The 57671-nt window shown below is 70.9% G+C and carries 50 protein-coding genes (1 of these 50 running past the window's edge); 29 read left to right on the forward strand and 21 right to left on the reverse strand.

All coding sequences use genetic code 11. The features are described 5' to 3' along the window. Positions 1-159: 159 nt before the first annotated feature. The 4 genes from efeO to IE278_RS30150 all read right to left on the reverse strand — a co-directional run bounded on the left by efeO (position 160) and on the right by IE278_RS30150 (position 4503). Entirely contained in the window at positions 160-1332 is a 1173-nt protein-coding gene (gene efeO / locus IE278_RS30135; protein WP_189776473.1) for an iron uptake system protein EfeO, read from the reverse strand. A 188-nt stretch (positions 1333-1520) separates the two neighbouring features. After that, a complete protein-coding gene (locus IE278_RS30140; protein WP_189776475.1) occupies positions 1521-2357 on the reverse strand; it encodes a heme ABC transporter ATP-binding protein in 837 nt (278 codons plus the stop codon). Further along, positions 2354-3511, reverse strand: coding sequence for a FecCD family ABC transporter permease (locus IE278_RS30145; RefSeq protein ID WP_189776477.1), 1158 nt, complete (start codon positions 3509-3511; stop codon positions 2354-2356). Before IE278_RS30145 ends, IE278_RS30140 begins: the two co-directional genes overlap by 4 nt. Before the next feature lie 2 nt (positions 3512-3513). After that, positions 3514-4503 (reverse strand): heme/hemin ABC transporter substrate-binding protein, encoded by a 990-nt coding sequence (locus tag IE278_RS30150; protein ID WP_189776479.1) that lies wholly within the window; start codon positions 4501-4503, stop codon positions 3514-3516. A 258-nt stretch (positions 4504-4761) separates the two neighbouring features. Here IE278_RS30150 and IE278_RS30155 point away from each other — a divergent pair, with 258 nt between their 5' ends. From IE278_RS30155 to IE278_RS30165, 3 genes are all read left to right on the forward strand, one after another. After that, positions 4762-6279 carry an HtaA domain-containing protein gene (locus IE278_RS30155; protein WP_189776481.1) on the forward strand — a complete coding sequence of 506 codons (1518 nt, stop codon included), beginning with the start codon at positions 4762-4764 and terminating at the stop codon, positions 6277-6279. A 92-nt stretch (positions 6280-6371) separates the two neighbouring features. Next, positions 6372-7862, forward strand: a complete 1491-nt coding sequence (locus tag IE278_RS30160; protein WP_189776483.1) for an HtaA domain-containing protein — start codon at positions 6372-6374, stop codon at positions 7860-7862. 52 nt (positions 7863-7914) lie between these two features. After that, a complete protein-coding gene (locus IE278_RS30165; protein WP_189776485.1) occupies positions 7915-8559 on the forward strand; it encodes a PhzF family phenazine biosynthesis protein in 645 nt (214 codons plus the stop codon). 219 nt (positions 8560-8778) lie between these two features. Here the strand turns inward: IE278_RS30165 and IE278_RS30170 are convergent, their stop codons facing one another. Next, entirely contained in the window at positions 8779-9438 is a 660-nt protein-coding gene (locus tag IE278_RS30170) for a biliverdin-producing heme oxygenase (protein ID WP_189776488.1), read from the reverse strand. 182 nt (positions 9439-9620) lie between these two features. Next, entirely contained in the window at positions 9621-10478 is an 858-nt protein-coding gene (map, locus tag IE278_RS30175; RefSeq protein WP_189776490.1) for a type I methionyl aminopeptidase, read from the reverse strand. Between the two features lie 58 nt (positions 10479-10536). On the opposite strand from map, the gene IE278_RS30180 reads away from it, so the two are divergent. Continuing rightward, positions 10537-10767: an SPOR domain-containing protein gene (locus tag IE278_RS30180; protein ID WP_189776492.1), complete on the forward strand. Its 231-nt coding sequence runs from the start codon at positions 10537-10539 to the stop codon at positions 10765-10767. 108 nt (positions 10768-10875) lie between these two features. Here IE278_RS30180 and IE278_RS30185 read toward each other — a convergent pair whose 3' ends face one another. After that, positions 10876-12144 carry an MFS transporter gene (locus IE278_RS30185; protein WP_189776680.1) on the reverse strand — a complete coding sequence of 423 codons (1269 nt, stop codon included), beginning with the start codon at positions 12142-12144 and terminating at the stop codon, positions 10876-10878. Between the two features lie 206 nt (positions 12145-12350). After that, positions 12351-12965 (reverse strand): hypothetical protein, encoded by a 615-nt coding sequence (locus tag IE278_RS30190; protein ID WP_189776493.1) that lies wholly within the window; start codon positions 12963-12965, stop codon positions 12351-12353. 107 nt (positions 12966-13072) lie between these two features. Here IE278_RS30190 and IE278_RS30195 point away from each other — a divergent pair, with 107 nt between their 5' ends. From IE278_RS30195 to IE278_RS30205, 3 genes are all read left to right on the forward strand, one after another. Next, the gene (locus tag IE278_RS30195; protein ID WP_246570842.1) at positions 13073-14152 is read left to right on the forward strand and encodes a sialidase family protein; all 1080 of its coding nucleotides are present in this window, start codon (positions 13073-13075) and stop codon (positions 14150-14152) included. A 38-nt stretch (positions 14153-14190) separates the two neighbouring features. Continuing rightward, the gene (npdG, locus tag IE278_RS30200; protein ID WP_107018355.1) at positions 14191-14901 is read left to right on the forward strand and encodes an NADPH-dependent F420 reductase; all 711 of its coding nucleotides are present in this window, start codon (positions 14191-14193) and stop codon (positions 14899-14901) included. A gap of 114 nt (positions 14902-15015) precedes the next feature. Then, a complete protein-coding gene (locus IE278_RS30205; RefSeq protein ID WP_189776498.1) occupies positions 15016-15204 on the forward strand; it encodes a hypothetical protein in 189 nt (62 codons plus the stop codon). Here the strand turns inward: IE278_RS30205 and IE278_RS30210 are convergent. Further along, positions 15194-15994, reverse strand: coding sequence for a site-2 protease family protein (locus IE278_RS30210; protein ID WP_189776500.1), 801 nt, complete (start codon positions 15992-15994; stop codon positions 15194-15196). The two genes, IE278_RS30205 and IE278_RS30210, sit on opposite strands and share 11 nt — an antisense overlap. Before the next feature lie 192 nt (positions 15995-16186). Between IE278_RS30210 and IE278_RS30215 the strand changes: the two genes are divergently transcribed. Further along, complete coding sequence (locus IE278_RS30215; protein ID WP_189776502.1) at positions 16187-19738, forward strand: AfsR/SARP family transcriptional regulator; 3552 nt, start codon at positions 16187-16189, stop codon at positions 19736-19738. Between the two features lie 18 nt (positions 19739-19756). On the opposite strand, the gene IE278_RS30220 is transcribed toward IE278_RS30215, so the two are convergent. From IE278_RS30220 to panB, 3 genes are all read right to left on the reverse strand, one after another. Beyond that, positions 19757-20587: an ABC transporter permease gene (locus IE278_RS30220; RefSeq protein WP_189776504.1), complete on the reverse strand. Its 831-nt coding sequence runs from the start codon at positions 20585-20587 to the stop codon at positions 19757-19759. Next, positions 20584-21648 carry an ATP-binding cassette domain-containing protein gene (locus IE278_RS30225; RefSeq protein ID WP_189776512.1) on the reverse strand — a complete coding sequence of 355 codons (1065 nt, stop codon included), beginning with the start codon at positions 21646-21648 and terminating at the stop codon, positions 20584-20586. Before IE278_RS30225 ends, IE278_RS30220 begins: the two co-directional genes overlap by 4 nt. Before the next feature lie 401 nt (positions 21649-22049). Further along, positions 22050-22916, reverse strand: a complete 867-nt coding sequence (gene panB / locus IE278_RS30230) for a 3-methyl-2-oxobutanoate hydroxymethyltransferase (RefSeq protein ID WP_189776514.1) — start codon at positions 22914-22916, stop codon at positions 22050-22052. Positions 22917-23141: 225 nt separating this feature from the next. On the opposite strand from panB, the gene IE278_RS30235 reads away from it, so the two are divergent. The 7 genes from IE278_RS30235 to IE278_RS30265 all read left to right on the forward strand — a co-directional run bounded on the left by IE278_RS30235 (position 23142) and on the right by IE278_RS30265 (position 32464). Further along, a complete protein-coding gene (locus tag IE278_RS30235) occupies positions 23142-24716 on the forward strand; it encodes an MFS transporter (protein WP_189776516.1) in 1575 nt (524 codons plus the stop codon). Positions 24717-24982: 266 nt separating this feature from the next. Next, a complete protein-coding gene (locus IE278_RS30240; RefSeq protein WP_246570845.1) occupies positions 24983-25633 on the forward strand; it encodes a TetR/AcrR family transcriptional regulator in 651 nt (216 codons plus the stop codon). Between the two features lie 174 nt (positions 25634-25807). Then, a complete protein-coding gene (locus IE278_RS30245) occupies positions 25808-26845 on the forward strand; it encodes an endonuclease/exonuclease/phosphatase family protein (RefSeq protein WP_189776518.1) in 1038 nt (345 codons plus the stop codon). Positions 26846-26933: 88 nt separating this feature from the next. Further along, positions 26934-28154 carry an MFS transporter gene (locus IE278_RS30250; RefSeq protein ID WP_189776520.1) on the forward strand — a complete coding sequence of 407 codons (1221 nt, stop codon included), beginning with the start codon at positions 26934-26936 and terminating at the stop codon, positions 28152-28154. A gap of 542 nt (positions 28155-28696) precedes the next feature. Next, positions 28697-30451: an NAD+ synthase gene (locus IE278_RS30255; protein WP_189776522.1), complete on the forward strand. Its 1755-nt coding sequence runs from the start codon at positions 28697-28699 to the stop codon at positions 30449-30451. Between the two features lie 379 nt (positions 30452-30830). Then, positions 30831-31541, forward strand: a complete 711-nt coding sequence (locus IE278_RS30260; RefSeq protein WP_189776524.1) for a DUF998 domain-containing protein — start codon at positions 30831-30833, stop codon at positions 31539-31541. Beyond that, entirely contained in the window at positions 31538-32464 is a 927-nt protein-coding gene (locus IE278_RS30265) for an alpha/beta fold hydrolase (RefSeq protein WP_189776526.1), read from the forward strand. The genes IE278_RS30260 and IE278_RS30265 overlap by 4 nt, the downstream gene beginning before the upstream one ends. Positions 32465-32494: 30 nt before the next feature. On the opposite strand, the gene IE278_RS30270 is transcribed toward IE278_RS30265, so the two are convergent. The 3 genes from IE278_RS30270 to IE278_RS30280 all read right to left on the reverse strand — a co-directional run bounded on the left by IE278_RS30270 (position 32495) and on the right by IE278_RS30280 (position 35929). Continuing rightward, complete coding sequence (locus IE278_RS30270) at positions 32495-34435, reverse strand: S53 family peptidase (protein ID WP_189776528.1); 1941 nt, start codon at positions 34433-34435, stop codon at positions 32495-32497. A gap of 196 nt (positions 34436-34631) precedes the next feature. Further along, positions 34632-35264 carry a DUF305 domain-containing protein gene (locus tag IE278_RS30275; protein WP_246570848.1) on the reverse strand — a complete coding sequence of 211 codons (633 nt, stop codon included), beginning with the start codon at positions 35262-35264 and terminating at the stop codon, positions 34632-34634. Continuing rightward, entirely contained in the window at positions 35261-35929 is a 669-nt protein-coding gene (locus IE278_RS30280; protein WP_189776530.1) for a thioredoxin-like domain-containing protein, read from the reverse strand. The genes IE278_RS30275 and IE278_RS30280 overlap by 4 nt, the downstream gene beginning before the upstream one ends. 201 nt (positions 35930-36130) lie before the next feature. Here IE278_RS30280 and IE278_RS30285 point away from each other — a divergent pair, with 201 nt between their 5' ends. Beyond that, positions 36131-36574 (forward strand): RrF2 family transcriptional regulator, encoded by a 444-nt coding sequence (locus tag IE278_RS30285; RefSeq protein WP_189776532.1) that lies wholly within the window; start codon positions 36131-36133, stop codon positions 36572-36574. 175 nt (positions 36575-36749) lie between these two features. Here IE278_RS30285 and IE278_RS30290 read toward each other — a convergent pair whose 3' ends face one another. Continuing rightward, the gene (locus tag IE278_RS30290) at positions 36750-37970 is read right to left on the reverse strand and encodes a globin domain-containing protein (protein WP_189776534.1); all 1221 of its coding nucleotides are present in this window, start codon (positions 37968-37970) and stop codon (positions 36750-36752) included. A 341-nt stretch (positions 37971-38311) separates the two neighbouring features. On the opposite strand from IE278_RS30290, the gene glnA2 reads away from it, so the two are divergent. From glnA2 to IE278_RS30310, 5 genes are all read left to right on the forward strand, one after another. Further along, positions 38312-39673 carry a gamma-glutamylpolyamine synthetase GlnA2 gene (glnA2, locus tag IE278_RS30295; protein WP_189776536.1) on the forward strand — a complete coding sequence of 454 codons (1362 nt, stop codon included), beginning with the start codon at positions 38312-38314 and terminating at the stop codon, positions 39671-39673. 120 nt (positions 39674-39793) lie between these two features. Next, complete coding sequence (locus tag IE278_RS42990; protein ID WP_281403193.1) at positions 39794-39922, forward strand: hypothetical protein; 129 nt, start codon at positions 39794-39796, stop codon at positions 39920-39922. A 256-nt stretch (positions 39923-40178) separates the two neighbouring features. Continuing rightward, entirely contained in the window at positions 40179-40613 is a 435-nt protein-coding gene (locus tag IE278_RS30300; RefSeq protein ID WP_189776538.1) for a hypothetical protein, read from the forward strand. A gap of 164 nt (positions 40614-40777) precedes the next feature. Next, complete coding sequence (locus IE278_RS30305; protein ID WP_189776540.1) at positions 40778-41251, forward strand: carboxymuconolactone decarboxylase family protein; 474 nt, start codon at positions 40778-40780, stop codon at positions 41249-41251. 44 nt (positions 41252-41295) lie between these two features. Then, complete coding sequence (locus IE278_RS30310; protein WP_189776542.1) at positions 41296-42219, forward strand: RNA polymerase sigma-70 factor; 924 nt, start codon at positions 41296-41298, stop codon at positions 42217-42219. 130 nt (positions 42220-42349) lie between these two features. On the opposite strand, the gene IE278_RS30315 is transcribed toward IE278_RS30310, so the two are convergent. Together IE278_RS30315 and IE278_RS30320 are read right to left on the reverse strand one after the other, a co-directional pair. Next, on the reverse strand, positions 42350-42802 hold the full coding sequence (locus IE278_RS30315) for a VOC family protein (protein WP_189776544.1): 453 nt from the start codon (positions 42800-42802) through the stop codon (positions 42350-42352). 40 nt (positions 42803-42842) lie between these two features. Continuing rightward, positions 42843-43277, reverse strand: coding sequence for a winged helix-turn-helix transcriptional regulator (locus tag IE278_RS30320; protein WP_189776546.1), 435 nt, complete (start codon positions 43275-43277; stop codon positions 42843-42845). A gap of 179 nt (positions 43278-43456) precedes the next feature. Between IE278_RS30320 and IE278_RS30325 the strand changes: the two genes are divergently transcribed. Together IE278_RS30325 and IE278_RS30330 are read left to right on the forward strand one after the other, a co-directional pair. Continuing rightward, on the forward strand, positions 43457-44317 hold the full coding sequence (locus tag IE278_RS30325) for an NAD(P)-dependent oxidoreductase (RefSeq protein WP_281403194.1): 861 nt from the start codon (positions 43457-43459) through the stop codon (positions 44315-44317). A gap of 173 nt (positions 44318-44490) precedes the next feature. Further along, positions 44491-47496: a bifunctional [glutamine synthetase] adenylyltransferase/[glutamine synthetase]-adenylyl-L-tyrosine phosphorylase gene (locus IE278_RS30330; RefSeq protein WP_189776548.1), complete on the forward strand. Its 3006-nt coding sequence runs from the start codon at positions 44491-44493 to the stop codon at positions 47494-47496. Here the strand turns inward: IE278_RS30330 and IE278_RS30335 are convergent. Then, on the reverse strand, positions 47484-48452 hold the full coding sequence (locus IE278_RS30335) for a DMT family transporter (RefSeq protein ID WP_189776550.1): 969 nt from the start codon (positions 48450-48452) through the stop codon (positions 47484-47486). The genes IE278_RS30330 and IE278_RS30335 overlap by 13 nt on opposite strands. A gap of 71 nt (positions 48453-48523) precedes the next feature. Here IE278_RS30335 and IE278_RS30340 point away from each other — a divergent pair, with 71 nt between their 5' ends. Further along, entirely contained in the window at positions 48524-49432 is a 909-nt protein-coding gene (locus IE278_RS30340; RefSeq protein ID WP_246570851.1) for a LysR family transcriptional regulator, read from the forward strand. Between the two features lie 15 nt (positions 49433-49447). Here the strand turns inward: IE278_RS30340 and IE278_RS30345 are convergent, their stop codons facing one another. Together IE278_RS30345 and IE278_RS30350 are read right to left on the reverse strand one after the other, a co-directional pair. Continuing rightward, complete coding sequence (locus IE278_RS30345) at positions 49448-50332, reverse strand: phosphatase PAP2 family protein (RefSeq protein WP_189776552.1); 885 nt, start codon at positions 50330-50332, stop codon at positions 49448-49450. A 128-nt stretch (positions 50333-50460) separates the two neighbouring features. After that, positions 50461-51525 carry a LacI family DNA-binding transcriptional regulator gene (locus IE278_RS30350; protein WP_265650697.1) on the reverse strand — a complete coding sequence of 355 codons (1065 nt, stop codon included), beginning with the start codon at positions 51523-51525 and terminating at the stop codon, positions 50461-50463. Between the two features lie 496 nt (positions 51526-52021). Here IE278_RS30350 and IE278_RS30355 point away from each other — a divergent pair, with 496 nt between their 5' ends. The 5 genes from IE278_RS30355 to IE278_RS30375 form a co-directional block, all read left to right on the forward strand. Beyond that, entirely contained in the window at positions 52022-53296 is a 1275-nt protein-coding gene (locus tag IE278_RS30355) for an extracellular solute-binding protein (RefSeq protein WP_189776563.1), read from the forward strand. Between the two features lie 131 nt (positions 53297-53427). Next, on the forward strand, positions 53428-54432 hold the full coding sequence (locus IE278_RS30360) for a carbohydrate ABC transporter permease (protein WP_189776564.1): 1005 nt from the start codon (positions 53428-53430) through the stop codon (positions 54430-54432). 13 nt (positions 54433-54445) lie between these two features. Then, on the forward strand, positions 54446-55357 hold the full coding sequence (locus IE278_RS30365) for a sugar ABC transporter permease (protein WP_189776566.1): 912 nt from the start codon (positions 54446-54448) through the stop codon (positions 55355-55357). 136 nt (positions 55358-55493) lie between these two features. Beyond that, positions 55494-57176, forward strand: a complete 1683-nt coding sequence (locus tag IE278_RS30370) for a glycoside hydrolase family 13 protein (protein ID WP_189776568.1) — start codon at positions 55494-55496, stop codon at positions 57174-57176. A gap of 159 nt (positions 57177-57335) precedes the next feature. Beyond that, positions 57336-57671, forward strand: the 5' end (the start) of a protein-coding gene (locus IE278_RS30375) for an alpha-amylase (RefSeq protein WP_189776570.1). Its footprint extends 1047 nt past the window's final position; the window shows 336 of its 1383 coding nt (coding positions 1-336); its start codon is at positions 57336-57338; its stop codon lies off the right edge, out of view.

Consider the following 57671-nt stretch of genomic DNA (forward strand, 5'->3'; position numbering starts at 1 on the left):
CGCCGCGCCCCCGGCCGCGGCGGCACCCAGCGCGAGCCCGGCACCGCCCCAGCCGATCAGCGCGCGCCGGGACGGGGCGGCCGACGCGGCGCGTCCGGCTTCGGCTTCGGCTTCAGCTTGGGCTTCGGCTTCGGTGGGCGTGTCCGTCATGGCCGTTCCCTACTTCGTCGTGACGACGGCCGCGGCGAGCTTGGACAGCGGCTCCGCGAGCGCGTTCACCGCGTCCGAGAGTTCCTTGCGGTCGGCCTTGCCGACCTTGTCGTACGAGGTGAAGTCGTACGAGGCCGTGTCCTCGCGGTACTGGTCCAGCAGCGCGTCGAGCGCCGCGAACTGCTTGTCCAGTTCGATGACCAGCGCCGCGTCGTTCTCCTTCGCGACCGGCTTCAGCAGCTCGTACGACTTCTCCGCGCCCTCGACGTTCGCCTTGAAGTCGACCAGGTCGGTGTGCGAGTAGCGCTCCTCCTCGCCGGTGACCTTGCCGGTGGCGACCTCGTCGAGGAGTTCCTTGGCGCCGTTGGCCATCGAGGTCGGGGTGATCTCCGCCTTGCCGACGCGGTTCTGCCAGTCGGTGAGGTCCTTGATCAGCTGGTCGGCCAGCTCGGAGTCCCGGTCGGTGAGCTTCTTGTCCTTCCACAGCGAGCGCTCCAGGCGGTGCCAGCCCGTCCAGTCCTTCTCTGTGTTCTTGCCGTCCCCGCCCCCCTCCTCCAGACCGTCCTCGCGCAGGTCGACCTTCGGGTCGATGTCACCGAACGACTCGGCGACCGGCTCGGTGCGCTCCCAGCCGATGCGCGAGGTGGCGTACGCCTTCTTCGCGGCCTCGATGTCACCGGCCTTGACGGCGTCCGCGAACACCTTGGCCTTCGGCAGCGTCTCGTCGGCCTGCTCCTGTGCGTAACTGCGGTAGGAGGCGACCGCCGCGTCCAGGCGCGGGTCGCGCTTCGCGACCTTGCCGCCGCCGGTGACCGTGACGTCCTGCCGGATGCCCTTGCCCTTCATGCCGGGCTTGCACGCGATCCGGTAGTCGCCCGCCTTCACCTCCGCGGTGACCTTCTGGCGGGTGCCGGGGCCTATGTTCTCGCGCTCGGTGACGATCCGGTCGTCGGGGAACAGGAGGTAGACCTCGGTGACCTTGGAGCCCTTGTTGGTCACGTCGAGCTGTACGTGTCCGGCCGGGAACTCCTTCTTCGACACCTCGCATTTGGTGTCCGTGGCCGTCACCTCGACGACGTGGTCGTCGCTCGACGCGTCGCTCTTCTCGGTGCAGCCCGTGACAGCGGCCAGCGCGGCCGCGGTCGCGGCAGCGGTGACGACGGAGAGTCGGACGGCTCGCATACAGGCTCCAAGAGGGTCACAGGGAGAACGCAGGTGCTTCACAGCGGCTCAGTGAGGCTGCCCTAACTTATCTGAGGCTTACCTGACTGGAAGTCGCCCGTCCAGTGATTCAGCTCTCATGGACGCCGTACGGGCACGGCCCGGTCACGGTGGCGCTATCCATCCCCCACGAAACGGTCAAAGACGGGTCAAGAACCCCTGACCGGAGCCACCATGACCCCACCCGTGCGCGGGTGGGGGAACACCTCGACCGGCTGTTTGTAGACGTCCGAAAGCAGTCGGTCGGTGAAGACCTCCGAGGGCGCCCCGTCGGCCACCGCGCGCCCGGCGCACAGGATCACCACCCGGTGCGCGTACGCGGCCGCGAGACCCAGATCGTGCAACACCACGACCACCGCGTCCCCTTCGCGCGCCCTTTCCCGGCAGATCCGCAGCACCAGCTCCTGGTGTCTGAGGTCCAGTGCGGCCGTCGGCTCGTCGAGCAGCAGCAGCCGGGCGCGCTGGGCGAGCACGCGGGCGAGCGCGACCCTGGCCCGTTCGCCGCCGCTGAGCGCCGAGAAGGGCCGGCCCGCGAAGCCGGTGACCTCGGTCGCCGCCATGGCCGAGGCCACGGCCGCGTCGTCCTGGTCCTCCTCGGGCCGCCCGGCCCAGGGTGCCCGCCCCATCCGTACGACCTCCTCGACCGGGAAGGGGAAGGAGAGCGAGGCGGACTGGGGGAGCACCGCCCGGCGCAGGGCCAGTTCGTGCGCCGACCAGTCGGACACCGGGCGCCCGTGGACCCGTACGACACCCTCGGACGCCGGGAGATCGGCGGCGAGCGCGCCCAACAGGGTCGACTTTCCCGCCCCGTTGGGGCCGACCAGTGCCAGTACCTCGCCCGCGCGAGCCTCGACGGCCACGCCGGACAGCACCTCGCGGGCGCCCAGCCGCACACGCAGGGCCTCGGCCTCGGCGAGTACGTCTCCTGTGGTCACGGGCCCGGGCGGCACGGTCCCCGTACGGAGCCATCCCCTGCGCTTCCTCATGCCCAGCCTCCCTGCCTGCGACGGGTCCTGCGCAGCAGCCAGAAGAAGAACGGGCTGCCGAAGAGAGCGGTCAGCACACCGAGCGGCAGTTCGGCGGGCTCGGCGACGGTACGCGCGGCGAGGTCGCCCGCGAGCAGTACGACCGCACCGCCCAGCGCGCTGCCGGGCACGAGGAAGCGGTGGCCGGGGCCCGCGGCCATCCGCAGCAGATGCGGGACGACGAGGCCCACGAAGCCGATGACCCCGGAGACGCTCACGGCCGCGGCCGTCAGCAGCGCGACGACCAGGACCAGCACGATACGAAGCCGTTCGACGTCCACGCCGAGGTGCCGTGCCGGGCGCTCGCCGAGCGCCAGCAGGTCCAACTTGCGTGCGTAGAAGGGCGCGAGGGCGAGACCGGCCACCGCGCACGGCAGTACCGCCAGCACCTTCGGCCAGGTCGCCTGGGACAGCGAGCCGAGCTGCCAGAAGGTGATCTGGTTCACCGCGGCGGTGTCGGCCAGGAAGATGAACAGGCCGATCAGCGCGCCCGCGAAGGCGTTCACCGCGATACCGGTGAGGATCAGCGTCACGACCTCGGTACGGCCGCCCGAGCGGGACGTCGCGTACACGAGCAGGGCGGTGCCGAGTCCCGCCACGAAGGCGAAGACCGGGATCGTCCAGGTGCCCAGGAAGCTCAGACCGAGCGAGATCGCGGCGACCGCGCCGACCGCCGCGCCCGACGAGACGCCGATGACGCTCGGCTCGGCGAGCGGATTGCCGAACACGCCCTGCATCAGCGCGCCCGCGCAGCCCAGCGAGGCACCTACGAGCAGCGCGAGCACGATCCGCGGGAAGCGCACGTTCCACAGCACGGACTCGGGGACACGGGCCAGTTCGCCGCCGCCGAGACCCGCGCGGTGCGCGACGGAGGACAGCACGTCACCGGGCGAGATCTCGTACGCGCCGAGCCCGGCGGAGGTGAGGGTGAGGAGCAGGAGAACGACGGCCAGCCCGACCGTGAGCAGCCAGGTGGCGCTGCGGCGGGGACGCGTGACACCGCCGCGGGCGAGGGCGGCGGGGGTATCGGGAGCCGGGGCTTCCGGGGCCGGAGCTTCGGGAGGGGGAGCCTCGGCAGGGTCCTCGGGGGCCTGGGATGCGGTCCTGTCGGTCACGCTCACTTCTCGTCCCCGTACAACTGGCCGACGATGGACTTCAGTACGGCGTCCGTGCGGGGCCCGTAGTTGAGGAGTACGCCGTCCTCGACGGAGACGACCCGGCGGTCCATCCCGGCCGGGGTCTGCGCGACGCCGGGAATCCTGACCAGGCCGTCGATGCCGCCGACGGACTCAAGTCCCTTGGACATGACGAGGATCGCGTCGGGAGCCGCCTGGGCGAGGGCTTCCGTGGTGATCGCGGTGAAGTCCTTCTTCAGGCCCGACTCGGCGCCCGCGTCCACGGCGCCCGCCGCTTCGAGCAGCGAGGTCGCTCCCGAGCCCTTGCCCCCGATCAGATAGACGGACGCGGAGCCGCGGAGATAGAGGAAGGCGACCCGCGGTTCGTCGGTCTTCTCCGGAACGTCCTCGCGCACGGCGGCGATCCGGTCCTGCGAGCGCTTCGTCAGCTCCTTGCCCGCCGCCGGAACGCCGAGCGCGCGGGCCACCGCCTCGATACGCGGGCCCACGTCGTCGAGGCCCTGCGCCGGGTCGACGACGAGGACAGGTATGCCCGCGTCGCGGATCTGGCCCATCGCCTCCGCGGGCCCGGTGGTGGCCTCGGCGAGCACCAGATCGGGCTTGAGGGACAGCACGCTCTCCGCGGAGACGTCGTGGTTGCGGGTGACCACCGGCAGCTTCTCGGCCTGCGCGAAGGTGGCGGTGATGTCCCGGGCGACGACCCGGTCGCCGAGGCCGAGCGTGAAGACGATCTCGCTGAGGCTGCCGGAGAGCGGAACGATACGTTCGGCGTCCTTGACCGTGACGTCGTGACCGTCGGCCGACCGCACGGTGACCGGAAGCCGAGGCTCCGGGGTGTCCGTGAGCGGCTCGACCCGATCGGCGGCGACGCGGGCCTTCCCGCCACCGGCCGGCTCGGACGCCCCCTCGCCGGAGGCACAGCCCCCCACCACGAATACCGCGAGCAGCACTCCCACCACTCGCACACGCATGCGTCCCACGGTCGTGTCGTTCCTTTCGGTCAGCCGGATCGGCAACTGGGCCCTGTGCGGGCGGGGCCGCGCCCCGTCGGGGACGCGGGGAACCGCGCGGCCGGCCACGACGAACGGGCGGCCGAAGAACAACCCCCGTCCCCCTCTGTCTCATCCCACGCTTCCGTCCCGGCAGGGCTTAGCTTAGGTTAGCCTTACCTTTCTCGCCAGGAAGCACCACATCGCATCCGGCCAGATCTCCCGCCCCGGAGGACACACATGCCAGCCCGCCCGCACCCACGTACGCACGTGACCCTGCTCTGCGCGGCCGTACTCGCAGCGGTACTCACGGCGCTGCTCCCGGCCGGCCAGGCCCACGCGGCGGGCCGGACCGTGCAGGGCGGCAGGCTGGACTGGGGCATCAAGTCCTCCTTCCAGAGTTATGTCACCGGCCCGATAGCGAACGGCAGTTTCTCCCTCACCGGGGGCGCGGCCACGGTCGGCGGCAGCCAGTTCCGCTTCCACTCGGCGACCGGTACGTACGACGGTTCGTCGGGCGCCTTCGACGCCGGCTTCTCCGGCGGTGTCCACTTCCTCGGGCACAAGGAGGACGACGGCACCTACCAGCTCGACCTGACGATCAGCCGCCCGACCGTCCGCCTCGCGGGCAACGGCGGCACGCTCTACGTCGACATCATCAGCAAGGCGAAGGGCACCGGGGCGGTCACGACGTCCTCGCAGGTGCCCTTCGCCTCCCTCTCCCTCGGCGGCATCGACATGAAGGGCGGCGGCAACGCCGTCCAGTTGAACAACCTGCCCGCCACGCTGACCGCCCAGGGCGCCAAGTCCTTCGCCGGGTACTACACGGCGGGCACCGCCCTCGACCCGGTCAGCCTCTCCGCGGACGTGCGGGTGGCGGCCACGGGGTCGACGGGCAAGCCGTCCGCCTCACCGACCCCGTCCACGTCCCCGTCCAAGTCGAAGGCGAAGAAGGAGACTTCGGGCCGGATCGAGGACGGAGCCGTGGACTGGGGGGTGCGCAGGACCTTCCGCGAGTACGTCACCGGCGCCATCGCGCAGGGCGAGTGGGAGCTCAGCGACGGCGCCCAGGACGGCGGCGCGCTCTTCCGCTTCCCCGAGGGCTCGGGCACGTACGACGAGAAGAAGCGGACCCTCGACGCGAGCTTCACCGGAGCCGTCCGCTTCACCGGCGAGCAGGGCCTCGATCTGAAACTCGGCGAGATCCGGGCCGAGGTCACGGACGACGGCAAGGGCACGCTGTACGCCGACGTCACGAGCGCGAGCAAGACGGGCAAGGCGGGCGGCGGCGGGACGGGCAAGGCCGGCGGCACGGACAAGGAGGTCCCGCTCGTCACCTTCACCGCCAAGGAACTCAAGCCGAAGGACGGCCTCGCCCAGGTGACCGAGGCCCCCGCGAAGCTCACCGCCGCGGGCGCCGAGGCCTTCGGCGGGATGTACAAGGCGGGCACGGAGATGGACCCGGTGTCCCTCGCCGTCGCCCTGGACGACAAGGCCGAACTGCCCGCCCTGCCCGACCTGGGCAGCGCGGAGTCGGCCACGCCCGAAGCCGCGGCGGCCGAACCGAAGAAGGCCGGGCCGAAGACCGAGGCCACCGCGAGCGACTCGGACGTCCCCGTCCTGTCCATCGGCCTCACGGTCGCTTCCCTGGTCGCGATCGCCGCGGCCTTCCTGATCATCCGCAGGCGCCGTACGCCACAGACCGCCGCCACCGCCGCCGCGGCCCCGGACGCCCCGGACGCCCCGGACGAGAACTGAACTTCCCTCCCCTTCCCTCCCTTTCTCCCTGTCCGCGAGTCGCGCGGACTCCCACACACCGCACGTCCACCGAACCGAGGAGATTTACGACCATGGCCGCCAACCGCCGCCGCCCCATAGCCCTTGCCGCAGCCTGCGCGACCGCCGTCACGCTCGGCGCCACCGCGCTCGCCGCCGCCACGTCCGCGTCCGCCGCCGAAGTGCCGCTCAAGGGCTACGAGTTGACCTGGGGCATCAAGGAGTCGTACCGCAACTACGTGACGGGCATGGCGGCCGGTACCTTCACGCCCGAGGCCGGAGCCACGCAGGCCAAGGACAACGGCGTGTTCACCTTCGTCAACGGCACCGGGAGCTACGACTCCGAGGCCCACACCGTCGCGCTCGGCTTCGAGGGCACCCTGAACATCGCCTCCAAGGCGCACGGCTTCGAACTGAAGCTGTCCGACGTGAGGTTCGACAGCAAGGACGCGAGAGTCACCGCCGATGTGACGAAGGCCGGTACGACCCAGCAGGACGTGCCGCTCGCCGAGGTCACCGTCAACCGCGCGATGACGGACATGACGACCAAGCTGACCAAGGAGGCGGGGGACGTCTTCGGCAGCTCCTCCTACACGGGCGCGGCCGGCGACCCCCTGACGGTGGTCGAGAAGAAGGCCGAGTCGCCGAACCCGACGCCCACGGGCACCACGACCCCGCCGGGCACCCCGACCGGCACCCCCACGGGCACCCCGACCAAGACCCCCACCACGGACCCGACGGGGACGGCGTCCACCACCCCGAAGCCCTCGCCCACCGAGGCCGACACCAAGGGCGACATCAGCTACGGCACGCTCGGCTGGGGTGTGAAGCAGTCCTTCCGTACGTACGTCGTGGACGGGGTGGCCAAGGGCAGGATCACGGTCTCCGGCGGGGCCGAGCAGGCGTCCGGCAACGGTGACTTCACCTTCCCCGACGCCACCGGCACCTACGACACGGACGCCGACACCCTGAAGGCATCCTTCAAGGGCTCGGTCAACTTCAAGGGCCACGAGGACAACGGCAGTTACGGTCTCGACCTCACCCTCAGCGACCTGAAGGCGGAGATCGACGGCGGCTCCGGCAAGCTCACCGCCGACGTCGACAGTCTTGGTGAGAAGTCCGAGGACGTGACCCTCGCCGAGCTCAAGCCCAAGTCGGCCGACCTGATCGCCAAGGACGAGGTCATCGTCCTGGACGACGTCACCACCACTCTCACCAAGGCGGGCGCGGAGGCCTTCGGCGGCTTCTACCAGGCGGGCGCCGCACTCGACCCGGTTGACATCGCCGTGGCCCTGACCGCGGACGCCGAACTCCCGGACACCGACCCGACCTCGACGTCGACCTCGGGAACGGGCGGCACCACGGGCGGGACGACCGGTGGCACCACCGGGGGCGCGGGCACGACCGGGTCCACCACGGGCGGGGTGACCGGCAACCTCGCCTCCACCGGCTCCGACGTCCCCGTCGGCGCCCTCGGAGCGGCCGCCGCGGTCACCGTCGCGGCGGGCGCGGGCGTGGTGTTCGCGGTACGCCGCCGTCGGCTGACGGACTCCACCCAGGCCTGACCCGGCCAGGACGCGTACGCGGGTGCCGCCGTCATGATGTTTGAATGCCCGCGTGACTGATTACGACGTGGTGCGGGTCTTCTGCGGGCCCCGCGGCGAGTACGGCAATGAGCTCGGGGTGGTGCGGGAGGGTTCCGTACTGCCCGAGCGGGGCGAACGGCAGGCGTTCGCGGCGAAACTCGGCTTCAGCGAGACGGTGTTCGTCGATGACCCCGAGCGCGGGGTCATCGACATCTACACGCCCGGCGTGCGGCTGCCGTTCGCCGGCTACCCCTGCGTGGGCGTGGCCTGGCTGCTGGACGTACCCGAACTCGTCACGCCCGCGGGCGTGGTGGGCACGCGGCTGGACGGCGAGTTCACCTGGATCGAGGCCCGCGCGGAGTGGGCGCAGCGGCGCACGCTGCGCCAGTACGCGACCGCGGCGGAGGTCGACGCGCTCTCCGTCCCTCCGTCGGGGGAGTGGCTGTACGCGTGGGCATGGGAGGACGAGGCGGCGGGCCGTGTCCGGGCCCGGGGCTTCCCCGGGCGGGGCGACGGCGTGGAGGAGGACGAGGCCACGGGGGCGGCGGCGCTCCAGCTGACGGCGCGGCTGGGGCGGGCCCTGAACATCATCCAGGGCGCGGGCTCCCAGCTCCTCACGGCTCCCCAGCCGGAGGGTTGGATCGAACTGGGCGGCAGAGTCCTCCTGGAACGCTGACGCCCCCTGCCCGGGGCAGCCGGGAAGCCCCACGGGCCCGGCGAGGACTGCCCGCGCAGTTCCCCGCGCCCCTGAAGGACAAAAGATTGCGCCGTTCCCCGCGCCCCTAAGGGGCGCGGGGAACGGCGCAATCTTTTCGCTTTTCGATTTTGGGGGCGCGGGGAACGGCGCAGCCCGCCCCCACGGCCCGCACCCGAAAGCGCACCCCCCAGTGGAACGTCACGCGCTGATGCGGAACTCTTCACCCAGCGCCCGAAAGACCCCCGTGTTCAACGCGAACGCCCGCCGGCACTCCGCGACAACCCGCTGCTTCTCCAGATCGTCCGCGGGAAGCGCATCCAGCAGTTCCCGGTATCCCCGCTTGAACGCCGCAGGGTTCCCGATGTCCTCGAACACATAGAACCGCACGCCGTCCCCCTTGCGTGCGAACCCCCACGTCTTCTCCGCCGTCCCACGGATGATCTGCCCACCGGAGAGATCACCGAGATAGCGCGTGTAGTGGTGCGCCACGTACCCCCCGGGCCACGTACGCGCGCACTCGGCGACCCGCTCCGCGTACTCCACCGTCGCGGGCAGCGCGGTGGCACCGTCCCGCCACCCCGGCCCGCGCAAATGCGCGAGGTCCCGCTCCAGCGAGGCGAGCCGCATCAGCTCGGGCTGGATGAACGGCCCCGCCACCGGGTCGCCGGACAGCTCCCGCGCACCCGACTCCAGCGCCTCGTACACGAACCACAGCTGTTCCGTGTAGCGCGCGTAGGCGTCCACGCCGAGCCTGCCGCCGAGCAGGTCGCTCATGAAGGTCGAGGTCTCCGCCTCCACGTGCTGCTCGTGGGACGCGGTGCGGATGAGCGTCGAGAACGGCGTACTCGACGGTGTCATGAGGACCTCCGGGGCTGAACGGGGGAGACGGGAGCCGGACCAATCTTCTATGGTTAGGCTTACCTAAGTCAATGAGTTCCCGACGTCCTGTCGGTAAAAACGTACCCCGAATGTCCGCCGCTTCCACATGAAAGAGCCGCCCGCTCTCCACAAGCGGGCGGCATCCGGCGGGGCGGGGACGGCTACGGCAGCGTGAGGACCTCGGCCCCGCTGTCCGTGACGACCAGGGTGTGCTCGAACTGCGCGGTCCGCAGCCGGTCCTTCGTGACGACCGTCCACCCGTCGTCCCACATGTCGTAGTCGTACGAGCCCAGCGTCAGCATCGGCTCGATCGTGAACGTCATCCCGGGCCGCATCACGGTCGTCGCGTGCGGGCTGTCGTAGTGCGGGACGATCAGACCGGAGTGGAACGACGAGTTGATGCCGTGCCCGGTGAAGTCCCGGACGACCCCGTATCCGAAGCGCTTCGCGTACGACTCGATGACCCGGCCGATGATGTTGATCTGGCGGCCGGGCCTGACCGCCTTGATGGCGCGCTCCAGCGACTCACGGGTCCGCTCCACGAGCAGCCGTGACTCCTCGGCCACGTCGCCGACGAGATACGTGGCGTTGTTGTCGCCGTGCACGCCCCCGATGTACGCCGTCACGTCGAGGTTGATGATGTCGCCGTCCCGCAGGACGGTGGAGTCCGGGATGCCGTGGCAGATCACCTCGTTCACGGAGGTGCACAGGGACTTCGGGAAGCCGCGGTAGCCGAGCGTGGACGGGTAGGCGCCGTGGTCGCACATGTAGTCGTGCGCGACCCGGTCCAGTTCGTCGGTGGTGACGCCGGGCGCGATGAGCTTCGCGGCCTCGGCCATGGCTTGCGCGGCGATCCGGCCGGCGACGCGCATCGCCTCGATCGTCTCGGGCGTCTGCACCTCCGGCCCGGTGTACGGGGTCGGCGCGGGCTTGCCGACGTACTCCGGGCGGCGGATGTTTCCGGGCACGGAACGGGTGGGGGACAGCTCCCCTGGGACGAGCAGCGACTGGCCAGACATGCCAGCGAGTCTAACCAGCGGAGATGGGGGAACATGTCGGTGGCGAGAGGAGCTGGTCATGGCCTTGTTCAAGAAGCGGACGGTCGGCAAACCGGGCGAGTGGTACTACTGCCTGGAGCACAAGAAGGTGGAGGAGGGCCCCGAGTGCCCCGCGAAGGACCGCTTCGGTCCGTACGCGTCCCGCGAGGAGGCCCAGCGGGCGATGGACACGGCCCGTGAGCGCAACCTCGACTGGGAGACGGACCCCCGCTGGCACGATGCCGCTCCGCGGAACGCGGACGACAACTAGCCCTCTTCTCCTCACCCACCCGCCCGCCGGGGGCGCGGGGAACGGGGCACAAAGGGGCGCGGGGAACGGCGCAGGCTTGTCGTTCCCAGGGGCGCGGGAACGGCGGGATCAGCCCCCGCCCGCCCCACCCCGCAACACCCTCATCCGCACCGCGTGCGCGTTGCTCCGCACGTCGTACCGCATGAGCTGCGGCAGGCACACCGCCAACGCACCCACCGCGACCACGCACATCACACCCCCGGCCCACACGGACGTCCGCACGGAGAGCAGCGCGGCCATCCCGCCCGCCCGGACCTGCCCCAGCTGCGGCCCGGCCGAGTACGACAGCAGCTCGATCCCCGCCAGCCGCCCCCGCAGCTCGTCGGGGATCGTCTGGTTCCACATCGCCGCCCGGAAGATCCCGCTGACCATGTCGGCGCAGCCGGCCAGGGTCAGGAACAGCAGCACCAGCCACACGTCGTGCACGGCGCCCGCGGCCACCATCGCGAGCCCCCAGCAGGCCGCCGCCAGCACCACCATCCGCCCGTGCCGGTGGATCCGCGAGGTCCACCCGCTGGTCAGGCTCACCAGCAGCGACCCGGCCGGCAGCGCCGCGTACATCAGCCCGAGCGACCACTCGGCGTCCAGCTCGTCCGCCAGGAAGGGCAGCACGGCGAGCGGGAAGGCGAAGAACATGGCGGCCAGGTCGATCGCGTACGTACCCAGCAGCTCCTTGCGGCTCCACGCGTACCGGGCGCCCTCCGCGATCGCCTTCAGTGACGGTTTCGCCGCCTCGTGCGCGGCGGGCGACGCGGCGAGCCCCACGGCCAGGACGAGCGACACGGCGAACGTGGCGAGGTCCGCGGCATAGGCCCAGCCGAGTCCCGCGTACGCCACGACGAGCCCCGCGACCGCGGGCCCCGCGACCCCGCCGACCGTCCAGCGCAGCGAGTTGAGCGCGGCGGCGGCCGGCAGGTGCTCGTGCCGGACGATGCGCGGGGTGAGCGCGTCGAGCGCCGGCCGCTGGACCGCGACGAGTGCGGAGGACAGCGCGGCGACGGCGTACAGCGGCCAGACCAGGGGGCCCGGGAGTACCGCGTTGACCAGCAGGACGGCCGAGAGCACCCCCTGCCCCGCCTCCGTCCAGATGATCAGCTTCCGCTTGTCCAGGGCGTCGGCGAGCGCCCCGCCGTACAGCCCGAACACGATCAGCGGTACGAGTTCCACGGCGCCGATCGCGCCGACGGCGACCGCGGAACCGGTCAGCTCCTTCATCTGCACCGGCAGCGCGACGAACGTCAGGAAGCTGCCGAAGTTCGTGATGAGCCCGGCCACCCACAGCCGCCGGAAGTCGGGGGAGGTCCGCCACGGCGCGAGATCGGGCAACAACGCGCCCAGCCGCGAAGCACCACCCCCGACGGCACCTTTGCCCGTATCGGACGCGGACTCGGACGCGGACTCGGACCCGGGCGCGGACCCGGGCGCGGGCTGGGGCTCGGGCTGGGGCTCGATCAATTCCGTCACGACGGGTCATCGTCCGTCGCGGACCCGTCCCGTACAAACGCTTTTTCGACCGGGGCGGCCCCGCCGGGGAGGCCGCCGGCTCACCACCGTGCGGGCGGCGGCGCGGTCAACCGGTCCGCCAGCCGCGACAACCGGTCGGTGAACCGCCGCCGGCCCCGGGGTACGGGCAGCGAGTTCTCCCCGGTGGCCGCACTGACCAGGTGCTGAACCGTGTCCAGGTCGAGCCCCGCGTCGAGACCGGGCCTGGCCGGCACCGCGAGCGCCTCGTGCGCCATCGCGTGCAGTTCGCGGTCGCCCGAGTCCAGCGCCAGGACCGTCGCCCCGGCCCGGCGCGCGTCGTACACCCGCTCCAGGAGCGGGGCCCCGGCCGCGCCCGGCGCCACGACGAGCAGCGTCTCGCCGCGCCTGGCCGCCTCGATCCGGCCGAGTCCCACCGCCAGATGGGCCGGGTCCCCGGGCCGCGCCCCGTGCCGTACCAGCGTCGGCGTCAGCTCAGGCGTGCCCGACCAGGCGGCCTCGTCCACCAGATGCGCGGCGAGGTGCCAGGGCTCGTACTCCGCGGTCCCCACCAGCAGCAGACCGCCCCCGTGGGGCAGTACGGACGACCGCAGCGCCCCCGCGAACCGCCGGGTGGCTCCCGGCCACTCGGTCCCGGCGAGCACTTCGCGCAGCAAGGCCACCCGTACGGCATCCATGTGGCCGCATCCTGCCGCAGCGGACCGCTCGTCAGCTGGTGTTCACGATGAATTCGCCCATCCTGGGCAGAGTGGCCCACTCACCCAACCGGCAAGGAGAGGTTTCCATGACCAGAGTTGAGGTGTCCGTGCCGTTCCGGGCCGGACAGGAGGGCTACGCGAGCTTCCGTATCCCGGCCGTCGTCGTCAGCGCGGAGGGAACCCTGCTCGCCTTCTGCGAGGGAAGGGTCGGCTCCCGCGACGATTTCGGCCACATCGACATCGTCCTGAAGCGGTCCACGGACGGCGGACTGACCTGGGGGCCGCTCCAGGTGGCCGCCTCGAACGGCGAAGCGCTGGCCGGGAATCCGGCCCCCGTCGTCCTCGACACCGGCAGGATCCTGCTCGTCCACGTCCGCAACGCCGCCCTCGCCACCGAGGACGCCATCCGCCGGGGGAAGGTGAGCGCCGCCGACGGGCGCCGCGTCTGGGTCCGGCACAGCGACGACGACGGCCGCACCTGGTCCAGCCCGCGCGAGATCACCGGGCAGGCGAAGAGAGCGGCCTGGCGCTGGTACGCCACGACCCCGGGCCACGCCCTCCGGCTGACCGGCGGCCGGGTCGTCGTACCCGCCAACCACTCCCTGCCGCCGACCGGCACGGACACCGGCACCGAGGGCAAGTACAACGGCGGGCACTGTCTGCTCAGCGACGACCACGGGGCGACCTGGCGCATCGGGTACGTCGACGACAACCCCGGCAACTACATCAACGTGAACGAGACCGCCGCCGCCGAACTCCCCGACGGCCGCGTCTACTTCAACACCCGCAACGACTCCACCGCCCCCGGCAACCGCGCCGACGCGTACTCGCGGGACGGCGGCCGGACCCTGGTCAAACCCTTCCGCCCGCAGGCCGGCCTCGCCGGTCCCGTCGTCGAGGGCAGCCTGCTCCAGCTCCGTGAACCCGACATGCTCCTCTACTCGGGCCCCGCCGACCCCGGCTTCCGCGCCCTGATGACGGTCCGCGCCAGCACCGACGACGGCGTCACCTGGCGGACGGCACACACCGTCGACGGACTGCCCGCCGCGTACTCCGATCTCGTCCGCGTCGACGACGACACGGTCGGACTCCTCTACGAGACGGGCGACTTCAGCGCGTACGAGACGATCACGTTCCGGCGGATCCCCGTGACAGCCCTCACGTGAGCGGTGCCGGCCCGGAGCACGCACGTAAAGTCGGCCCCATGACCTCTACCTCCACTGACAGTGCACAGAAGGCCCCCGCCAAGGACCCCTGGGACCTTCCCGATGTCTCCGGGCTCGTCGTCGGCGTGCTCGGCGGCACCGGTCCGCAGGGCAAGGGTCTCGCCTACCGGCTGGCCCGGGCCGGACAGAAGGTGATCATCGGTTCACGGGCCGCGGAGCGCGCGCAGGCCGCCGCCGACGAGCTGGGACACGGCGTCGAGGGCGCCGACAACGCCGAGACCGCCCGCCGCAGCGACATCGTGATCGTCGCCGTGCCGTGGGACGGACACGGCAAGACGCTGGAGTCGCTGCGCGAGGAACTGGCCGGCAAGCTCGTCGTCGACTGCGTCAACCCGCTCGGCTTCGACAAGAAGGGCGCGTACGCGCTGAAGCCCGAGGAGGGCAGCGCCGCCGAACAGGCCGCCGCGCTGCTGCCGGACTCCCGCGTCACCGCCGCCTTCCACCACCTGTCGGCCGTGCTGCTCCAGGACCCCGAGATCGAGGAGATCGACACCGACGTGATGGTGCTCGGCGAGGAGCGGGCGGACGTCGAGATCGTCCAGGCGCTGGCCGGCCGCATCCCCGGCATGCGCGGCATCTTCTCCGGACGGCTGCGCAACGCCCACCAGGTCGAGTCGCTGGTGGCGAACCTGATCTCGGTGAACCGCCGCTACAAGGCACACGCGGGCCTGCGCCTCACCGACCTGTAGGACCGTGTCGGGGTGCCCGGCGGACGTGGGGGACACTGGAGCCGAGCAGTGTCCCCCTCCGGGACCGCGCGCCGCGGCGCCGGCCCCCGGAGATCCCCGACAGGAGCAGACCCCATGTCCCGACTCGCCCTCTACGCCCTCGTCGTCTGCGTGCTCGCCACGGCGGCGGCGGTCGTCTCCTTCGTCCAGGGCAGCTGGCTGGGGATCGTATGGGTACTGCTCGCGGGCCTGTCGTCCAACATGACCTGGTACTACCTGCGCCGCGACCGGATGCGGCGCAAGGCGTCCTCCGTCACTGGCTGACCGAGCAGTACTGGTCGGTCTCCGTCCAGAACCGGTAGAGGTTCTGCCCGCAGTACGTGCGGATCTCGTCGATATCCAGGGCCCGCAGCAGCGCGTCGATCGCGTCGAAGAACTGGTTGTTCACCTCGGGGATCCACAGGATCGCGAAGACGAAGAGCAGCCCGAAGGGCGCGTACGGCTCCACCTGCCGACGGATCTTGTACGACAGCCAGGGCTCGATGACGCCGTAGCCGTCCAGGCCCGGGATCGGCAGGAAGTTCAGCAGCGCGGCCGTGACCTGCAACATCGCCAGGAACGCGAGCGCGTACTGGAAGTCCGCCGGTACGCCGTCCAGCGCGTCCAGCCAGAACGGGGCGGTGCAGACCACGGCGAACAGCACGTTCGTCAGCGGCCCCGCCGCCGAGATCAGGCTGTGCTTCCAGCGGCCCCGGATGCGGCTCCGCTCGATGAACACCGCGCCACCGGGCAGACCGATGCCGCCCATGATGACGAAGAGAACCGGCAGCACGATGCTGAGCAGCGCGTGCGTGTACTTCAGCGGGTTCAGGGTCAGATAGCCCTTCGCGCCGATCGAGATGTCGCCGCTGTGCAGGGCGGTGCGCGCGTGCGCGTACTCGTGCAGACAGAGCGAGACGATCCACGCGGCCGTCACGAACAGGAAGACGGCGACACCGGGCTGCTCGGCGAAGCCGGTCCAGGTGGCCCAGCCGGTCACCGCCGCGACGGCCACGATCCCGAGGAAGACCGGACTGATCCGCCGGTCGCTGTGCCGGCCTGTGGCGGTGGTCATGGGGTGGGGCTCCCTGGAATGTTCGAACGGGCTGGGCGTGCCGGGTAGACCGTACCGGTGGTGTGGAGGGAACGTCCTACGGAGGGTCGGAGGTTCCTGCGGCCCTCCATCCGCGTCCCCGGTCCGTTCTCGGCCACCCCCGGTTCATGCCGGTCCGAAATCCGGGGCGGGGCCGGGTCGCCGACAGGGACAATGGTCTGCGTGCGCTATCGCATCCTCGGCACCACCCAGGCACTCCGTACCGACGGCACCCTCGTTCCGGTCGGCGGGGCGCGGCTGCGCGCCCTGCTGACGGTGCTCGCCCTGCGCCCCGGCCGGACCGTGTCCGTGGGTGTGCTGGTCGACGAGGTCTGGGGCGCCGACCCTCCCGCCGACGCCCCGGGCGCGCTGCAGGCCCTGGTGGGCCGGTTGCGCAGGGCACTGGGCGCGGACGCGATCGGCTCCGACGAGGGCGGCTACCGGCTGCGCGCCGCGGCCGACGACGTCGACCTGCACTGGTTCGAACGGCTCGCGGGCGAAGGCTCCCGCGCGCTGGCCGACGGCGACCCCGGCAAGGCGGCCGTCATCCTGGACGACGCCCTCGCCCTCTGGCAGGGCCCGCCCCTCGCCGACCTCCCGGACCGTACGGCGGAGTCGTCGCGCTGGGAGGCCCGCCGGCTCGACGCCCGGCGCGCCCGGCTCGGCGCCGCCCTCGCCCTCGGCCACGCCGAACAGTCCCTGCCCGACCTCACCGCCCTCTGCGACACCCACCCCCTCGACGAACCCCTCCAGGTGCTGCGCCTGCGGGCCCTGCGCGACGCGGGCCGCGCGGCGGAGGCCCTGGCCGCCTACGAGTCCGTACGCCGCCTGCTGGCCGACCGCCTGGGCACCGACCCGGGCCCGGAACTACAGGCCCTGCACGCGGAACTACTGACCGGCCCCCCGGCGTTCATCAAGGGCGCGGGGAACGGCGCGCCTCACGGCCCCACCCCCTTCAGGGGCGCGGGGAACGGCGCACCAGGCCTCCACGGAGCCGCACCTGCCGGCGGCGCGACAGCCCCGCATCGCAGCAGGGGCGCGGGGAACGGCGCACCAAGTCCCCACGGGCCCGCACCACGCGAACGCCCCGCGCCACGCGGCAACCTCCGAGCCCGGCTCACCTCCTTCGTGGGCCGGGACACCGACCTGACGGCCATCCGCGGAGACCTCGCGGCGGCCCGGCTCGTCACCCTGCTCGGACCGGGCGGCGCCGGGAAGACCCGGCTGTCGCAGGAGGCGGCGGAGAGCGCCGCCCAGGACCTGCCGGACGGGGTGTGGCTGGCCGAACTCGCCCCCGTCACCGACCCGGACGCCGTCCCCGAGGCCGTCCTCACCGCGGTCGGCGCGCGGGAGACCGTGCTGCGCAGCGCCGGGGCCGAGGAGATGCGCGTCGTCACCGACCGGCACGACGACCCGCTCGTGCGGCTCACCGAGCACTGCGCCAAACGCCGCATGCTGATCGTCCTCGACAACTGCGAACACGTCGTGGACGCCGCCGCCCGCCTCGTCGAGCAGCTCCTCGAACGCTGCCCCGGACTGACCGTACTGGCCACGAGCCGCGAACCCCTCGGCGTACCGGGGGAGTTGCTGCGGCCCGTCGAGCCGCTGCCCGAGCCGTACGCGCTCCAGCTGCTCGCCGACCGGGGCGCGGCGGCCCGGCCCGGTTTCCGGATCGAGGACGACCCGGAGGCCGCCGCCGAGATCTGCCGGCGCCTGGACGGACTGCCGCTCGCCATCGAACTCGCCGCGGCCCGGCTGCGGATGCTCACCCCGCGCCAGATCGCCGACCGCCTCGACAACCGCTTCCGCCTGCTCACCTCCGGCAGCCGTACGGTCCTGCCGCGCCAGCAGACGCTGCGGGCCGTCGTCGACTGGTCCTGGGACCTGCTGGACGAGGACGAACGCGACGTACTGCGGCGGCTGTCCGTCTTCGCGGGCGGCTGCGACCTCACCGCCGCCGAGGCCGTCTGCGGACCCGCCGCGCTGGAGGCCCTCGGCTCCCTCGTCGACAAGTCCCTCGTGGTGGCGGCCCCTTCGGGCAAGGGATCGGCCAAGGGCGTGGACAAGGGATCGGACAAGGCCACGGGTTCGGGTTCGGGTTCGGGCCAGGGGGAAGGCGCAGGCGGGGTCGCGGACCCGGTCCGGACTTCGGGCCCGCGCCCGGGCCCGGGTGACGGCGAGATGCGCTACCGGCTCCTGGAGACCGTCGCCGAGTACGCCGGACAGCGGCTCGACGCGTGCGGCGAGCGCCCCGCGACCGAGCGCGCCCACCTCACGTACTACCGCGAACTCGCCCGCACCACCGACCCGTTGCTGCGCGGCCCGAGTCAGCGCGAGGCGATCGAACTCCTCCAGCTCGAAGGCGAGAACACACGGGTTGCACTCCAGCGCGCCGTCGCCGCGGGCGACGAGCAGGAGGCGCTCTGCCTCGTCCTCTCCCTCGCCTGGTACTGGCAGATCCGCGACCTGCGGATGATCACCCGCAACTGGACGCGGGAGGTCATGGCGATGGGCCCCGACCCGTTCGCGCCCCCCACCGAGCACGCGGTCCCGCTGTACGAGTCGTGCATCGCCGACCCGCCGCCCATGAGCCCCGACGTCCTCGTCGAGGCGAGGCGCGGCGTCCATCTCCTGCACCTCGCCTGTATGGACCTGGAACTGGACACCTGGCAGACACCGGAGGCCGAGGCCAAGCTGCGCGCCGTCAACGAGGCCTACGAGCCCGGCCTCCCGCAGGTCTGCCGCAACCCCGGCTACCTCTGGTTCTTCGCGGTGCTGCTGACCGGCGACCTGGACCGGCTGCGCCGGGTCATCGACGCGAGCGTGGAGACCTGCCGTGCGCTCGGCACCCGCTGGGAGCTGGCCGTCGCCCTGCAGATGCGCGCCAACATGCTCGCCAACCGTGCCGACTGGGCGGGCGACGCGACCCGTGACGCCGACGAGTCGCTGGAGCTGTTCGTGGGCCTCGAAGACGCCTGGGGCGCCGCCGAGGCGCTCTCCGCGCGTGGCGAGGCCCATGAGCGCAAGGGCGAGTACCAGCTCGCCGCGACGGACTACGAGACGGCCATCGCCCACGCCGAACGCCTCGGCGCCCGCGCCCAGGTGGCCATCCTCAGCACCCGGCTGGGCAGCGTGCTCATCGACGCCGGCGAGACCGGTCGGGGCGAGCGGCTGCTGCGCGAGGTCCTGGAACAGGGCGACGGCACCCACAACGAGGCCATGCCCGGGGCCCGGCTCTTCCTCGCGATGTGGCTCGGCCGCACCGGCCGCGTCGCCGAGGCCAGGGAGCAGATGGAGCGGCTGTGGGACGACTTCGCCGCCGTACGGTTCGTGGTCTTCGACGGGTTCGTGATGGGCGTGGACGCCTGGCTGGACTCGCAGGAGGGCCTGTACGACGAGGCCGTGGTGAAGGTGCGCGGCGCCCTGGAGCGGGCCAAGGACCCCCTGACCCAGATGATCGCGCCGCACATGTTCTCGGCGCATCTGACCACCGCGGCCATCGCACTGGCCGGGATCGACGGCGGCCGGCGCGCCGGGGACGCCGCACGGTGCCTGGGCGCCGCCGACGGACTCCTGCCGCCCGGCCACTTCCGGGCCGTCGTGGAGCACGAGATGCGCTCCCAGGCCGAGACGGCGACGCGCCGGGTCCTCGACGACCCGGCGTACGACGACGCGTACACGCAGGGCGGCGGCCTCTCCTTCGAGGAGGCCGCCGCCCTGGTCTGACGCGAGAGGGTCCTCGTGTCAGGTCTTGGTGCGGTACTTGTGGATGGCGACCGGGGCCATCACCACGGTGATGACGAGCGACCACAGCAGCGTGATCATGACGTCGTGGGCGACCGGCTGGCCGCCGTTCATCAGACCCCGGGCCGCGTCCGCGAGGGACGACAGCGGGTTGTAGTCGGTGAACGTCTGCAGCCAGCCCGGCATGGTGGACGGCGGCGAGAAGATCGACGACCCGAACTGCAGGGGCATCAGCACGAGGAACCCCATTCCCTGGATGGCCTGGGCGTTCTTCATCACCACGCCCATGGTCAGAAAGATCCACATGATGGACGAGCCGAAGACCAGGGCCAGTCCGATGGCGGCGAACAGACCGGGGACGTTCGACACGGACAGACCGAGCAGGAAGCCGACCCCGAGCAGGATCGCCGTGGCGAGCAGCAGCCGGCCTATCTCGACCATGATCTTGGCGATCAGGACCGAGGCGCGGGAGATCGGCAGCGACCGGAAGCGGTCCATGACCCCCGTCTGGAAGTCCTGGTTGAAACCGGTGCCCACGCCCATGGCGATGTTCATGCCCATCATCGCCATCAGGCCGGGGACGACGTAGTTGACGTACTCGTCCTGGTTGCCCTTGCCGGCGATGGCGCCGCCGAAGACGAACACGAAGAGCAGCGTGAAGACGATCGGCATCAGGATGACGTCGAACATCGACTCGGGGTCCTGGCGGATCCACAGCACGTTGCGGCGGATCAGGGCGCTGATGTGCCGCAGATGGGCGCGCGGGCCGACGTGCGGATCGTCGCCGGTGTCGAGCGCCGCGGGTTTGTCGATGACGGTGGCGGCGCTCATACGGCGGCCTCCTCGTAGGACTCGTGGGAGCGGTCGGCCGGGGTGTCCCGCGGGTCGCCCGGACCGGTCGGTTCGGATGCGCGGTGGCCGGTGAGGGAGAGGAACACCTCGTCCAGGCTGGGCAGTTCGGTGCTGAGGCCCGCGAGGGTGATGCCGCGGGCGGTGAGCGCGCCGACCACGGCGGTCAGCTGCTCGTCGCTGAGGATCGGCACGAGGACCGTGCCGGTGGCGATGTCCACGGTGGCGTTGCCCGGGCCCGTGAGGCCGAACTCGTCCAGCGCGGCGGCCGTGGGGCGCAGCTCCAGCGGGTCGGCCGGGCGGATGCGCAGGGTGCGTCCGCCGACCTTCGCCTTCAGCTCGTCGATACCGCCGTTGGCGATGACCCGGCCGCGGTCGATGACCGTCAGCTCGTTGGCGAGCTGCTCGGCCTCCTCCATGTACTGCGTGGTGAGCAGCACGGTGACACCGTCGCCGACCATCCGCTTGACCTCGCCCCACACCTCTTTCCGCGTACGGGGGTCCAGGCCGGTCGTCGGCTCGTCCAGGAAGAGGACGGTCGGACTGCCGATCATGGACGCGGCGAGGTCGAGGCGCCGCCGCATGCCTCCGGAGTACGTGCTCGCCGGGCGCTTGCTCGCCTCGGTGAGCGAGAAGCGCTCCAGGAGTTCGTCCGCACGGGTGCGGGCGTCCTTGCGGGTCAGGTCGAGGAGCCGCCCGATCAGATAGAGGTTCTCGCGCCCGGAGAGCTTCTCGTCCACGGAGGCGTACTGGCCGGTGAGGCCTATCACCCGGCGCAGGCGGCGCGGCTGGCGCACGACGTCGAAGCCGGCGACCGTGGCGTGGCCCGAGTCCGGGACGAGGAGGGTGGACATGATGCGGACGAGGGTCGTCTTGCCGGCGCCGTTGGGGCCGAGCACGCCGCGGACCGTGCCCTCGCGCACGTCCAGGTCCACGCCGTCCAGTGCTTTGGTCTCGCCGTAGTGCTTGACCAGTCCCCGTACGCTCACGGCGTCGGGGCGGCCGTGGCCGTCATGCCGGGGCTCGTTGTCGATTCGCGTCATGCCCCCAACGTCGCACCCCCCACCGACAAACCACCGACACCGGACCGACAGCCGCGCGCGGGGGTGGGTGCGGCCCCCAACACCTGCGCAGTTCCCCGCGCCCCAAAAAAAACCAAAAGACTGCGCCGTTCCCCGCGCCCCCAAAGACGAAAAGACTGCGCAGTTCCCCGCGCCCCTAGGTGCCTAGGGGCGCGGGGAACTGCGCAGCGGGGGCGAGGGGGCGGAGCCCCCATGCAGGGACGGGAATGGGTAGGGGCGGCGGGGGCGAGGGAAAAACGGCAGCCCGCCGACGGGGGAAATCGGCGGGCTGCCTCCGTGCCGCAGTGGCTTGGTGGATCTAGTGGCGCTAGTGGCGCTGGTGGCGCTGGTGGCGCTGGTGGCGCTGGTGGCGCCAGTGGAAGCTAGTGGACGGAGTGTTCCTCCTGCGGGAACGTTCCGCCCACGACATCGTCGGCGAACGCCTTCGCGGCAGACCCCATGACCTGCCGAAGATCCGCGTACTGCTTCACGAACCGCGGCATCTTGCCCCCCGTGAGCCCGAGCATGTCGGTCCACACAAGAACCTGCGCGTCCGTCTCGGCCCCCGCCCCGATCCCGACGGTAGGAATGTGCAGCACCCGAGTAACCTCCGCCGCCAACTCCGCCGGCACAAGCTCCAGTACCACCGCGAACGCCCCCGCGTCCTGCACGGCCTTGGCATCGCGCAGCAACTGCTGAGCGGCCTCCTCGCCACGCCCCTGCACCCGGTATCCCATGGAGTTCACGGACTGCGGCGTGAGCCCGATGTGCGCCATCACGGGGATACCCGACTCCACGAGCAGCTTGATCTGCTCGTGCGAGCGCTCACCGCCCTCCAGCTTCACGGCCCCGACCCCGGCGTCCTTCACCAGCCGCATGGCCGACCGCAGCGCCTGCACGGGCCCCTCCTGGTACGACCCGAACGGCAGGTCGCCCACGATGAGGGCGCGCGAGGTGCCGCGTACGACGGCGGCCGACAGCATGGTCATCTCGTCGAGGGTGACGGGCACGGTGGTCTCGTAGCCCAGGTGACAGTTGCCCGCGGAGTCGCCGACGAGCATGACCGGGATGCCGGCCTCGTCGAAGACGGACGCGGTCATCGCGTCGTACGCGGTGAGCATCGGCCACTTCTCGCCGCGCTCCTTGGCCACCGTGATGTCGCGGACAGTGATACGGCGTGTGCCCTTGCCTCCGTACAGCGCCCTGTTGCTGCTGTCGGTGGTGTTCTGGGCAGCCGAGAACTGCGTCATTGCAACGGCTCCTTCTGTCATCTCGAAGCGCCCTGACGGCGTCTCCGGATCCCCTCCATGGTGGCACCTCGTGCCACAGAACGGCTAGAGGGGTCACCGTGGCCCTCGTCTCCGCGGCCGAGCCCGGTGTCCTGGCCCCAAGCCGACCTCCAGGGCTCGTAAGGTCTCGGTAAAGGATTCCAATACGAGACGGTCTCGTATCGAATCTCGCCTAGCCTTTTCGGTATGACAACTCCTGCCGACACCGCTCCCCGGATACCGGAGGCCGTGCACCGACGACGCTGGGCGATCCTCGGCGTCCTGATGCTGAGCCTGCTGATCGTCGTTCTCGACAACTCGATCCTGAACGTCGCGATCAAGACCATCTCGACGCCCGCCCCGACCGGTCTGGGAGCCACCCAGAGCGAGCTGGAATGGGCCATCAACTCGTACACCCTCGTCTTCGCGGGCCTGCTCTTCTCCGCCGGTCTCCTCGGCGACCGGCTCGGCCGCAAGAAGGTGCTGCTCGGCGGCCTCCTCGTCTTCGGGATCGGCTCGGCGCTCGCCGCCTCCTCCGGCTCCCCGGTCGAGCTGATCTCGTTCCGCGCGGTGATGGGCCTCGGGGCCGCCTTCGTGATGCCGGCCACGCTCGCCGTCCTCATGAACGTCTTCGAGCGCGACGAGCAGCCGAAGGCGATCGGCATCTGGGCGGGCGGTGTCGGCCTCGCCATCGCCATCGGCCCGATCACCGGAGGGGTCCTGCTCGACCACTTCTGGTGGGGTTCCGTCTTCCTCATCAACGTGCCGATCGTGGTCGTGGCGCTCGGCCTGATGATCTGGCTCGTCCCCGACTCCCGCGACCCGAAGCCGGGCCGCATCGACCCGGTGGGCGTGGTGCTGTCCGTCATCGGCCTCGTCCTGCTGGTGTACGGCATCATCAAGGGCGGCCAGCTCGCCGACTTCACGGACGTCAAGGTCCTCGCGACCATCGGCGCCGGACTCGCCGTACTCGTCGGCTTCGTCGTGCACGAGAAGCGCAGCGACCACCCGTCGATCGACATCGACTACTTCAAGAACAAGGTCTTCTCCGCCGCGATCTCCGCCATAGCGCTCGTCTTCTTCGCGCTGATGGGCGTGACCTTCTTCTCCGTCTTCTACACGCAGAGCGTGCGCGGTTACTCGCCCCTGCAGACCGGTCTGCTGATGCTGCCGCTGGCCGTCGCGCAGCTCGTCTTCGCGCCGCGTGCCCGGCTGGTCGTGGACCGCTTCGGCAACCGGGCCACCACGACCGCCGGCATGCTCACCATCGCCGCCATGCTGGCCGCGTTCGCCGCGCTGGACGCGGACACGCCGATCTGGATCCTGGAAGTCATCTTCTTCCTGATGGGCACGGGAATGGCGCACATCATGACGCCGACCAGCGTCGTGATCATGCAGGCTCTGCCCCGCGAGAAGGCGGGCTCGGCCTCCGCGCTCAGCAACACGTTCCGCCAGGTCGGCGGCGCGCTCGGCATCGCCGTACTCGGCTCGGTCCTCTCCGCCGCGTACCGCTCGGGCATCGAGGACAAGCTGCCCCCGGCCGCGCGGCACGAGGCGGGCGAGTCCATCGAGGCGACCCTCGGCTTCGCCGCGAAGCTGGGCCCGAAGGGTGACGCCCTGATCACCCCGGCCAACGACGCCTTCCTCCACGCCATGCACGTAACGTCCCTGTGCGGCGCGGCAGTAGCGGTCGTAGGCGCGGCAGTCGTCTACCTCTTCCTCCCGGGCCGCACCCCCACCCAGACAGAAAAAGAACCGCAACTAATAACCACCGACCACTGAGCCACCGAAAAGGGGCGCGGGGAACGGCGCAGCCCTTTGGCCTTTAGGGGCGGCGGGGAACGGCGCAATCTTTCGGCTTTTGAGGGCGCGGGGAACGGCGCAGTCTTGTGGCTTTCAGGGGCGCGGGGAACGGCGCAGTCTTTTCGCCTTCAGGGGGCGCGGGCAGACGGCGCGCCCCCAAGACACACCCGCACACAACCAACCAGGGACAATCAGCCCAGTCGGCGGAACGGCAGAAGCAACAGCCAAGAGAGCGGAGCGAACTCGTGGACGGCGTGGACCAAGACCCGGCCAAGGCCGGACGAGGACGCGGCGCCGCCGCCAGAGGCCGCCCCCGCAGCGAGGCGGTGGAACGCTCCATCATCGAGGGCGTCATGCGCCTCCTGGAGGAGGGCGTCCCGCTCGCGGAGATCTCCATAGAGCGAGTCGCCCGCATCGCCGGTGTGGGCAAGGCCACCATCTACCGTCGCTGGAGCGGCCGCGAAGAACTCTTCTGCGACGTACTGCGCACCGCCGAACCGCCCGACCCGCAACTCCCCGGCACGTCCATGCGCGACGACCTGATCGTCATACTCGAATCGCTGCGGCGACGCGGCCTGGTCACCCGCTCCTCGGCGATCATGCACAACGTCTACGCGCAGATGAAGAGCAGCCCCAAGCTGTGGAAGGTCTACCACGCGGCCGTCATCGAACCGCGCCGCCTGATGACGCTCGACGTCCTGCGGCGCGGCCAGGCGAACGGCGAGTTCCGCGCGGACGTCGACGTCGAACTGGCCAACGACCTCTTCGTGGGCCCCATGCTCGTCCGCGCGGTCATCCGTCCGGACGCGGGCCTTGAGGAGGGGCTGTCCGAACGGATCGTCGACACGGTCCTGACGGGACTGGGTCCCGCAACCCCCGTTGCCACCCCCGAGTGAATATGCGCGTTCCGTCACAGACCACCCCACCTGGCCCGCCGCCGGAACTCGCCGCGCCCTCCCGGTCGTCCTTGTGCCCGTACGGCCGCCGTGCGGCGGCGGGAACGATGGCGATCATCCCCTAGGGTCTTAGGGCGCGGGGATGATGCGAACGGCAGTTGGTGAGGCGACGGTATGGCGCAGGCGTACATGACGGAGACGGGCAGCGGCGGCCAGGGGCCCGACCGCAGAGGCACCCGGTTCCACCGCCTGCTGACATCGCTCCGTACCGACCGGGGCATCTGGCGGCGGGGGATCGTGCTCGCCGCGTTCGCCCTCGTGCTCGCCCTGGTGATGGCGCTGCACGCGCAGATCCCGAACAGGATCGGCAACCTCGGCAGCCTCCTGGAAACGTTCCTGCCCTGGCTGGGGCTGGCCGTCCCGGTGCTGCTCGTCCTCGCGCTGATCCGCAGGTCCGCGACCGCGCTGATCGCCGTGCTGCTGCCCGCGATCATCTGGGTCAACCTCTTCGGCGGGCTGCTCGTCGACAGGACGGGCTCCGGCGGGGACCTCACCGTCGCCACGCACAACGTCAACGCGGACAACCCCGACCCGGAGGGCACGGCCCGTGACGTGGCCGCCTCCGAGGCGGACGTGGTGGCCCTGGAGGAACTGACCACCTCGGCGGTCCCGGTCTACGAGAAGGCCCTCGCGTCGACGTACAAGTACCACTCCGTGCAGGGCACGGTCGGCCTGTGGAGCAAGTACCCGCTGAGCGGGGCCGCCCCCGTCGACATCAAGCTCGGCTGGACCCGCGCGATGCGGGCCACCGTCACCGCGCCCGACGGGCAGCTCGCGGTGTACGTGGCGCACCTGCCCTCCGTTCGGGTGAAGATGGAGGCCGGTTTCACCGCGCGGCAGCGCGACAAGAGCGCCGACGCGCTGGGCGAGGCCATCGCCGACGAGAAGCTGCCGGACATCGCCCTCCTCGGTGATCTGAACGGCACGATGAACGACCGCGCGCTGAACGGCGTCACCTCGCAGATGCGCTCCGCGCAGGGCGCGGCGGGCAGCGGCTTCGGGTTCAGCTGGCCGGCGTCGTTCCCGATGGCGCGGATCGACCAGATCATGGTCAAGGGCGTCGAGCCGGTCACCTCCTGGACCCTCCCGGAGACGGGCAGCGACCATCTTCCGATCGCCGCCCGCGTGAAGCTGTCGGCAACCGGCTCGTAACCCCTGGGAATACTGGGACTGGGAGGCTTTGTTCCGCAGGTGAACATAAACTGCACGGAACACCGCTCTCCCTTGTGAAAGGTCCCTCATGCCCCTGGCCCTGCTCGCCCTCGCCGTGGGCGCCTTCGGCATCGGCACCACCGAGTTCGTGATGATGGGGCTGCTGCCCGACGTCGCGGACGACCTGAACATCTCGATCCCCACCGCGGGCCACCTCGTCTCGGCGTACGCGATCGGCGTCGTCGTCGGCGCCCCGCTGCTCGCGGCGGTCACCGCGCGCATGGCCCGGCGCAAGGTGCTGATCGGGCTGATGGTGCTGTTCGTCGTGGGCAACACGCTCTCGGCGTTCGCCCCCGACAACACCTCACTGCTCGCGGCCCGCTTCCTGAGCGGTCTGCCCCACGGCGCGTTCTTCGGTGTGGGCGCCGTCGTCGCCACCGGCATGGTCTCCGCCGAGCGCAAGGCCCGCGCGGTCTCGCTGATGTTCCTCGGCCTGACCATCGCGAACATCGCGGGCGTCCCCGCCGCGACCCTCATCGGCCAGCAGTTCGGCTGGCGCGCCACCTTCCTCGGCGTCAGTGTGATCGGCCTGGCGGCCATCGCCTCCCTGGCGCTGCTCCTGCCCCGGACCTCCGAGCACGACTCCGCCGCGACCGGCCTGCGCGGCGAACTGGCGGCGCTCAAGTCGCTCCCGGTCTGGCTGGCCCTCGGCACGACCGTCGCGGGCTTCGGCGCGCTGTTCTCGGCGTACAGCTACATCACGCCGATGCTGACGGACTCCGCCGGGTACGCCGACTCCAGCGTGACCCTGCTGCTCGCGCTGTTCGGCGTGGGCGCGACGGCGGGCAACCTGCTCGGCGGGCGCCTGGCGGACCGCTCGATGCGCGGCACGTTGTTCGGCGGCCTGGTCTCCCTGGTGGCGGTCCTGGCCCTCTTCCCGCTCATGATGGGCACGGCGTGGAGTGCGCCGCTCGCGGTGGTGCTGCTCGGTGCGGCGGCGTTCATGACCAGCTCCCCGCTCCTCCTCATGGTCATGGAGAAGGCGTCCTCGGCCCCGTCCCTGGCCTCCTCCGCCAACCAGGCGGCCTTCAACCTCGCGAACGCCGGCGGCGCGTGGATCGGCGGGCTGGCCCTCGCGGCGGGTTACGGCGTCACGTCCCCGGCGCTCGCGGGCGCGGTCCTGGCGGTCCTGGGCCTCGGCGTGGCGGCCCTCGCCTACGCCGTGGACCGCCGCCGTGGCACGACGCCCTCGGGCCGCATAGTGGCGACGCACACCCCGCGCCAGGTGGAGACCCCGGCCCACCACTGACGGCTCCGCCCACGGCAGGGGACGGCGCGCCCCGTCGACCCCTGCGGACGCGCCGCGGCCTCTCGCGCAGTTCCCCGCGCTCCGGGGGGGGGAGGGGCTGCGCCCCGTCCCCCACCGCCCCGCGAGGGGGATGACGCGGCCCGTCGGCGTCTGCGGATGCGTCGTGGTCACCTGCGCAGTTCCCCGCGCCCCTTAGGGAGGGGCTGCGCCCCGTCCTCCGCCGCCCCGCGAGGGGGATGACGCGGCCCATCGGCGTCTGCGGATGCGTCGTGCCCGACGGGCACCCTCCCACCCGGCGCCCTCGCGAGCGGGCGCGTCTTTGGGGGCGGGGGGAACTGCGCGGCCAGCTAAGGCGGACCCGCACCCCCTCGGCGGTCACCCTCCCACCGGGCGCCTCCGCGGGGCGGGCGCGGCTTCAAGGGGCGCGGGGAACTGCGCGGCCAGCCCCGAGGTGCCCGCACCCTCCCGCGATGCGCCCCCACCGGGGCGCCCTCCGGGGGTGGCCCCACCCATCGCGTCGCTTTGACGATTACACTGGCCCCGTGCCTCAACTACGTCTCGCTCTGAATCAGATCGACTCGACCGTCGGCGATCTCGCCGGGAACGCCGAGGCGGTCGTCCGCTGGACCCGGCACTCCGCCGAGCAGGGAGCGCACCTCGTGGCGTTCCCCGAGATGGTGCTGACCGGGTACCCCGTCGAGGACCTCGCCCTGCGGTCGTCCTTCGTGGAGGCGTCCCGCGCGGCCCTGCACGCGCTCGCCGCACGGCTCGCCGAGGAGGGGTTCGGGGAGTTGCCGGTCGTCGTCGGCTACCTCGACCGCTCCGAGAAGGCCCAGCCCCGCTACGGCCAGCCGGCCGGCGCCCCGCGGAACGCCGCGGCGGTGCTGCACCGCGGCGAGGTGGTCCTCACCTTCGCCAAGCACCACCTGCCGAACTACGGCGTCTTCGACGAGTTCCGCTACTTCGTACCCGGCGACACCCTGCCGGTCGTACGGGTGCACGGCATCGACGTCGCGCTCGCCATCTGCGAGGACCTCTGGCAGGACGGCGGGCGCGTCCCGGCGACCCGTTCCGCCGGAGCGGGCCTGCTGCTGTCCATCAACGCCTCGCCGTACGAGCGCGACAAGGACGACACCCGCCTCGACCTCGTGCGCAAGCGCGCGCAGGAGGCCGGCTGTACGACCGCCTATCTGGCCATGATCGGCGGCCAGGACGAGCTGGTCTTCGACGGTGACTCGATCGTCGTCGACCGGCACGGGGAGGTCGTCGCGCGGGCGCCGCAGTTCTCGGAGGGGTGTGTCGTCCTGGACCTGGACCTGCCCGGCGCTGCCGCCGAGGCCCCGTCGGGGGTCGTGGACGACGGGCTGCGTATCGACCATCTCGTCATCTCCGACGAGCCGTTGCCGCCGTACGAGGCGGAGCTGTCCGGCGGGTACGCCGAGCGGCTCGACGCGGACGAGGAGGTGTACTCCGCGCTCGTGGTGGGGCTGCGGGCGTACGCGGCGAAGAACGGTTTCCGCTCCGTGCTGATCGGGCTCTCGGGCGGTATCGACTCCGCGCTCGTCGCCGCGATCGCCTGCGACGCGCTCGGCGCGCAGAACGTGTACGGCGTGTCGATGCCGTCCAAATACTCCTCGGACCACTCCCGGGGCGACGCGGCCGAGCTGGCGCGGCGGACGGGGCTCAACTTCCGGACCGTGCCGATCGAGCCGATGTTCGACGCGTACATGGGGTCGCTGGGGCTCACCGGGCTCGCCGAGGAGAACCTGCAGTCGCGGCTGCGCGGCACCATGCTGATGGCCCTGTCCAACCAGGAGGGGCACATCGTGCTGGCGCCGGGCAACAAGTCCGAGCTGGCGGTGGGGTATTCGACGCTGTACGGGGACTCCGTGGGGGCGTACGGGCCGATCAAGGACGTCTACAAGACGTCGGTCTTCCGGCTCGCCGAGTGGCGCAACCGGGCCGCCGCCGAGCGGGGGCAGACTCCGCCGATCCCGGAGAACTCGATCTCCAAGCCGCCGAGTGCGGAGTTGCGGCCGGGGCAGGTCGACACGGACTCGCTGCCGGACTACCCCGTGCTGGACGCGATTCTGGAGCTGTACGTCGACCGGGACACGGGGGCCGATGCGATCGTGGCCGCGGGGTTCGATCGTGAGGTCGTGACGAAGACGCTTCGGATGGTGGATACGGCGGAGTACAAGCGGCGGCAGTATCCGCCGGGGACGAAGATCTCGGCGAAGGGGTTCGGCAAGGACCGCCGGCTCCCGATCACAAGCCTCTGGCGCGAGAGCGTGTGAGGAAAGGGGCGCCCTTTGTTTAAGGGGGCGCCCTTTTCTTGCCTGCCTGATGCCGGGCTCATCGTCCACGGCGGGCCCGGTGGGGGCCGGCCGCGCAGTCCCCCGCGCCCCTGAAGACGCCTCGCCCTGCTTTTAGAGGCGCGGGGAACTGCGCGCTCAGCGGCCATGGGCCTGCAGCCGTCCTGCGGCGTGCACTCTGGTCCCGTTTTTTTGGGGGGCGCGGGGAACTGCGCGCTCAGCCCTCATCGGCCTGCAGCCGCTCTACGACGTGCGCCCTCGGCCCCGTCCGCGAGGGGCGTGGGGAACTGCGCGACCAGCCCCCACCGACGCGCAGGCAAAGACGTGCGAGGCGGCCCCCTCGGCCCCACCATGGACGTCAATGACAACGTCCCGTCCGTTCGCGACCGCCGTCCTCCTCAGCCTGGCCGCCCTTGTCTACTCCGCGTGGGTCATGGAGGTCGTCCTCCCGACAGCCCTCCACCCGGCCCGCACCTACGTGAGTGAACTGGCCGCGACCGACCAGCCGTACACCACCCTGTTCCGCACGACGGACCTGGTCGCGGGCGCGCTCGCCGCAGCCGCCGCCACCCTGCTGTCCGTCCCGACGCGGACGCGGACGCGTCCCCGCAGGGGGCCGGTCGCGCGGACAGGCGCAGCCGCGCTCCTCCTCTTCGGTGTCGCCACCGCCGTCGACTCCCGGCTCCCGCTCAGCTGCACCCCCACCACCGACCCGGAATGCGCTACGAGGGAGACCGCGGGCCTGGTCCCCTGGGCCCACGACGCCCACACCGTGAGCAGCACGATCGCCCTGTGCGCCATCCTCGTCGCCATGGCGACCCTCACCCGCACGGTCCGCCACGGCCCGGCCCTGCTCGCGCTCGAACTGGCCGCCACCGCCTGGACGCTGGCCGCGATCGCCGCCCTGGAGACGGGCCACGACGGCTGGGGCCTCGGCATCGCGCAGCGCCTCCAGGTCGGCGTCATCGCGATCTGGCTGGGCGTACTCGCCGTCTCCCTCCTCCGCGCCCCGACCCACGACGCACCCCTCCCCGCCCACCGCCCTCTCCGCGAAGCGGACGTCCGCCCATGACCTTCGTCCGCATCGACGGGATCCCGCATCACATCCGAGTCGACGGCACCGGAACCAGTACGAGTACCGGCGCCGGCCCGCCCGTCTGTCTGCTCAGCGGCGGGCTGGGCATGTGCTGGTTCGACTGGGACCTCGTGGTGCCGCTCCTCACCCCGTACCGCACCGTCGTCCGGTTCGACCGCCCCGGCCTCGGGCTCAGCGGCCCCGGCCCCGCCCCCGCGCACGCGTGGCCCACGCTCACCGGCGAGGCGCAGCGCATCGCGCGCGTGCTCGACGCGGCCGGTGTCCACACGCCCGTCACCGTGGTCGGGCACTCGCTCGCCGGTTTCCACTGCGAGGCCTTCGCACGGCTGTACCCGGAGCGGACGGCCGGACTCGTCCTGGTCGACTCCAGCGTCGAGGAGGAACCACGCCCGAGCCGCGCCCCCGCCCTCCGGAACGCCGCCACGCGCGCGTGCGGCTCGCTGCTGGCCGGCGCGGGCCTCCCACGGGCACTCGGCCCACTCCTGCGGCGTACCGCGGTCAGGACCGTACGCCGGAGCCGGAACGGCCGCGGTGACCCCGCCCCGTACGACCTCGTCCGGCGCGCCTACTCCACCAGCCGCTCCCTGCGGGGCGCCCTCGCCGAGAACGCGACCTACCGGGACCAGGCGGTCGAGCTGGACCGGCTACGGGAGCGGCCTCTCCCGGACGTACCCGTCACCGTCCTGGCCGCCCACGCCGACGGGGAGAGCGGTGCGCGACGCTGGCTCGACCGGCAGGAACGTCTCGCCGAGGGCCTCGGCGGCACCTTCCGCGTCGCCGCCCCCGCGGGTCACCTCGTCATGCTCGACCGCCCCCAGGACGTGGCGGCGGCGGTCCTGGACGAACCGGTGCGCCCGTTCCCCGCCGGCCAGGAAGAGGAGCGGACGCACCGGAGATGAGGAGCCACGCAGGCTCAGCGGTTCACCGACTCAGCGGCGGTACGAGGTCACGTAACCCGGCGCGGGCGAACCCACCCCGGTGACGTCGTCGTACCCCCGCACGGCCTTCAGGCTGCTGTCCTTGCCGAGGCTGCGGACCGAGGTCAACAGGCCCTCCGACGCGTCGAAGGCGTTGACGAAGTCGACGCGCGCGACCGCGAGATCGCGGCCCGTGGGGCGGTCCGTGACGTCGTGGTACAGCTTCGTGTCGTAGCGGTCGTAGATCGCCGGGTTGGCGAACCCGATGGCGTGCCCGCCGCGCGCCTGCTGGGCGAGCGCCTGGATGCCCGCGACGACCGGCGAGGCGAGCGAGGTGCCGCCGATGCGGTACTCGTCGTACCCCTGCGTCCCGTCCGGGAAGGTCTGCGTCTGCCCGACCAGGAACCCGGTGTTGGGGTCGGCGATCGCGGCGATGTCGGGAACCGTACGCATGGCCTGCCCGCCGTTCGCCTTCGCCAGCCGCGACGGCACGACACCGCGCTGGTAGAACGGCTGCTTCACCGTCGCGCTCGTCCCGCCGCCCGCGCCCGAGGTGTACGCGCCCGGGAAGTCCGTCCAGCTCTTCCCGTCGTCGGACAGCGTGGCCTTGAGCGTGCCCCAGCCCGTCTCCCACTTGTACGTGTCGCCCTTGCCGACGGCGAGCGAGGTGCCGCCGACCGCCGTCACCCACGCCGAGTTGGCGGGCGTGTCGACCTGCTTCGTACCGGTGTTGGCGACCTCGTCGCCGTTGTCGCCGGACGAGAAGTAGAAGCCGATGCCCTCGATGGCGCCCAGCTGGAACACCTGGTCGTAGGCGGCGGCGAGGTCCGGCGTCTGGTTGGCCTCGATGTCGCCCCAGGAGTTGGAGACGATGTCGGCGAGGTGGCCGTCGACGATTCTGCCGAGGGAGTCGAGCAGGTCGTCGTCGTAGCAGGACGCGGCGCCCACGTAGACGATGTCCGAGGCGGGCGCGACCGCGTGCACGGCCTCGACGTCGAGGGTCTCCTCGCCGTACCAGCCCGCCGCCCCGCACTCCTCGGTCCGCGTGTACTCACCGGGCAGCACCTGCGTCAACTGGCCGCCGCGGTACGCCGCGTCACCGTGCTTACGCGCGTACGTGGCGGCGTCGGCCGCGATCGTCGGCGAGGCGTAGGCGTCCGTGATCGCCACGGTCACGCCCTTGCCGGTCGCCTTCCCGGCCCCGTACGCGGCCCGCAACTGCTTGCCGGTGTACCCCTTCACGGCGTACGGCACCTTCGTGCCGTACGCGCCGGGCAGCGTCGTCGCGGTCTTGGAGCCGTAGTACGACGAGAACGGCCCGGCGTTGTGGAACACGGCGTCCGGCGGCGGCAGCGTGTCGGAGTGGTCCGCCTTGTGCGGGGCGTTGTCCAGGCCGGTCACGGTGAGGACGGCGCCGTTCAGCCCGGCGGGCGCGGAGGCGGCCTTCGACGGCGCCCGGTAGGTCTTCTTGCCCTTGGCGTAGTTGTGCAACTGCGTGCCGAACGCCTTCTCCGCGTCCGCCACTTCACCGGTCACCGACACGTAGTGCGTGCTCGTGCCGGTCACGGTCAGCCCCGCCGACTTCAGCCAGGCGGTCACCGCGGCGACCTGCGCCTCACTCGCGCCGAAACGGGCCTGGGCCTGCCGCGCGGTGAGGTACTTCCCGTACGAGGCCGACGACGGGTCGGAGACGGCGGTGGCGTAGGCGCTCAGGCCCGCCGCGTCCCGTCCGGCGAGGTAGACCCGGGCCGTGACCCGGGAACTGTCCGCCGTGGCCCCCTTGTCCGCCCCGGCCGTGGCCCACAGGGGCTTGGTGCCCTGGAGCGTGTCACGGCCGGCCGGACCGTCGGAGGCGTGGGCCGCGGGTATGCCCAGGGCCAGCGCGCCGGCGAGCAGCGGCAGGGTCGCCGCCATGCTCACACCGGCGCGCACCGCGGCGCGATTGGATCTCATGGAACCCCCAAAGGATCACTGGATGGGGGTCACTCTTGCGATGAACCGTTCATGCCAGGGGAATGGCCGGGACATGGCTGGCCCAAAATCAACCCAAGGAACCGTATGAGAGGGGGATTTGGGGTGCCCTGCCCGATACGCCACGCGATGGGTCGTGGCCGACATCGACCGGGTCGCGCCCCAAGGCCGGAAAGCGTCAGTGCAGCGGCTTGGCGCCGCGCTGCTTCAACAGGTCGGAGATCAGCTTCATCTCGGACTCCTGGGCCTGCACCATGCCCTGCGCGAGCCGCCGCTCCACACCCACCTGGCAGCGCTCCACACACCCCTTGGCCATGTGCACACCGCCCACGTGGTGGGCGTACATGAGCTGCAGATAGCGGACTTCCGCCGCCTTGCCGGTCAGCTTGCGCAGCGCGTCCATCTCCGTGTTGGTCGCCATGCCCGGCATCAGCGCGCCGTCCTCGCCGGTCCCCATGCCGGCCATGCCCATCCACTCCATGGGCTCGTCGGCTGACACCTTGGGCAGCTCCCACAGGTCCAGCCAGCCGAGCATCATGCCGCGCTGGTTGGCCTGGGTCTGCGCGATGTCGTACGCGAGACGGCGCACCTCCTCGTCGTCGGTGAGGTCGCGCACGATGTACGACATCTCGACGGCCTGCTGGTGGTGCACCGACATGTCACGGGCGAAGCCCGCGTCCGCCGAGTCCGCCGCCGGCGGCCTCATCCCGGAGTCGTCCCCGTCGGCGACCGCGTACGTGATCGCCCCGGCCGCCACGAGAACGGCCGCGGCGGCTCCCGCTATCCAGCCCGCGGACTTCGTCCTGCTCACTTCGACAGACCGTTGGTGCAGGCCGCGCCCGGCTCGGGCGTCTGCTTGCCCTGGACGTACGTCTCGAAGAAGGTGCCGACGTCCGGGTCGCTCGCACCCTTGACCGTCCGCTGGTGACCCCACGCGGAGAGCATGATCGGGTCCTTCTGGTCCTCGACGGGGCTCATCAGCGAGTACGGCGTCTTCTTGACCTTCTCGGCGAGCGCCTTCACGTCGGCGTCGGACGCCTTGCTGTTGTACGTCACCCAGACCGCGCCGTGCTCCAGCGAGTGCACGGCGTTCTCGTTCTTGATCGCGTCTTCGTAGACGTCGCCGTTGCAGTTCATCCAGACCTGGTTGTGGTCACCGCCGACCGGGGGCTCCATCGGGTAGTCCACGTCCTTGGTGACGTGGTTCTGCGTGAGCTTGGTGCTCCACTTCTTCACGCCGTCCTTGCCCGTGACGAACTTCCCCGAAGCGGACTTCGAGTCGCTCGCCGCGCTGTCCTTGTCGTCGGACTGCGAGTTGATCAGGAACGCGCCACCGGCGACGAGACCGGCGACGACGATCACGCTGGCGGCGATCGTGAGAACCCGGTTACGGCGCTCGCGGGACTGCTCGGCGCGCCGCATCTCCTCTATCCGCGCTTTGCGCGACGTGGTGTCTGTCTTCTTGGCGGAGCCCATGGGGTGGTCCTTCTGGGGGAAAGGGGCAGTGGAGTGGTGTGCTGATCGTAGTGGGGGAGGAGGGGTTCCAGGTGGGGAGCCCGGGGGATTGGCGCGGGCAGTCCATGGGATTGGCCAAATGGGCCGGGCGCGGAGGGCCTTGGTCCCTCCGCGCCCGACCCATAATTTGAACGCGGAATGCGCATTATCTACGCTGCCGGTATGCGGCTGCTGCGATCGACCGACCTGGCTCTGCGCGTCCTGATGCGGCTGGCTGTCGCCGACGAGGGGGCTGTGCCGACCACGCCGACCACGCGGGACGTCTCGGCGGCCATGGAGGTGCCGTACACGCACGCCGCGAAGGTCGTCGCCGAGCTGCAGCACCTCGGACTGCTCTCCGCGCGGCGGGGGCGAGGGGGTGGGCTCGCGCTCACGGAGGCGGGGCGTACGGCGTCCGTGGGGGCGGTTGTGCGGGCCTTCGAGGGGGAGGGGGATGTCGTCGACTGCGAGGGGGCGTCGCCGTGTCCGTTGCACACGGGGTGCCGGTTGCGGGTCGCCCTGCGGCGGGCCCAGGAGGCGTTCTACGCCTCCTTGGACCCGCTGACCATCACGGACATGGTGGCTGCGCCGACGGGCCCGCTGCTCCTGAACATCACGATGAAGTAGGGGCGCACCCAAAAGACTGCGCAGTTCCCCGCGCCCCTATGGGGCACTCGGGTCTGGCGCTCGGCTGCGGGCGCCGTTCCCCGCACCCGCGCCCCGTCAGGGACGCGGGGAACTGCGCAGTCGTTGGTTTTTAGGGGCGCGGGGAACTGCGCGGACAGTACCCATCGGCCCGCGGCTACCGCGTCGCGCCGCCCGTGTCGGCCAGCCACAGGTCCGGGCCGAACACCTCGTAGTGGATGTCAGCAGGTGAGACCCCCTTCTCAAGAAGCTGACCCCGCACAGCCCGCATGAAGGGCAGCGGCCCGCACAGGTACGCCCGCGTATCCGGCGCGACGGCCACCCCGGAAAGGTCGACCAGCCCCACGCGGTCCGGGCCGACGGGATGCCCCGCCCCCGGCCGCTCGTACCAGAAGTGCGCGACCCCGTCCGCAAGCTTCCCCGCGTACGCCTCGTGCTCCTCCCGCAGAGCGTGCTCCGCGGGAGACCGGTCCGCGTGCACCACGGTCACCGGCCCTCGATGACCGGTCGCCACGAGCTGCTCCAGCATCGCGATCATCGGCGTCACGCCGATCCCCGCGGACGCGAGCAGCACCGGCGTCCTCGGGTCGGCGTCGAGGACCAGATCCCCGTACGGGGCGGACACTTCGAGCGTGCTGCCGACGTGCACACGCGCGTGGAGGTGGCTGGAGACCTCCCCGTCGGGCGCCGCCCCACCGCGCACCCGCTTCACGCCGATCCGGCGTACGGACGAGCCGGGTGCGCCGATGAGGCTGTACTGGCGCGTCTGGAGGGCCCCGTCCGGCAGTTCGACGCGTACGGAGACGTACTGGCCGGCCCGGAAGGCGGGCGCGGGGGCGCCGTCGGCCGGGCGGATCAGGAAGGTGGCCACGTCGGCGGTCTCCTCGACACGGTCGACGACCTCCCAGCTGCGCCGACCCCCCAGCCCCTCAGCCTCGGCTCCGGCGTACAGGCGCTTCTCGATGGCGATGAGCGCGTTCGCCATCAGCCAGTACACCTCGGTCCAGGCGGCGGCGACCGCAGGGGTGATCGCCTCGCCGAGGACGTCGGCGATGGCGGCGAAGAGGTACGTGTGGACGACCGGGTACTGCGCGGGTGCGATGCCCAGGGACGCGTGCTTGTGCGCGATGCGGTTCAGCATCGCGTCGGGCCGTACGTCCGGCCGTTCGACGAGCTGGGTGGCGAAGGCGGCGAAGGCGCCCGCCAGGGCCTGGCGCTGGACCCCGGAGGACTGGTTGCCGCGGTTGAAGAGGTCGCGCAGCAGTTCGGGGTGGGCCGCGAAGAGGCCTGCGTAGAAGCGGTCGCTGATCTCTCCCAGGGCCCCGCCGACGGCGGGAAGGGTGGCGCGGACGGTGGCGGCGGACTGCTCGGACAGCATCGGGGCTCCTCAAGCTCGATCGACTGCTCGACTGCCCGCACCGTATTAAAACTTGCATCTAAGATGCAAGTTATAGAGGGGGGTTGGTGAGTGTCGGGGAGTGCGGGGAAGGTGACGGAGAGACGCCAGTGGTCGGCCATTTCATGTGGGCCGCTCAGCGGGCAAGATGGGCGTCAGTGCAGTACACCTGCCGTGTGCGAGGCGTTCGGGCGCAGGTCGGCCGGACGATCGGGGCCCGCAACGCGCATGAAATGCTGATGTGGTGTGATGCGCAGGTGCCCGACCGCCTCCCTGGGACGGGAGCAGGCGGCCTGACCAGCAAGATTGGGTGGAAGCGGAAGATGGACAAGCAGCAGGAGTTCGTGCTCCGTACGTTGGAAGAGCGCGACATCCGTTTCGTACGCCTGTGGTTCACGGACGTGCTGGGCTTCCTCAAATCGGTGGCCGTGGCCCCGGCGGAGCTGGAGCAGGCCTTCGACGAGGGCATCGGCTTCGACGGATCGGCCATCGAGGGCTTCGCCCGCGTCTACGAGTCCGACATGATCGCTAAGCCCGACCCGTCGACCTTCCAGGTCCTGCCGTGGCGGGCCGAGGCCCCCGGCACCGCCCGGATGTTCTGCGACATCCTGATGCCGGACGGTTCGCCGTCCTTCGCGGACCCGCGGTACGTGCTGAAGCGGGCGCTGGCCAAGGCCTCCGACCAGGGCTTCACGTTCTACACGCACCCGGAGATCGAGTTCTTCCTGCTGAAGGACAAGCCGACGGACGGCTCGCGGCCGACCCCGGCCGACAACTCCGGCTACTTCGACCACACCCCGCACAACGTCGGCATGGACTTCCGCCGCCAGGCGATCACCATGCTGGAGTCGATGGGCATCTCGGTCGAGTTCTCGCACCACGAGGGCGCGCCGGGCCAGCAGGAGATCGACCTGCGGTACGCGGACGCGCTGTCCACGGCCGACAACATCATGACGTTCCGGCTGGTCATGAAGCAGGTGGCGCTGGAGCAGGGCGTGCAGGCGACGTTCATGCCGAAGCCGTTCAGTGAGCACCCGGGTTCGGGCATGCACACGCACCTCTCCCTCTTCGAGGGCGACCGCAACGCGTTCTACGAGTCCGGCTCCGAGTACCAGCTCTCCAAGGTCGGCCGCTCCTTCATCGCGGGCCTGCTGAAGCACTCGGCGGAGATCGCCGCGATCACCAACCAGTGGGTCAACTCGTACAAGCGCATCTGGGGCGGCTCCGAGCGCACCGCGGGCGCCGGTGGCGAGGCCCCCTCGTACATCTGCTGGGGCCACAACAACCGCTCGGCGCTGGTCCGCGTCCCGATGTACAAGCCCGGCAAGACGGGCTCGGCGCGGGTGGAGGTCCGTTCCCTCGACTCGGGCGCGAACCCGTACCTGGCGTACGCGGTCCTGCTGGCCGCCGGCCTCAAGGGCATCGAGGAGGGCTACGAACTGCCGCCGGGCGCCGACGACGACGTCTGGGCCCTCTCCGACGCCGAACGCCGCGCGATGGGCATCGAGCCGCTGCCCCAGAACCTGGGCGAGTCCCTCACGCTCATGGAGCGCAGCGAACTGGTCGCCGAAACGCTCGGCGAACACGTCTTCGACTTCTTCCTGCGCAACAAGCGCCAGGAGTGGGAGGAGTACCGCTCCGAGGTGACGGCCTTCGAACTGCGGAAGAACCTGCCGGTGCTGTAAGGGCAGGCCGGGGCGGGTTTTCTCGCTGACCGGACGAGTGGGCCGACGGTCGTGGACCGTCGGCCCCAGGCGTTGTGTCGCGTGACACGATGTGGCGATGTTCGATTTCGACTCCACGCCGTGCGGGGGCAGTCCCTGAAGGGGGTCGAACTGCTTGAATGCACCGGCAGGGACCTGGCTCGGGGAAACACCGACGTCAGCTTCGTCTTCGCGACGAGCCGGGTGACCGTCTTCGACGCCCTCGACTAGCACGGGCTGAGCTTTGCCCCGCCCGACCGGCGACAGAAGTCCCATCCGCTGTACTGAAGCGTCCGGCGGCCAACATTGTTCGGGACGGACCGGTCCGGCGGGATGTCGGGCCCGCCGCTCAGGCTCGTGCTGCGCGGACAGAGAGTGCTCGCACAGGGATGTCGTCCGTTCGAGTGGTGCACCCCGTGCCGCGCAACCACACCGGTCACGCACGAGTCGTACAGCCCACAATCCACGCTGTGACTCTGGGGGACCCGTGAAGACCCGTACCGCCGCCGCACTCGCCGTCACTGCACTCCTCGCGCTCGCAGCATGCTCTTCCGAAGCCACCAGCCCTCAGACGCAGGCACCGACGACCAGCCGGGAAAGCGCCTCGCCGAAGAATCCCGACGCCAGTGGCGACCCCACGCCCAGCGCCGACCCCACCACCGGCGCCGCCGAAGAGCCCCCCACCGCGGAGCAAGAGACCGCGATGCTCCCCGACATGACCGGCAAGGTGTTGCAGACCGCACAGGATGAGGCCCAGGCACTCGGCTTCTACAGCCTCACCTCGTCCGATGCCACCGGTGCCGACCGCTTCCAGGCCTTCGACCGGAACTGGAAGGTCTGCTCACAGGCCCCGGCGCCGGGGGAGCACCCCGTCGACACGACCATCGACTTCGCCACGGTCAAGCTGAGCGAGTCCTGCTGACCGACCCCGGACCAGCCCGACACGGGGCCGGATGCGGCCGGGCCGCCGACCCCTGGGTGTCCCTTCGACAGCGGAGCGACGTGCGTCACGCGGGTGCGTGTCACAGGAGCTCGGGCTGTCTCGTCTCAGGGGTGTAGGCGACGCCGACCACTGAGGAGTACGCGATGGACGCTCGACTCGACTACTTCGCCAGCCCGACGGCCGGGAAGGCTCTCAAGTACTTCATGTCGGCGGGCAAGGCGCTCAAGGAGTCACCGCTGCCGGCCGTGACGCAGGAGCTGGTGGCCCTGCGGGTCAGTCAGATCAACGGATGCGCCGCCTGCCTCGACATGCACACCAAGGAGGCCGCCGCCGCGGGGGAGAGCCAGGTACGGCTCGGTCTCGTGGCGGCCTGGCGGGAGGCCACCGTCTTCACCGAGGCCGAGCGGGCCGCGCTGGAACTGGCCGAGCAGGGGACCCGCGTCGCGGACGCGGCCGACGGAGTCAGCGACGAGGTCTGGGCGCGTGCCGCCCAGCACTACGACGAGGAACAGCTCACCGCCCTGGTGGTCCTGGTGTCCTTCATGAACACGGTGAACCGGCTGAACATCATCACCCGGCAGCCCGCGGGCGAGTACAAGGCCGGACAGTTCCACTGAACGACGGCCAACGGCGAACGGCAGGACTGCGGAGGGGAGTCGGCGTGAGCAAGGTCGAGGAGTTCGAGGAGCTGCGGCCCCTGCTGTTCTCGATCGCCTATCGCATGCTGGGCAGCGTGGGAGAGGCCGAGGACGCCGTCCAGGAGACCTGGCTGCGCTTCGACGGCTCGACGACCCGGCCCACGTCGACCAAGGCCTTCCTGTCCGCCACGGTGACCCGTATCTCGATCGACGTACTGCGTTCCGCCCGCGTGCGGCGTGAGGAGTACGTCGGGCCGTGGTTGCCCGAGCCGCTGCTCACCGACCCCTACCAGGATCCGGCCCGCTCGGCGGAGCTGGCCGACTCGGTGTCGATGGCCGCGCTGCTCCTCCTGGAACGGCTCAGCCCCCTGGAGCGGTCCGTGTTCGTGCTGCGCGAGGTGTTCGGCTTCGGCTTCGACGAGGTCGCCGCGACGGTGGGGCGGTCGGAGGCGGCCTGCCGGCAGTTGCAGGTACGGGCGCGGCGGCACATGGAGGCCGGACGGCCACGGTTCGAAGCGGACCGCCAGGAGCGGGAGGAACTGGCGACGCGGTTCTTCGACGCCCTGCGCGAGGGCGATGTCGACGGTCTGCGCGACCTGCTCGCCGCCGACGTGTCCATGGTCGGGGACGGCGGCGGCAAGGCCCCGCAGCTCGCCCGGGCCGTCAGCGGCGCCGAGAACGTGGCCCGGCTGCTCGCCTCCGTCTTCCCCCACATGGCCCGGATCGACGTGACCTTCGAGCCGCACGAGGTCAACGGCCGGCCCGGCGCGGTCTTCCGCGACCGGGACGGCAAGGTGCTCCACATCCTGGCCCTGGAGATGCTCGACGGGCGGATCCAGACCATCCGCTCGGTGATCAACCCCGACAAGCTCGGCCATCTCGGACCGGTCGCCGACGCGTGGGCCGTCGACCGCGAGGTGAAACGGGCCCGTCGGCAGGCGCGCTGACAGGTCGGCCCGGTCGGAGCCGGCCGCATCGCACACGACGACGTGTCCGGTCCGGGCGGATTCGGGCGGACCAGCAGGCACGGCCGCCCGGACCGGTGGACCACCGCTCGGTAATCCGCCGCTCGGTGGGCTACCCCTCGGTGGGCTCCTGCTGTTCCGCCAGCTCAGCCATCAGCTTGTGCAAGGGCTTCGCCACCCGCTCGCGGTACTCCTGGATGGCCCAGCCGTTGCCGTCCGGGTCCGTGAAGTGCATGAACGTACCGCCGTCCTGAGGGGCGTACGCGACGGGCTCGCTGACTTCCAGACCCCGCGCGGTCAGCTCCTCGTACGCGGCCTTCGCGTCCGCGACGACCAGCTGCATGCCGTGGTACGTGCCCGGCTGCGGGGTCCCCGACGGGATCGGCACGCCCTTGGAGAGCGCGATCGAACAGCCGGAACCGGGAGGCGTCAGCTGGACCACCCGCGCGCCCGGCATCACCTCCGTGTCGAGGTCGACGTGGAAGCCCACCTTGTCCTGGTAGAAGGCCTTCGCCCGGTCGATGTCGGTGACCGGCAGCATGATCACTTCAAGTGCCATGTCCATGGAACGACTCCTTTGTCGTGTGCCGTATGTGCGTGCGTGCTCAGGCGTGTGCGGCCTCGGTCGTATCCGTCATATTTGCCATATCCGCCGCATCCGCCGCATCCGCCTCATCCGCCGCATCCGCCGTGTTCACGGTCGCGGCGCCTTCTCGGCGCATCCGCTCCGTCCCCCAGGCGCCCAGCGGACCCAGCGCCCGGTTGAGCGTGCGCCCGTGCTCGGTCAGGGAGTACTCCACCCGCGGCGGGACCTCGGCATGGACCTCCCGGTGTACGAGGCCGTCCTCCTCCATCTCGCGCAGGTGCTGCGTCAGCATCTTCTCGCTCACACCCGGCAGGCCGCGACGGAGTTCGGCGAAGCGGCGTACGCCATGGGTTTCGAGCTCCCAGAGGATCAGGCCCTTCCACTTGCCGCTGACCACGTCGAGCGCGGCGTCGATACCGCAGATGTAAGGGCCGTTTCTCGGCGCCTTGGCCATCGCTGGTCCCCTTACGAAAAGGTAAGTACCGCAGAAAATAGTGCGTACTTCCTAGATTAGTGAGCCTCTTCGAGCATGGAGGAGTGAACGGACAACAGAACTCCACCGACAGCTCCACCGACGGCTCCACCGACGGCTCCGGCGGCGGCTTCACCAGCAGCCGGCACAGCCCCGTCACCGTGCTCGGGCTCGGGCCGATGGGCCGGGCCATGACCCGCACACTCCTCGCCGCCGGCCACCCGGTCACCGTCTGGAACCGCACCACCGGTCGCGCAGACGGCGTCGTCGCCGACGGAGCGACGCTCGCGGCGACACCCGCCGAGGCGGTCGGAGCGAGCGGCCTCGTGATCCTCAGCCTCACCGACTACGCGGCGATGTACGACATCCTCGGCGGCGCCACCGGATCGCTCGCAGGCCGGACGCTGGTCAACATGAGCTCCGACACCCCCGATCGCACCCGCGAGGCGGCGGCCTGGGCGGCCGGTCATGGTGCCGCCTTCCTCACCGGCGGTGTCATGGTTCCCGCGCCGATGGTCGGCACGGCGGCGGCCCACGTCTACTACAGCGGCCGCGACGAGGTACTGCGGAGCCACCTGGCGGCGCTGACACCGCTCGGGACGCCTCGATACCTGGGCGAGGACCCGGGGCTCGCCCAGCTGATGTACCAGGCGCAACTCACGGTGTTCCTGACCACCCTGTCCGCGCTGATGCACGCCACCGCGATGCTGGGCAGCGCGGGAATGAAGGCCGGGGAGGCGCTGCCGGAGCTGCTGTCCTCCGCCGACGCGATCGGCGCCATCCTGCGGGCGGGCGAGGAGAATCCCGGCGCCGCGCTCGACGCCGGCGAGCATCCCGGAGACCTCAGTACGGTCACCATGATGGGAGCGACGGCCGACCACATCGTCGAGACCAGCGCGTCCCTCGGTCTGGACCCGGCGCTCCCGCTGGCCGTGCAGGCGCATTACCGCCGCGCGATCGAGGCCGGGCACGGCGGCGACAACTGGACCCGCATCATCGACGGCATCCGCGAACCGCGCTGACCGCACGCGAAGCCCGCATACCCGACGCCCGCCGAGTCCGCGCTGCCCGCCCGCGGAGCCGCCGCCCGCGCCACCCGCCCGCCCAGGCGCTTCCCCCGCGCTCTGCGGTTACGCTCTGAGGCGTACGACCTTGATCGCATGGGGTGACACCGCGGGGGACGACGGAGGCCGGGATGACGGTGCCGGGGCGCAGGAGCAGTACCTTCTCTCGGCTGCTGCGGCACGGTTTCACCGATCCGTCGGCCGCCGAGCGGCTGCTCGACAGCCCCGAGCTGGCGGCCGTGACGAACGATCCGGTGCTGCTCGACGCGCTCGGCGCCACCGCCGATCCGGATCTGGCCCTGCTCGGGCTCGTCCGGATCGTCGAGGCGCAGGCGGACGACGCGGGGCGGCGCGAGCTCCTCGACACGCTGATCGCGGCCAAGCCGCTGCGTGACCGGCTGCTCGGGGTGCTCGGCGCCTCCGACGCGCTCGGCGACCACCTCGCGCGCCACCCGCTCGACTGGCAGGCCCTCGTCACGTACGAGCCGCAGGACCTGCATCCCGGCGTCGCGGAGTTCGAGCGCGGGCTCGCCGGGGCGGACGACCCCGTGTCGCTGCGGGTCGCCTACCGGCGGTGCCTGCTGTCCATCGCCGCCCGTGACGTGTGCGGGACCACCGATGTCGCCCAGGCGGCGGCCGAGCTGGCCGACCTGGCGACCGCCACCCTGCGCGCCGCGCTCTCCATCGCCCAGGCCGCCGCGCCCGAGGACGCCGGGATGTGCCGGCTGGCGGTGATCGCGATGGGCAAGTGCGGCGGCCACGAGCTGAACTACGTGTCCGACGTGGACGTCATCTTCGTCGGGGAGCCCGCCGAGGGGACCGACGGAGCCGACGAGGACAAGGCGATGCGGGCCGCCACCCGGCTGGCGGCCCATCTGATGCGGATCTGCTCGGAGACCACCGTCGAGGGATCGATCTGGCCCGTCGACGCCAATCTGCGGCCCGAGGGACGCAACGGACCGCTCGTACGCACGGTCAGCAGCCATCTCGCCTACTACCAGCGCTGGGCCAAGACGTGGGAGTTCCAGGCCCTGTTGAAGGCCCGGGCCGTCGCGGGGGACGTCGCACTGGGGGAGGAGTACGTCGCCACGCTGGCCCCCCTCGTCTGGCAGGTCGCCGAGCGGGAGAACTTCGTCACCGACGTGCAGAAGATGCGGCGGCGCGTCGTCGAGAACATCCCGCCCGCCGAGATCGAGCGGGAGCTGAAACTCGGCCCCGGCGGACTGCGGGACGTCGAATTCGCCGTACAGATGCTGCAGTTGGTGCATGGGCGGGTCGATACGTCGTTGCGCAGCGGAACCACCCTCGACGCCCTGAAGGCACTGGCCGCGGGCGGGTACGTGGGACGGGTCGACGCCGTGCAGTTCGACGAGGCCTACCGGTTCCTGCGGTCCATGGAACACCGCATACAGCTCTTCCGGCTGCGGCGCACACACCTCGTACCCGAGGACGACGCCGATCTGCGGCGACTCGGCCGCTCACTCGGGCTCCGGACCGACCCGGTCACCACGCTGAACCGCGAGTGGAAACGGCACGCCGGTGTGGTGCGCCGCCTCCACGAGAAGCTCTTCTACCGTCCGCTGCTCGACGCCGTCGCCCAACTCGCGCCCGGTGAGACCCGGTTGAGCCCGGGAGCGGCGAGGGAGCGGCTGGTGGCCCTCGGGTACGCGGACCCGGCCGCCGCGCTGCGCCACCTGGAGGCGCTGGCCTCCGGCGTCTCCCGCAAGGCCGCCATCCAACGCACCCTGCTGCCCGTCCTGTTGGGCTGGTTCGCCGACTCCGCCGACCCCGACGCGGGGCTGCTCAACTTCCGCAAGGTCTCGGACGCGCTCGGCAAGACCCCCTGGTATCTGCGGCTGTTGCGGGACGAGGGCGCCGCCGCCGAGAACCTCGCCCGGGTCCTGTCCGCCGGACGGCTCGCCCCCGACCTGCTGATGCGGGCACCCGAGGCCGTGGCCCTGCTCGGCAACGGCTCCAGCGGCGGACTCGTGTCCCGTCCCCGCGCCCACCTGGAGCAGGAGATCCTCTCCGCGGTGGGCCGGGCCGGCAAGGGAGAAGCGGCGGTCACCGCCGCGCGTGGCGTACGGCGGCGCGAGCTGTTCCGTACGGCCGCCATCGACATCGTCAGCTCCTACGGCACCGAGGAGACCCCCGCCAACGCCGACCAGGGCGCACTGGTCGACCTCGTCGGAGGCGCCATCTCGGACCTCACGGCGGCGACCCTCGCCGGCACCCTGCGGGCCGTCGTCCGCGACGGCTGGGGCGAGACCCTGCCCACCCGCTTCACGGTCATCGGCATGGGCCGCTTCGGCGGCCACGAACTGGGTTACGGGTCCGACGCCGACGTCCTCTTCGTCCACGAGCCACGGGAGGGCGTGGCCGAGGAGGAGGCCGCGCGGGCCGCCAGCACCGTCGTCTCCGAGATGCGCAGGCTGCTGCAGATGCCCAGCGCCGACCCGCCGCTGCTCATCGACGCCGACCTGCGCCCCGAGGGCAAGTCCGGGCCGCTCGTACGGACGCTGAAGTCGTACGAGGCCTACTACCGCCGGTGGTCGCTGGTGTGGGAGTCACAGGCGTTGCTGCGGGCCGAAGTCGTCGCGGGGGACGAGGAGTTGGGGCGGCGGTTCCTCGACCTCGCCGATCCGCTGCGGTATCCGGCGGAGGGGCTCGGGGAGGACGCCGTACGCGAGATCCGGCGGCTCAAGGCCCGGATGGAGACCGAGCGGATGCCCCGCGGGGCCGATCCGACGCTGCACACCAAGTTGGGGCGGGGTGGGCTGTCGGATGTGGAGTGGACGGTGCAGTTGCTGCAGTTGCGGCACGGGTGGGCGGAGCCGGGGCTTCGGACGACCCGCACGCGGGAGGGGCTGGCCGCCGCGTGCGCGGCCGAGCTGATCTCGGGGGAGGACGCGGCGACGCTGGACGAGGCGTGGGTGCTGGCGACTCGGGTGCGGAACGCTGTGATGTTGGTGCGGGGGCGGGCGGGGGACACCTTCCCGTCCGACGGGCGGGAGCTGGCGGCCGTGGGCCGCTATCTGGGATACGGCCCCGGCCACGTGGGGGACATGCTGGACGACTACCGACGTACGACGAGACGAGCCCGAGCGGTGGTGGACGAACTGTTCTACGGGGCGTAGTGACACCGACCGGGGGGCTGACTACCAGCCCGTCCGGCGTTTGAGGACAAAGGGGGCGAGGGGGCGGAGCCCCCATGTGTGGACGGGAACGGGTAGGGGCGGCGGGGGCGGGAGAATGCCACCCCGACCAGCACCACCCCCATCCCCGCAAGCACCCGCCACCCCACGTCCTCCCCCAGCACCACCGCCCCCATCCCCACCGACACCACCGGCAACAGGTAGCCGACCGTCGCCGCACTCGTCGGGCCCTCGTCCGCGATCAGGCGGTAGTTGAGGTAGAACGTCACCCCCGTGCCGAGCACCCCGAGCGCGCCCACCGCCAGGAGCCCCATGGCGTCGGTGCGCACGGGCCCCGCCGCGGGAAGCGCCAGCGTCGTCCACGCCGTGGCGGTCAGCAGCTGCGCCGCCGAAACGGCGAGCGGCGCCCCCCGCCCCGTAAGCGCGCGCGCCATGTACGCGAAGGCGACCGCGTAGCTCGCCGCCGCGGCCAGCAGGGCCACCGCGCCCCAGGTCAGCAGCCCCGAGCGATGCCATGGTGCGAAGATCAGGAGCGTACCGGCGAAGCCCAGGAACAGGCCGGTCAGGCGGAGGCGGCCGAGCCCGCGGTCCGTGCCCAGGACGATCCCGATCAGCAGCGACCACAGGGGAGTCGTCGCGTTCAGCACGCCCGCGACACCCGAGTCCACCGTCTGCTCGCCGACGCTGAACAAAGCGAACGGGACGGCGTTGCAGAAGAGGGCCGCGACCGTGAGACGGCCCCAGGTCCCGCGGTCGCGGGGCAGGCGCTGGCCCGCCGAACGGGCCAGGAGCAGGAGCACGGCCGTGCCCAGCGCGCAGCGCGTGATGGTGATCTGGGCCGGGGACAGCCCGTGGTTCAGGGCGAGTTTGATCCACAGGAAGCCGGAGCCCCAGAGGAGCGCCAGCGCGGCCATGCGGAGCGTCGAGGTGAGCGGCATGCGTCCACGGTGAGGCCCTCACTCTGTAAGGACAAGTGAAGGATATTGCATGCACTGTTAACCTCACCTACATGCTTGATGTGCGACGCATGCAGATGCTGAGAGCCGTGGTGACCAGCGGGTCCGTGACGGCGGCGGCGACGCGGCTGGGCTACACGCCCTCGGCGGTCAGCCAGCAGATCGCGGTACTGGAGAAGGAGGCCCGCACACCCCTGCTCGAACGGGTCGGCCGGGGCGTACGGCCCACCGAGGCCGGACTCCTGCTCACCGGGTACGCGGACGTCATCGGCCGCCAGGTCGCCGAGGCCGAGACCGCGCTCGCCGACCTGAGGGCGGGCCGCACCGGGCGGCTCGCGGTGCGGTACTTCGCGACGGCGGGAGCCGCGCTGGTCGCCCCGGCGGTGGCCCGGGTACGGGCCGAGCATCCGGGCGTACAGATCGAGTTGAAGCTCATCGACCCCGAGGACCCCCTGCCGGACGTACGGGAGGGCCGGGCGGACCTGGCCCTCGTGGTGCGCCCGGAAGGGAACGGGACACAGGCGGCCGGGGCGGACGGTGTGCGGCTCGTGCGGCTGCTCGACGATCCGTATCTCGCCGTCCTGCCGAAGGGGCACCCGCTGGCCGGGCGGCGGACCGTGGCGCTTGCCGACCTCGCCGAGGAGCCGTGGGTCGGCAGCGAATGGCCGGGGCCCTGTCTGGACGCGCAGCTCTCGGCGTGCGAGGCCGCCGGATTCCGGCCCCGGTTCGTGGTCGAGAGCGAGGACTACGTGACCGCTCAGGGTTTCGTCGCGGCCGGGCTCGGCGTGAGCCTGGTCCCGCGCCTGGGGCTCGGCAGCAGGCACCCCGGAGTGGTCGTGCGGGAGGTCCGCCGGCCGGAGCCGGTACGGGCGATCTTCGCCGCCGTACGCGAGGCGGTGCCCCCGACACCCGCGCTGGACAGCTTCCTGCGGGCACTGCGGGAGGCCGGGGGCGGGGAGTGACCCGGCCCCGGACCGTCAAGCCCCGGTCTTGGTCTTGATCTTGGGTTCGGGCGTGGGCTCGGCCTTGGGCGGGACCTGTCGCGGGAGCGCGTGCGGCAGAGAGCCGTACCAGAGCCTCGCCACCGCGTAGCCGAACGCCAGGCACGCCATGCCCCCCACCGCGTCCAGCCAGAAGTGGTTGGCCGTGGCGACGATGACCACCAGCGTCGCCACCGGGTAGAGGAGGCCGAGGACGCGGACCCACGGCACCGACGCCAGGGCGAAGATCGTCAGGCCGCACCACAGGGACCAGCCGATGTGCATGGACGGCATCGCGGCGTACTGGTTCGACATGCTCTTCAGGTCGCCGGAGGCCATCGAGCCCCAGGTCTGGTGGACCACGACCGTGTCGATGAAGTCGTTGCCGTTCATCAGGCGCGGCGGGGCCAGCGGATACAGGTAGTAGCCGACCAGGGCCACACCCGTGGTGGCGAAGACGACCGTGCGCGTGGCCGCGTACCGGCCGGGATGGCTGCGGTAGAGCCACACCAGGACGCCGATGGTCACCACGAAGTGCAGCGTCGCGTAGTAGTAGTTCATGCCGACGATGAGCCAAGTCACCGAGTTCACGGCGTGGTTGACCGATTCCTCGACGGCGATGCCGAGGTGGTGCTCCATTCTCCAGAGCCAGTCGGCGTTCTCCAGCGCCTGGGTCCGCTGCTCCGGAACGGCGTTGCGAATCAGTGAATACGTCCAGTAACTGACGCCGATGAGCAGGATCTCGAACCAGAGCCGGGGGCGGCGGGGCGTACGCAGCCTTCGCAGGAGACGGTGTCCCGCGCTGCCGTGCGCCTCGTCCGCGACGGGCTGTGGAGGGGCCTGCTCCTGGCCTTCCAGTGTCGTCACGGTGCTCTCACCCATAGGGACAGAGTCTGCCAGATGAGCCTTTCACGACCGATCATCCCTTGGGTGGGTCCTGGTCGCACGTTCTCCACCTGAGGTAGGTGGACCACTACTTCCCGCGCACGACACGACCCGGCCGCACACCCCTACGCGGTACCCCTAGGTACGTGGTTCTCCTGGGCGCGGTTGCGGTCCCCGGGCGACGAAGCCGTCGAGCCCCGTACCACCAGTTCCGGCATGAACACGAACTCGCTGTGGGGCGCCGGGGTCCCGCCGATCTCCTCCAGGAGCGTGCGTACCGCGGCCTGGCCCATCGCCGGCACCGGTTTGCGCACCGTGGTCAGGGGCGGGTCGGTGAACGCGATCAGCGGGGAGTCGTCGAAGCCGACGACGGAGATGTCGTCCGGGACCTCCAGGCCGCGCTGCCGTGCCGTCCGTATGGCACCCAGTGCCATCATGTCGCTCGCGCAGACGATCGCCGTGCAGTCGCGGTCGATGAGCGCCGCGGTGGCGGCCTGGCCGCCCTCCAGCGTGTACAGCGAGTGCTGGACCAGGCGCTCCTCGATGTCGGCCGTGGCCAGCCCCAGCAGGTCCTGCATGGTGCGGACGAAGCCCTCGATCTTGCGCTGCACCGGCACGAACCGCTTGGGGCCGAGCGCGAGGCCGATCCGGGTGTGGCCGAGCGAGACGAGGTGGGTGACCGCGAGCGCCATCGCCGCCCGGTCGTCCGGTGAGATGAAGGGCGCCTGCACCTTCGGCGAGAAACCGTCGATGAGGACGAACGGCACTCCCCGCCCGCGCAGTTGCTCGTAGCGCTGCATGTCCGCGGAGGTGTCCGCGTGCAGTCCGGAGACGAAGATGATGCCGGCGACCCCCCGGTCGACCAGCATCTCGGTGAGTTCGTCCTCGGTGGAGCCGCCCGGAGTCTGGGTCGCGAGCACCGGCGTGTAGCCCTGCCGTGTCAGCGCCTGGCCGATGACCTGGGCCAGGGCCGGGAATATCGGGTTCTCCAGCTCCGGGGTTATCAGCCCGACGAGCCCTTCGCTGCGCTGGCGCAGACGTACGGGCCGTTCGTAGCCGAGCACGTCGAGCGCGGCCAGTACGGACTGGCGGGTGGTGGCGGCGACGCCCGGCTTCCCGTTCAGGACCCGGCTGACGGTCGCTTCGCTCACCCCCGCCTGCGCTGCGATGTCGGCAAGCCGTGTGGTCACGGGATTGGACTGTACCGGCCGGGGATCGCGTTGCCCACTGAACGAACGCCGTGCGCGGGCACTCGGACGGCCCGCTCCGGGCTGCTGCGTCATCGCGTTCCCTCGTGATTCTGGTCGGCAGTGTCGTGGCGGGGTGGTCGTCGTCCGCCGCGTGCGCCCGTGCGGATGGGGGTGTTTCTGCAAGGCGCCGAGCGCCGATGATCCTCGCGACGGACGAGTATGGCAAGAGCTTGCAGTGTCTTGCACGACGGCCCGCACCCCATGAATGCCCCTGTGGCAAGGCATCGCGGCAGATCGGGACGGTTCCGAAGAGGTTACGGCGGGGTAACTGTCCGCCGGTCTTGCACTTTTTTGCTGCAAGGTCTTTCGCGCTGCTTTCAACGCTGTTACGTTCACGTCGCCCGACGGCGGCAACGGTGCGGTCGGCGAGTCGGCAGGGACGGCGGACGGGACCGCCCCCTCGAAGCACACGGGCTTTCACCCTCAAGGAGAACTCATGCGGCGTGGCATAGCGGCCACCGCACTGGTGGCGTCCCTCGCCCTCACGGCGACGGCCTGCGGCGGAGACAGCGACGACAGTGGCAAGGCGGACGGCCCGGTCACCCTCACGTGGTGGGACACGTCCAACGCCACCAACGAGGCACCGACGTACAAGGCCCTCGTGAAGGAATTCGAGAAGGCCAACCCGGACATCAAGGTCAAGTACGTCAACGTGCCCTTCGACCAGGCGCAGAACAAGTTCGACACCGCCGCCGGTTCCAAGGGCGCCCCGGACATCCTGCGTTCCGAGGTCGGCTGGACCCCCGCGTTCGCCAAGAAGGGCTTCTTCCTGCCGCTCGACGGCACCGAGGCCCTCGCGGAGCAGGACAAGTTCCAGGCCAGTCTGATCGAGCAGGCCAAGTACGAGGGCAAGACGTACGGTGTGCCGCTGGTCACCGACACCCTCGCGCTGGTCTACAACAAGGAACTCTTCGCGAAGGCCGGCATCGACGGGGCGCCCACCACCTGGGCCGACCTCAAGACGGACGCCGGAACGGTCAAGAAGAAGACGGGCGTCGACGGCTACTGGGGCTCCACCCAGGCCTACTACGCGCAGGCTTTCCTCCACGGCGAGGGCACCGACACGGTCGACGCCGACGCCAAGAAGATCACCGTCAACTCGCCCGAGGCGGTCAAGGGCTACAAGACCTGGCAGGGCCTGTTCAGCGGAAAGGGCCTGCACAAGGCCGACACCACCGCCGACGCGTACGCCCACATCCAGGACGCCTTCGTCAACGGCAAGGTCGCCTCGATCATCCAGGGCCCGTGGGAGATCACGAACTTCTACAAGGGCTCGGCCTTCAAGGACAAGGGCAACCTCGGTATCGCCGCCGTCCCGGCCGGCTCCAGCGGCAAGGCGGGCGCCCCGACCGGCGGTCACAACCTCTCCGTGTACGCGGGCTCGGACAAGGCCCACCAGGAGGCCTCGCTCACGTTCCTGAAGTTCATGACCTCGGCGAAGTCCCAGGAGACCATCGCCCTCAAGAACTCCACGCTGCCGACCCGCGAGGACGCCTACACCACCGAGGTCAAGTCCGACCCGGGGATCGCCGGCTACCAGGGCGTGCTCGCCGCGGCCCAGCCGCGTCCGGCGCTGCCCGAGTACAGCTCGCTGTGGGGTCCGCTCGACACCGAACTGCCCAAGATCGCCGGTGGCAAGGAGTCCCTCGACAAGGGCCTGAGCAACGCCGAGACCGCGATCGCCAAGCTGGTCCCGGACTTCAGCAAGTGAGCCCGGGTGGCCGCCGGGTCCGTCCTCGCCCGCCGTGGTGGGGACGGACCCGGCGGCCACCGGCCATGCCCATGCCCACGCCCACGACAGGCCTGCTGATCAGCCCCTGATTTTCCAGAAGGTGTCGAACCATGACAGTCGTCATCGACCGCGCGACCGGCAAGCGCCGCGGTGGCCGGGCCCCGCGCCCCGGCCCGCTCCAGCGCCTGAAGCGCGCGTACCGCAAGTACTGGTACGCGTACGCGATGACCGCCCCGGTGGTCGTCGTACTCGGTGTGCTGGTGCTCTACCCGCTGGTGCGCGGCATCTACCTGACGTTCACCGACGCCACCAGCCTCAACTCGGCCCGCACGATCGGCGTCAACCACATCGACGCCACGTACGAGTTCATCGGCCTGGACAACTACGCCGACATCCTGTGGGGCCCCACCGCGTACGACCGGTTCTGGTCGCACTTCATCTGGACGATCGTGTGGACGGCGCTGTGCGTGCTGCTCCACTACGCCATCGGGCTGGGCCTCGCGCTGCTGCTCAACCAGAAGCTGAAGGGCCGGACCTTCTACCGGCTCATCCTCGTCCTGCCGTGGGCCGTGCCGACCTTCGTCACCGTCTTCGGCTGGCGGTTCATGCTCGCCGACGGCGGCATCATCAACTCCGTGCTGGACGCGGTACATCTGCCCTCGCCGCTCTGGCTGGAGGACACCTTCTGGCAGCGGACCGCCGCGATCATGGTCAACACCTGGTGCGGTGTGCCGTTCATGATGGTCTCGCTGCTCGGCGGCCTGCAGTCCATCGACCCCGTCCTGTACGAGGCCGCCGAGATGGACGGTGCCAATGCCTGGCAGCGCTTCCGGCACGTGACCCTGCCCGGCCTGCAGTCGGTCAGCTCCACCGTCGTCCTGCTCGGCGTCATCTGGACGTTCAACCAGTTCGCCATCATCTTCCTGCTCTTCGGCGACACCGCGCCGGACGCGCAGATCCTCGTCACCTGGGCCTACTACCTGGGCTTCGGCCAGCAGCCCCGCGACTACGCGCAGTCCGCGGCGTACGGCGTGCTGCTCCTGTCCATCCTGATCGTCTTCACCTCCGTCTACCGCCGCTGGCTGGCCCGCAATGAGCAGCAGCTCGCGATCTGAGGCAGGAGCCCCCATGAGCACCACGACCGTCAAGACCCCCGCCCCCGCGGACGAGGCCCCCACGGGCGGCGCACCGGCCGGCAAGGGACCGCGGCGCGGCGAGCGCAGTCGCGCCGGGGCCCTGACCTCGCACGGCATCCTCATCGTCGCCAGCCTGATAGCCCTGTTCCCGATCGCCTGGCTGATCTATCTGTCGCTCGGACCGGACAAGGACGACTATCTGCACCCCGGGGGCATCCTCGGCAAGATGACGTTCGACAACTACACGTTCGTGTTGCGGCACACGCCGTTCTTCGACTGGCTGTGGAGCACGCTCGTCGTGTCGCTGGGTACGACCGTCATCGGCGTCATGGTCGCCGCCACCACCGGCTACGCGGTCTCGCGCATGCGCTTCCCCGGCTACAAGAAGTTCATGTGGGTGCTCCTGGTGACCCAGATGTTCCCGGTCGCCGTCCTGATGGTCCCGATGTACGAGATCCTCAGCGAACTCCAGCTGATCGACAACTACTTCGGCCTGATCCTCGTCTACTGCTCGACGGCCGTGCCGTACTGCGCGTGGCTGCTCAAGGGGTACTTCGACACGATCCCCTTCGAGATCGACGAGGCCGGACGCGTCGACGGTCTTTCGCCGTTCGGCACGTTCTTCCGGCTGATCCTGCCGCTCGCCAAGCCGGGGCTCGCCGTCGCCGCGTTCTACAGCTTCATCACCGCGTTCGGTGAGGTCGCGTTCGCCTCGACGTTCATGCTGTCCGACACGAAGTACACGTTCGCGGTCGGGCTGCAGAGCTTTGTCAGTGAGCACGACGCCCAGCGCAATCTGATGGCCGCGACGGCCGTGCTCGTGGCCATCCCGGTGTCCGCGTTCTTCTACCTTGTGCAGAAGAACTTGGTCACGGGGTTGACCGCGGGTGGCACGAAGGGTTAGCCGTACGCGGCGAGCCGCGCGGTCGTCGGTCGTCCGCGGCTCCGTCGTGGCTGGTCGCGCCCACGCGGCGAAAGCCGGATATCGATACAGCCCCGCGCCCTACGGGGCGCTACCTCCCTTACGTATCAAGGATGTTATGAGCCAGCACTCCGCCGACCCGGCGCCGAACTCCGCTCTTGTGACCGTCGCCGATCGCCGTGACTGGTGGCGGGACGCGGTGATCTACCAGGTCTATCCGCGCAGCTTCGCCGACAGCAACGGTGACGGCATGGGCGACCTGGAGGGCGTACGTTCCCGACTCCCGTATCTGCGCGACCTCGGCGTGGACGCCGTGTGGCTCAGCCCCTTCTACGCCTCGCCGCAGGCCGACGCCGGCTACGACGTGGCCGACTACCGGGCCGTCGACCCCATGTTCGGCAATCTGCTCGACGCCGACGCCCTGATCCGCGACGCCCATGAACTGGGTCTGCGGATCATCGTCGACCTCGTCCCCAACCACTCCTCCGACCAGCACGAGTGGTTCAAGCGCGCCCTCGCGGAGGGTCCTGGTTCGCCTACGCGCGAGCGCTACCACTTCCGCGCGGGCCAGGGCGAGAACGGCGAACTGCCGCCCAACGACTGGGAGTCCATCTTCGGCGGCCCCGCCTGGACCCGTGTCACCGAGCCGGACGGCACCCCGGGCGAGTGGTACCTCCACCTCTTCGCGCCCGAGCAGCCCGACTTCGACTGGGACCACCCGGCGGTCGGCGACGAGTTCCGCTCGGTCCTGCGGTTCTGGCTCGACATGGGCGTCGACGGTTTCCGTATCGACGTGGCCCACGGCCTGGTGAAGGCGGAAGGGCTGCCGGACCTTGGATCCCACGAGCAGTTGAAGCTTCTGGGCAACGATGTCATGCCGTTCTTCGACCAGGACGGTGTGCACGAGATCTACCGCCAGTGGCGGCTCGTGCTGGACGAGTACTCGGGCGACCGCATCTTCGTCGCCGAGGCGTGGACGCCGACCGTCGAGCGCACCGCCAACTACGTGCGCCCCGACGAACTGCACCAGGCCTTCAACTTCCAGTACCTGAGCACCCATTGGGACGCCGACGAACTGCGCGCCTGCATCGACCGCACGCTCGACGCGATGCGTCCCGTCGGCGCCCCGGCCACCTGGGTGCTGTCCAACCACGACGTGACCCGGCACGCGACCCGGTTCGCCAACCCGGCCGGGCTCGGCACCCAGATCCGTACCGCCGGAGACCGTGAACTGGGCCTGCGCCGGGCCCGCGCGGCCACCCTCCTGATGCTCGCGCTGCCCGGGTCCGCGTACCTGTACCAGGGCGAGGAGCTGGGCCTGCCGGACGTCGTCGACCTGCCGGACGAGGTCCGGCAGGACCCCGCGTACTTCCGGGGCGCCGGCCAGGACGGGTTCCGCGACGGCTGCCGCGTACCGATCCCGTGGGACCGCGAGGGCTCCTCGTACGGCTTCGGCGGCGGGGGCAGCTGGCTTCCGCAGCCGTCCGGGTGGGGCGAGCTGAGCGTCGAGGCGCAGACCGGGGTGGCCGGCTCGACCCTTGAGCTGTACCGGGCCGCGCTCGCCGCGCGCAGTGAGCAGGCCGACCTCGGCGCGGGCGACCGTGTCGAGTGGCTGAAGGCACCCGAGGGCGTCCTGGCCTTCCGCCGCGGTGCGTTCGTGTGCACCGCCAACACCGGGGGAGAGGCGGCGACCGTCCGCGCGTACGGGCGGGTGCTGCTCGCGAGCGGTGAGGTGACCGTCACGGACGACGGCGAGGCGAAGCTGCCCGCCGACGTCACCGCGTGGTGGATCGCCGACTGACGGTCCGCCGACCGCCCGTCAACCCACCCCTCCTGTAAGAAGTTTCAGGAATTTTCAGAAGCCCGTCTTCCGCTTTGGGAGGCGGGCTTCTACGATCTGCGGCACCGCACTGCTGTTGAATTTTGCAGCAAGAACCTTCAACGGAGAAGGAACCCCCACATGGCCAAGAGAGCTCTGTCCTGTGCGCTCGCCCTGGCGGCCGCCGCGATCGTCGTCCCCGCGAGCACCGCCGGTACCGCCCACGCCTCCCCACCGGGCACCAAGGACGTCACCGCCGTCCTCTTCGAGTGGAACTTCGCCTCCGTGGCCAAGGAGTGCACCAACCGGCTGGGCCCCGCCGGTTACGGATACGTCCAGGTCTCGCCGCCCGCCGAGCACATACAGGGCTCACAGTGGTGGACCTCGTACCAGCCCGTCAGCTACAAGATCGCCGGGCGCCTCGGCGACCGTACGGCCTTCCAGAACATGGTCAACACCTGTCACTCGGCGGGTGTG

The organism is Streptomyces tauricus (genome assembly GCF_014650955.1).
Lineage (GTDB): Bacteria > Actinomycetota > Actinomycetes > Streptomycetales > Streptomycetaceae > Streptomyces > Streptomyces tauricus.

Excerpts from the sequence above, each read along its gene's own strand:
- efeO (WP_189776473.1), bottom strand. The coding sequence starts at position 1,332 with ATGCGAGCCGTCCGACTCTCCGTCGTCACCGCTGCCGCGACCGCGGCC.
- IE278_RS30140 (WP_189776475.1), bottom strand. The coding sequence starts at position 2,357 with ATGAGGAAGCGCAGGGGATGGCTCCGTACGGGGACCGTGCCGCCCGGG.
- IE278_RS30150 (WP_189776479.1), bottom strand. The coding sequence starts at position 4,503 with ATGCGTGTGCGAGTGGTGGGAGTGCTGCTCGCGGTATTCGTGGTGGGG.
- IE278_RS30155 (WP_189776481.1), top strand. The coding sequence starts at position 4,762 with ATGCCAGCCCGCCCGCACCCACGTACGCACGTGACCCTGCTCTGCGCG.
- IE278_RS30160 (WP_189776483.1), top strand. The coding sequence starts at position 6,372 with ATGGCCGCCAACCGCCGCCGCCCCATAGCCCTTGCCGCAGCCTGCGCG.
- IE278_RS30170 (WP_189776488.1), bottom strand. The coding sequence starts at position 9,438 with ATGACACCGTCGAGTACGCCGTTCTCGACGCTCATCCGCACCGCGTCC.
- map (WP_189776490.1), bottom strand. The coding sequence starts at position 10,478 with ATGTCTGGCCAGTCGCTGCTCGTCCCAGGGGAGCTGTCCCCCACCCGT.
- IE278_RS30180 (WP_189776492.1), top strand. The coding sequence starts at position 10,537 with ATGGCCTTGTTCAAGAAGCGGACGGTCGGCAAACCGGGCGAGTGGTAC.
- IE278_RS30190 (WP_189776493.1), bottom strand. The coding sequence starts at position 12,965 with ATGGATGCCGTACGGGTGGCCTTGCTGCGCGAAGTGCTCGCCGGGACC.
- IE278_RS30195 (WP_246570842.1), top strand. The coding sequence starts at position 13,073 with ATGACCAGAGTTGAGGTGTCCGTGCCGTTCCGGGCCGGACAGGAGGGC.
- npdG (WP_107018355.1), top strand. The coding sequence starts at position 14,191 with ATGACCTCTACCTCCACTGACAGTGCACAGAAGGCCCCCGCCAAGGAC.
- IE278_RS30205 (WP_189776498.1), top strand. The coding sequence starts at position 15,016 with ATGTCCCGACTCGCCCTCTACGCCCTCGTCGTCTGCGTGCTCGCCACG.
- IE278_RS30210 (WP_189776500.1), bottom strand. The coding sequence starts at position 15,994 with ATGACCACCGCCACAGGCCGGCACAGCGACCGGCGGATCAGTCCGGTC.
- IE278_RS30215 (WP_189776502.1), top strand. The coding sequence starts at position 16,187 with ATGGTCTGCGTGCGCTATCGCATCCTCGGCACCACCCAGGCACTCCGT.
- IE278_RS30220 (WP_189776504.1), bottom strand. The coding sequence starts at position 20,587 with ATGAGCGCCGCCACCGTCATCGACAAACCCGCGGCGCTCGACACCGGC.
- IE278_RS30225 (WP_189776512.1), bottom strand. The coding sequence starts at position 21,648 with ATGACGCGAATCGACAACGAGCCCCGGCATGACGGCCACGGCCGCCCC.
- panB (WP_189776514.1), bottom strand. The coding sequence starts at position 22,916 with ATGACGCAGTTCTCGGCTGCCCAGAACACCACCGACAGCAGCAACAGG.
- IE278_RS30235 (WP_189776516.1), top strand. The coding sequence starts at position 23,142 with ATGACAACTCCTGCCGACACCGCTCCCCGGATACCGGAGGCCGTGCAC.
- IE278_RS30245 (WP_189776518.1), top strand. The coding sequence starts at position 25,808 with ATGGCGCAGGCGTACATGACGGAGACGGGCAGCGGCGGCCAGGGGCCC.
- IE278_RS30250 (WP_189776520.1), top strand. The coding sequence starts at position 26,934 with ATGCCCCTGGCCCTGCTCGCCCTCGCCGTGGGCGCCTTCGGCATCGGC.
- IE278_RS30260 (WP_189776524.1), top strand. The coding sequence starts at position 30,831 with ATGACAACGTCCCGTCCGTTCGCGACCGCCGTCCTCCTCAGCCTGGCC.
- IE278_RS30265 (WP_189776526.1), top strand. The coding sequence starts at position 31,538 with ATGACCTTCGTCCGCATCGACGGGATCCCGCATCACATCCGAGTCGAC.
- IE278_RS30270 (WP_189776528.1), bottom strand. The coding sequence starts at position 34,435 with ATGAGATCCAATCGCGCCGCGGTGCGCGCCGGTGTGAGCATGGCGGCG.
- IE278_RS30280 (WP_189776530.1), bottom strand. The coding sequence starts at position 35,929 with ATGGGCTCCGCCAAGAAGACAGACACCACGTCGCGCAAAGCGCGGATA.
- IE278_RS30285 (WP_189776532.1), top strand. The coding sequence starts at position 36,131 with ATGCGGCTGCTGCGATCGACCGACCTGGCTCTGCGCGTCCTGATGCGG.
- IE278_RS30290 (WP_189776534.1), bottom strand. The coding sequence starts at position 37,970 with ATGCTGTCCGAGCAGTCCGCCGCCACCGTCCGCGCCACCCTTCCCGCC.
- glnA2 (WP_189776536.1), top strand. The coding sequence starts at position 38,312 with ATGGACAAGCAGCAGGAGTTCGTGCTCCGTACGTTGGAAGAGCGCGAC.
- IE278_RS30305 (WP_189776540.1), top strand. The coding sequence starts at position 40,778 with ATGGACGCTCGACTCGACTACTTCGCCAGCCCGACGGCCGGGAAGGCT.
- IE278_RS30315 (WP_189776544.1), bottom strand. The coding sequence starts at position 42,802 with ATGGACATGGCACTTGAAGTGATCATGCTGCCGGTCACCGACATCGAC.
- IE278_RS30320 (WP_189776546.1), bottom strand. The coding sequence starts at position 43,277 with ATGGCCAAGGCGCCGAGAAACGGCCCTTACATCTGCGGTATCGACGCC.
- IE278_RS30330 (WP_189776548.1), top strand. The coding sequence starts at position 44,491 with ATGACGGTGCCGGGGCGCAGGAGCAGTACCTTCTCTCGGCTGCTGCGG.
- IE278_RS30335 (WP_189776550.1), bottom strand. The coding sequence starts at position 48,452 with ATGCCGCTCACCTCGACGCTCCGCATGGCCGCGCTGGCGCTCCTCTGG.
- IE278_RS30340 (WP_246570851.1), top strand. The coding sequence starts at position 48,524 with ATGCTTGATGTGCGACGCATGCAGATGCTGAGAGCCGTGGTGACCAGC.
- IE278_RS30345 (WP_189776552.1), bottom strand. The coding sequence starts at position 50,332 with ATGGGTGAGAGCACCGTGACGACACTGGAAGGCCAGGAGCAGGCCCCT.
- IE278_RS30355 (WP_189776563.1), top strand. The coding sequence starts at position 52,022 with ATGCGGCGTGGCATAGCGGCCACCGCACTGGTGGCGTCCCTCGCCCTC.
- IE278_RS30360 (WP_189776564.1), top strand. The coding sequence starts at position 53,428 with ATGACAGTCGTCATCGACCGCGCGACCGGCAAGCGCCGCGGTGGCCGG.
- IE278_RS30365 (WP_189776566.1), top strand. The coding sequence starts at position 54,446 with ATGAGCACCACGACCGTCAAGACCCCCGCCCCCGCGGACGAGGCCCCC.
- IE278_RS30370 (WP_189776568.1), top strand. The coding sequence starts at position 55,494 with ATGAGCCAGCACTCCGCCGACCCGGCGCCGAACTCCGCTCTTGTGACC.